Genomic DNA, 57671 nt, shown 5'->3' on the forward strand with positions numbered 1-57671 from the left:
ACCTGGTCGAGCAGGTCGCCCGCGTCACCGCCGTCGAGGCCGCCGCGACCGGCGTGCACTGGACGTTCTCGCCGGTCCTGTGCATCTCGCGGGACCTGCGCTGGGGCCGGGTCGACGAGACGTTCGGCGAGGACCCGGTGCTGATCGGCGAGCTCGCGGCCGCCATGGTCCGCGGCTACCAGGGCGACGGGCTCGCCGACGAGACGGCGATCCTCGCGACGGCCAAGCACTTCGCGGGCTACTCGGAGACCCAGGGCGGCCGGGACGCGAGCGAGGCGGACCTGTCGCGGCGCAAGCTGCGGTCGTGGTTCCTGCCGCCGTTCGAGCGGGTGGCCCGTGCGGGCTGCGCGACGTTCATGCTCGGCTACCAGTCCACCGACGGCGTGCCGATCACGGTCAACTCGTGGCTGCTGGACGAGGTGCTGCGCGGCGAGTGGGGCTACAAGGGCACCCTGATCACCGACTGGGACAACGTCGGCCGCATGGTCTGGGAGCAGAAGCTCCAGCCCGACTACGCGCACGCCGCCGCGGCCGCCGTGAAGGCCGGCAACGACATGATCATGACGACCCCGCAGTTCTTCGACGGCGCGTTGCAGGGCGTCGAGGAGGGGTTGCTGGCCGAGTCCGACCTCGACCGCGCGGTCACCCGGATCCTGACGCTGAAGTTCGACCTCGGCCTGTTCGAGAACCCGCGCAGGCCCGACGCCGAACGTCAGCGCGTGATGATCAACCACGACGACCACGTGGCGCTGAACCTGCAGGTCGCGCGCCGTTCGCTGGTGCTGCTGCGCAACGACGGCGTGCTGCCGTTCGCCCAGGGCAAGGGCAAGATCGCCGTCGTCGGTCCCCTCGCCGACGACGCCCAGACCCAGCTCGGCGACTGGGCCGGTTCGTCCGGTCAGGCCGACTGGCTGCCCAACGGCCACCCGCGCGAGATGATCACGACGGTCCTCGACGGGCTGCGCGAGCTCTCGTCGCAGGAGGTCACGTACGCCCGCGGCGCCGACATCCTCACGCTGGAGCCGGACCCCGAGGGCGACACGTTCCCGGACGGCCAGCCGCGCCCGCCGGTCGTGAAGGCCTGCGCGCCGGACGCGAACCTGATCGCCGAGGCCGTCGCGGCGGCGCAGGACGCCGACTACGTGGTCGCCGTCGTCGGTGACGTGATCGAACTGGTCGGCGAGGGCCGTTCCACCGCCACGCTCGACCTGATCGGCGGCCAGATCGCCCTGCTGGACGCGCTGGCCGAAACCGGCAAGCCGCTGGTCGTGGTGCTGCTCGCGTCGAAGCCGCTGGTGCTGCCCGCGTCGGCGCGCAACGCCGCCGCGCTGCTCTGGGTGGCCAACCCCGGCATGCAGGGTGGCCGGGCGATCGCCGAGGTGCTGCACGGGCTGGTCGAGCCGAGCGGCCGGTTGCCGATCTCGTTCGCGGAGCACGCCGGTCAGCAACCGACCTACTACAACCAGATCCGCGGCCAGCACGGCACGCGCTACGCCGACCTGACGCAGGAGCCGGCGTTCGCGTTCGGCGAGGGCCTGTCGTACACGACGGTCGAGTACGGCGACCTGCACGTGGAGACGGCGGTGCTACGTCCGGACGAGACGGTCAAGGCGTCGATCACGTTGTCCAACACCGGCTCGCGGCCCTCCCGCGAGACCGTGCAGGTCTACGTGAGCGACGCCGTCACGTCGGTCAGCTGGGCGGACAAGGAACTGAAGACGTTCCAGCAGGTCGACCTGGAGCCCGGCGAGACCGTGAAGGTCGAGCTGGAGCTCCCGGTCTCCGCCTGCACGATCGTCGACGCGGCCGGGCTGCGCGTGGTGGAGCCGGGTGAGTTCGTCCTCCTGGTGGGGCCGAACTCCAAGGACCTCCGCCGCGCCGAGTTCACCGTAAAGCCACAGTATTGAAGAGAGCGGGAACGATCGTGAGGTAGCGGGGAGGGATCTCCACCGCCTTCGTGATCGCCTTCTTCACCGCCGGGACCAGGTCCGCGTCGACCAGTGCGACAGCGGGCCTGCCCGGCGGGTCGATCAGCATGCTGGCGCCCCTCGCGCCGGCGGCCAGAGCGGCTTCGACCACCGCGTCCTGCTCGGGATCCGGGTCCTGAGCTTGGTGGTACGCCGTCAAAGCCACGCCGAGATCTTCTGCCTGCCGCGTGTACGGTCGTTCCACCTGCGGTTCCTGGCGCCGGACCCTCGTGTCGACGACGAGCAGCCGTTGGCCGGGCAGGTCGAGGGCTTTCGCCTGCGGCTCTTCGAACCGCTCGCCGGCGAGGTCGCGAAGTGCCAGCCCCACCGCGGCTTTCAGGGCCTCGCCCGCGGACAGACCACTCCCCTGCGGCAGGTCGACGCTGCACATCAACGCGGCGCCGCCCGTCGCCTCCAGCCCCGCCGCCCACGCCGGGACGTCGTCGGACGGCAGCAGCGCGCGTTCGGTCGGCCGGTTCACCGAGACGAGTTCGAGCAGGCCGTCGTCGCGCCGATCCCCTGCCACGATGGCACCCCATTTGGCGTGCACCTTGACGGCGCCGCCGAGCAGGTTCAGCACGCCTGGCGCGTACCAGACACCTTCGGCGGGCCGTCCGAACGTGCGCCGGAACGCGTGCGGCACCAGCCTGAGCTCCGGCGCGAGCTCAGGCCGATCCGCGATGTCCATCACGCCTGCTCTGCCGATGCCTTCTGGGCCAGCAATCGGTAGGCGTTGCCGTTGCCGGTGCGCGCGGCGAGGAAGCGGTTGACCGTCTGGTCCAGCGCCAGCGCGACGAAGAACGCCGGGATTCCCAGCGACCACACCAGGAAGCTGCGGGTCCGGCGGAGCCTGACCTTCTCCGGACGCCACGGAGCCGGCGTGCGCGGTGCCTTGTCGCCCAGCCACAGCAGCAACGCGAGTGTGAAGTCGTTGCAGAGGTGGGCTTTCGCGCGTTCGGTGGCCACTGTGGTCAGTCCGCGGTCGGCCAGGGCGTGCTCCAGGTTGCCGATCGGCATCATGTGCTGGTGCTGCGGCTGGAACCACGGCATCCAGTACTGGCCGAACAACCGGCCGAGCCGCCATTCCGGGTCCGGCAGCTCGATCAGCAGGTAGCCGCCCTCGGGCAGCACGTCCGCCGCGATGTCGAGCTCCTCCCACGGATCGCGCACGTGTTCCAGGTAGTGGTGCATGCTGATCACGTCGTAGCGGCCCTTGAGCTCGCCCGCGAAGTCCTTGAAGCTGCCCCGGTAGGAGTTCTCGATCCGGCCGAGCCTGGCCGCGTCCTCGATGGCCGCGCCCTGGTCAAGTCCGTCGAACGTCGTCTGCGGCAGGACCTCCTTGGCCCCCAGGCAGAAGTGGGCGTGCCCGGAGCCGACGTCCAGCCAGCGTTCGGGTTTCGTGAACGGCTCGACCATCCGCGCCCGGCCGTAGTACGGGTCGGTCTTGCCGGAGAACACCGCTTCCGCCGACGTCTCACCGAGGCCGTCGTAGAAGTCGCGGTAGTAGAAGCCCAGGCCTTCCTCGGTCAGCCGCGGGTTCTGCCAGACGTGTCCACATCGGACACACCGGTCCATCGTGAACGTGCCGGGCTTGCGCTGCACCAGGTCCGTCGCGGTGACCCAGCGGCGCAGGTCCGTGCTCCCGCACGACGGGCAGTTGTCGCGTGGGGCCTCGTGGAAGTTCCGGTCGCGGTTCTGCTCGTACCAGGGCGTGGCCTCCTTGAGATGCTCGGCCTGACGGCGTTCGGCCGTGGACTTCTTGCCCCCGGAGGTCTTGAACCACAGGTAGGGCGTGCGCAGGATTCGCGGCACCCACAGGTCACGCGGCTGCAGCGGCGTTCCGGCGAACACCAGGATCGGGTGCGCCCAGTACGCGGCCAGTGCGACGAGTCCCCACTGCCAGTTCGTGAGCAGGGCGCCGATCACGGTCGCGTAGCCGATGACCGAGCCCGCGATCCACAGCGACGGCCGCTTCCCGAGCCGCCGCAACGTCGCCGCGCGGTACCCGAGGTCGTACGGACCGGCCTTGAGCCCCGGCGCGACCGCGATGTCGACCTGTGCGTGCACGTGGTCCTTGACCCGCCGCACGTAGGCCACGAACTCGGTCGGGTCGTCGGGGTTGACCTCCTCGACGTACTTGTCCCGCACCAGGACGGCCTGCGACGCGCTGATGCCGCGCGCCCACTGGTCGTCGCGGTACTTGCCGGGATCGAACGCGCCGAGCAGGTCCAGCGCGGCCACCGTGGGCAGGTCGCGCGGCACGAGGTCGACGAGGTCCGCGTCGGTCTCCCACGAGCCCTCCGGATGGACCCCGGTGGCGGTGAGAAGCGAGTGCTCGCTCACGCCCGGAGCGAGCACTCGCAGCTTGGACGCGCGGGAACGCAGGCGCAGCACGTCCAGCAGGACGACGAGCACCACCAGCACGGTGAGGATCACCCGGCCACCACCTTTTCCAGTCGGTCGGCTGCGGCCGCTGCGCCGCCTGCCGCCAAGAACGATTCGCGCACCAGCCCGGCGGCGGCCGCGTACTCCGGCTCGTCCAGCACGGACTCCAGTGCGCTGCGGATGTCTGCCGCTCGCGCCCGCGAGTAGGTCAGCCGCACTCCGGCGCCGGCCTGCACGACCTGGGCGGCGACGGTCGGCTGGTCGTCCCGGATCGGAGCCACCACCAGCGGCAGCCCGTGTGCCAGCGCCTCACAGACCGTGTTGTGGCCGCCGTGCGTGACGACCGCGTCCAGGTGCGGCATCAACGCGAGTTGTGGCACGGACGGCAGCATCAGGACGTTCGGCGGCGCGGGTCGCGGTTCGGCGACCATCACGACCCGGACGTCGAGTCCGGCCAAGGCTTCCAGGGCCTGGCCCAGGAAACGCTCGCCGGCGGGACCGTTGAGGGTGCCGAGGGACACGAGAACGCACCGCGCCCCCTGCCCGCCCAACGTCTCTTCCCCCCGCACCAGCCACTCCCACGGGAAGTCCACCCGTTCCACCCGGTGCGCGAGCGCGGGGCCCACGAAGGCCACCTCGTCTCCGAACTCCTGCCCCACCAGCGCCGCCGAGCTGTAGACCAGCACGAGCAGCTCGGAGAACCTGATGTCCCCGTCGGCGAAGTCGTGCAGCAGGTCGCGCACCCAGGCGTCGACCTTGGGCATCGTCCTCAGTGGATTGACGAGCTCGGCGGAGGTGCTGGCCGAGGTCACCCAGGGCACGCCGGCGTTGCGCGCTACCAAGGGGCCTGCCAGCGCCTGCTGATCGGCGACGATCACGTCCGGCTGGAAGGCTCGGACCGCCGCGTCGACCCCCGGCACCATGGAGTGCCCGAGCGGGATCAGGAACTCCTCCCAGAAGAACTTCAGCACCGCCATCCCGCGCAACGCGAGCCAGCGCTCCCGTTTCGCGCGGATGTCGGCTTCCAGGAGGTCGTCGATCGCGGGGAAGATCCGCGCGTTGTCCGGCAGGAGTGGTTTCAGGGTGCCGGGGTGTCCGACCCACGCCACCTCGTGCCCGCGCGCCAGCAGCTCGCCGCCCACGGAGGCGGTCGGGTTGACGTGGCCGGTCAGCGGCGGCACCACGAACAGGAACCGGCTCATGACGGCAACCAGTCCAGCAGCACGTCGAGCAGCTCGGCCGTGGCTTCGCGGAGCACCGTGTGCCCCAGGCCGGTCACGACGTGCAGGCGGCAGGCCGGAATCCGTTCCTGGAGCTCCGCGGCGGCCCCGATCAGCTCGGACTCGGCGCCGTACACCCCGAGCACCGGGCACTGAACCTGGGTGAGGTCGAGCTTCGCGCCGGAGCCGAGGTCGTCGATCAGCGTCGTGCCGTTGAGCAACGCGTTGGCGTTCACGGCGAGCTTCGCGATCTTGCGCTGGCCGAGGGCCATCAGCTGGTCCTGCGTCCGGTCGAACTCCAGGCCCAGCGCGGCGACCGTCAGCGTGTTCGTGATGTCCTCGAACCACGCGTCGCCGACCACTCCCCCGACCGCCGACTCGACCAGCACGACGCCGCCGACGCGTTCGGGCGCCTGGACGGCCGCGTGCATGGCGACGACACCGCCGTAGCTGTTGCCCAGCAGGAACACCGGCTCGGTCACGCCGATCTCGTCCAGCACGGCGATCAGGTCCAGCGCGCTCTCCTCCGGCGTGTAACCGGACGGCGGCCGCTCGGACAGGCCGTGCCCGCGCAGGTCGAACAGCACGGTGCCGAACCCGGCCTGGGCCAGTGGCGCGGCGAGCGTGTAGTAGAAGCTGGACAGGTTGTCCATCACCAGGCCGTGCACGAACACCACGGTCGGCGCGTCAGTGGGCCCGAGCCGCTGCACGTGGAAGCGCAGCCCTCGGGCGTGAACGTCAGACACGAGCCGTGATGTGGTCGACGAGGCGGCCGACGGACATCGCCATGATCTCGTCGATGTCCATGTCCGCCAGGAAGGCCACGAGATCCACGCCGTAGTGCGCGTTCAGCTTGTCCGCGAGGGCGACGAACTCGATCGACTCCAGGCCCAGGTCGTCGCTGAACGTGGTGTCGCGAGTGATCTCCACGCCCAGCAGGAAGTCCGGCCCGACCACCTCGGTGATCAGCTTGGCGACCTGCTGCAGCACCTCGTCCATCACATCTCCGTTCGCACGCGGGCCGCGGCTCGCCCTTGTTCTGAAATGACTTCGATTCGTGGCACCGCGAATGCGCCGCGGATACGGCCGTCAGCGGTCACGGTCAGCTCCGCCGGATAGACCGGTCCGGCCCCGCGATCCCACAGCCACGCGCGCACGGCGTCCTTCGCCGCGATCACGCGCAGCAGCCAGTCGCGCTGGGCGGGCACATCCAGGTCGCCGTAGTGCCGTCGTTCGGCGGAGTTCAGGTAGCGGCGCATGATCAGGTCGCGTGTCGCGCTGTCGGACCAGTTCTCCGCGACCCGCAGCCACTCGCCGTCCTGTGTGGACAGCATTTCGGTTCCCGGCTTGAGCTTGACCTGCCAGATGCGGTCGTCCGTGGTGAAGCGACGGGTGGTCCAGCCGGTGATCCGGCACCACAGCGCGCCGTTCACGGTCAGCTCGGCGTCGGCGATCATCACCTGCTCGGTGACCTCGCGGATCCACGCGGTGCACTGGACGTCGGCGGTCGGTGCCGGTCCGTGGAACGTCACCCTCTCGATGCCGGTGGGCAGCACGGTCTGGTCCTCGGTGCGGCAGACCTGCATCCAGTGGCCGATCAGCTGCCCTGCGCTGTCCAGCAACGCTCCCGGCGCGGGCAACGGTGTCAGCACGCCCGCGATCCCGTCGTTCGCCAGGCAGTCGATCTTCGTGACACCCGCGAACGCCGGTCCGTGGAACATCCAGTTGTCCTTGTACAGCTCATCCGCGGACACCGGCGCCTCACGAACGCCTTGCAGCTCCTTGCTTTCGGACTGGACCGCCTGCGGCGCCATCAGCACGATGCCCTCGGCGTAGTCGCCGACCTTCACGATCACACGGTCCTGGCCTTCCGCGCGGGCGGAGATCTTCACGGTCGTCGCGGGCAGGGCGGTGAGCCAGCGCTTGGCCTTGACCTGCGCGAACCCGTGCACGGTACCGCCGGTGAGTCTGCGCGCGGCGTCCGCGAACACCTCCAGCAGGCCGGTCGCGGGCACGATCGGGAACCCGTCGGAGAGATCAGGCCAGCCGGGTGCCTGCGGGAACACCGAGTGGTCGACGAGCTCCGGCATCGTCCGCAGCGAGAACTCGCGGGTGAACCCGGCCTCGTTCGGCCTGAGCGCGCCGACGACCTCGCGTGCGACGGCGTTGGTGTGGGCCAGGAGCTTGTTGACGGCAGCCGACATCGGGCTGTCGTCGGCCACCAGCACCGGTTCGATGCCGAGCGCGTCGAGCCTGATCTTCGGTGTACCGAGCTTGAGCTTGACTTTGTGGGCCGTGCCGCGCTTGAGCCCGAACGCCCACAGCGCTTCCGGCGCGATGTCGGCGTTCACGGCGATGTGCGGCCGGTCGTTCAGCGTGTCCCCGATGAAACCGGGCAGACTGCCCTGTCCGATTTGGACGAACGCGCGGAATCCCGCGCCGTGCAGGCGTTCCAGCAGCGGCCGGAACCGGACGGGCTCGACCAGGTGACGCAGGACCAGTTCGCGGACCTCGTCGGCCCCCATCGGTTCGAGGGAGTTCGCCGACCACACCGGGATGTCCGAGGCGCGGACCGGCAGTGCGTCGAGCATCTCCTTGGCCCGGCCCAGGTACGGGGCGAGTGCCGGGGTGTGGAAGCCGGTGCGGAACGGCATCAGCTGCGCCATCACGCCGTTGGCCTTGAGGGTGACCAGGACCTGTTCGAGGCTGTCGATCGGGCCGCAGATCACCGACTGGTGCGGGCAGTTGTCGTGGCTGACCGTCACCCCGTCGATCAGGTACTGCTCGGCGGTGTCGGCCGAGCATCCCAGTGCGGCGTAGGCGATGTCGACGACGGCGACCGCGCCGGGTCCGAGCGCGCCGACGAACTCGTCGATCGTCGGGTAGATGCCGCCGACGACCATCGCCGTCCACTCGCCCATGCTGTGCCCGGCGAGCGCTCCCGGCGTGATGCCGAGTGCCATGAGCTCGCGGGCTTCGCGGCGGCCGTCCTGGAGCAGTCCGACGGCGTGGTCGACGACCTCGCCGCTGAACTCGCGCTCGAAGCCGGGGAACACGAACGCGACCTGGTCGGTGCCGGTCAGCAGCGGTTGCGGGGAGAACCAGATGTCGTGCCGGCCGGGCCACGCCTTGCCCTGGGCGAGCACGCGTTCGGCGAGCTTGAGCTTGCGGTCGTCCGGGTTGCCGATGGCGAGCCGGAACGCCCTGTCGGCGCTGGACGTGCGGCGTTCTGCCAGCGCTTTGGCGAGCTCCTCCGCGGTGTCTGCGGCGAAGGTCATCACCGGCTTGCGCGGCTTGGCGATGGTGTGGCCGTCGAGCACCGCGTGAGCGTTGATCCCGCCGAACCCGAACGCGTTGACGACCGCGCGGTGCCGTCCGGTCCACTCGCGAGCGGTCGTCACGGGCGTGAACCTGGTGCCGGTCAAGCTGCTGTGCGGGTTCTCGACGTGCAGGGTCGGCGGAAGCGTGTTGTGGTGCAGGGCGAGCGCGGCCTTGATCAGCCCGGCCATGCCGGCGGCGGGCATCGCGTGGCCGATCATCGACTTCACCGTGCCGATGCCGATCTCGTCGCCCTGCCCGCCGAACGCGTTGATCATCGTCTGGAGCTCGGCGGCGTCCCCGGCGGGCGTGGCGGTGCCGTGCGCCTCGATCAGTCCCGGTGGGTTCTTCTGGGGATCGAGGTCCGCGTTGGCCCAGGCCCGTTGCACGGCAAGGAGCTGACCGTCGGGGTTGGGCGTCATCATGCTGGTCGCGCGGCCGTCGCTCGCCGTGCCGATGCCGCGGATCACCGCGTAGACGCGTTCGTCGCCGACGTCCTCCAGGCGCTTCAGCACGACCATGCCGACGCCCTCGGACAGCAGCGTGCCGTCCGCTCCCGCGTCGAACGGCCGGATGCGTTCGGTCGGGCTCAACGCCCTGAGCTGCGTGAAGACGCTCCACAGCGTGGGGTGGTGGCAGACGTGGACGGCGCCGGCGAGCATGGCGTCCGCGCGGCCCTCCTGGAGCTCGCGGACGGCATGCTCGACGGCGACCAGCCCGGACGCGCAGGCCGCGTCCACCGTGTAGGCGGTGCCCCTGAGGTCGAACCGGTTGGCGATGCGCGACGCCGCCAGGTTCGGCACGAGGCCGATCGAGGCTTCCGGCTGTTCCGGTCCGAGGCGATCGCGGATGGCCTGGCGGACCGTGTTCAGCTCAGTGCCGGCGATGTTCGGGAAGAGGTCCCGCACCACCGACATGACCTCGTCGGCGAGCCGGACCCGTTGATCCAGCCGCGCGCAACCGGGCGTGAGGTACCCGCCGCGTCCCACGACCACGCCGACGCGGTCCCGTGCCGGCAGGATCGACTCGCCGCCCGCGTCCGCGATGGCCTCGGCGGCGGTGGCGAGGGCGAGCAGCTGGTCGGGCTCCGCGCCGTCCACTGTGGACGGCATGATGCCGAACCTGGTCGGGTCGAACTCGGCGAGGTCGTCGACGAACCCGCCCTTGCGGCAGTAGAACCGGTCGCCGGTCCTGCTGTCCTGGTCGTAGTAGGTGGCCGGATCCCAGCGTCCGGGCGGGATCTGACCGATGGCGTCGACGCCGCTGACGATGTTGCGCCAGAACGTCGCCGCATCGGGGGCACCGGGGAAGACGGCGCCGATCCCGACGATCGCTATGCCTCCCATCGGTAGACCACCTGCACGTCCTGACCGTTCGCGATCTCGTTCAGCAGCGCGTCCACGCCCTGCTTCGGCTCGATCAGCGGGATGCCGCGCCGCCCGTACTCGTCGGCGAGCCCGACCGCCATGCCGGCACCGGCCCAGGGACCCCAGTCGACGGCGACGACCCTGCGCTGAGCACCCCAGAACCTCGCCATGCGGTCCAGCGCGTCGTTCGCCGCCGAGTAGTCGGCCTGACCGCGGTTGCCGAAGACACCGCTGACGCTGCCGAACAACACGAGGAACCCGTCGCCGAACGCCTTGGCGCCGTTGACCTTCGTGGCCCAGACGCGGTCGAACGACTCCTGCGTCTTGGCTTCGATCAGCTTGTCGTCCAGCACTCCGGCGCCGTGGATGACGCCGTCGATCCGGCCGAACCGGGCCTTGACGTCGTCGATCACCTGGCCCACGGCCTCGGCGTCGGTGACGTCGCACTCGTGGTAGCGGACACTCGATGCCTTGGCGCGCAACCGTTCCATGGTCTGACGGACTTCGCGTTCGGCGAGCACCCTGCGCGCCTTGGCGGGCACGTTGTCCTTCTCCCCCAGTTCGAACAGCGCCTTCACGAGCTCGGGCTCGGTCGTGGCGTGGCTCAGCCGGTGGTCTTCAGCGGCGATCGGAGTGCGGCCGATCAGCTCGATGTGGCAACCGGTGCGCTCGGCGAGTTCGATCGCGGCGAGCGCGGTGATGCCGCGGGCGCCGCCGGTCAGCAGCACCACGCTGTCGGCGTCCAGGTCGAGGGTTCCTGCTTCGAGGTCACCCGGAATCGCCTCGATGACCTGTCGCCTACCAGCCTGGTAGCCGACGACCGCCGGACCGGGCCCGATCTCGGCGAGCAGCGCGGTGGCGATGTCGCGGTGGCTTTCCTTGGGGTTGACGTCGACCGAGCGCACGACGAGGTCCGGGTACTCGAGCGCGGCCGTGCGGATCAGCCCGTGCAGGCCGATGTCCGCGGGCAGTTCGTCGGGCGTGTGGTCGAAGCCGAACGTGCCGCCGCCCGTGGTCACCACGACGAGCGCGACCCCGTTCGTCACGCACTGCTTGACCTCGCTGAAGGCCTCGGGCAACCGTGCCTGGAGCCGGATCACGACGTCGATACCGGTCAGGTCGTCCGGGAACACCGGTTCGATGCGCGGGCGGGCGGTGTGACGTTCGAGCAGGTCGGCGAGTTCGAGGCCGATCCCGTTGTCGTCGATGATCAGCACGGTCCTGCCGGTGAGGTCGGCGGGTTCGGCCGGCTCGGCGGCCACGACCTGCGGCACGAGCCGGACGAGCTTCCCTCCTGACACCGGCAGCGCGAGCACGGGCGCCGGGGCGGGCAGTGCCGGGGCCTCGCCGAACCACGCGACGATCCCGTCGATCGTCTTCAGCTGGGCCAGTTCGTCGACTTCGCCGGTGGCGCCCAGTTCCTGGGCCAGCTCGCCGACGATCTCGGCGCGCTTGATCGAGTCGATCGACAGGTCCGCTTCCAGGTCCAGGCCTGGCTGCAGCATCTCGACCGGATAGCCCGTGCGCGTGCTGATCGTCTGGAGCACGACCGCCCTGACGTCCTTCGTCGCAGCGGTGACCGGGGCAGCGGAGCCGAACCAGCCGACGATGCCGTCGATGGTCTTGAGCTGCGCGAGCTCGTCCACCGAGCCCGACGCGCCCAGTTCCGACACCAGTTCGCCGACGATCTCCGTCCGCTTGATGGAGTCGATCGACAGGTCGGCTTCCAGGTCCAGACCCGGCTGCAACATCTCGACCGGGTAGCCGGTGCGGGCGCTGATCGTCCGCAGCACCACCGTCGCGACATCTTCCTGCGGCTTGGCCTGCGGTTGCGGCACGGCGACCACCGGCTGGTCGATCACCTGCCTCGGCGCGGGCACCGCGGCGGGTTCGGTGCCGAGGTAGCTCAGCAGCACGTCCCGCTGCGCGCTCACCGCGTCCCGCATCCCGTCGAGGAACTTCTCGATGATCTCGTCGCGCCCCAGCCCGGAACCGACTCGGAGAGTCGGGAACTCGGTCGCGGGCCGAAGCCCACCGGGCAGTGCGTCGCCGTTCGCGTCCCGCACGAGTCCTCCATCCACGTACCAGCCCGGCCGTGGCGGCACGACCGTGGCGGGTTCGGCCCTGTCCTCGAACAGCGGTGCGGTGTCCACCTCGACACCGGCGACCGCGAGAGCTGCCACTGTGCGCAGGAACGTCACGTGGTCGTCGCAGCGCAGCGCCTGGTGCGGCCGGTCGCCGAGGGTCTTGCCGACCAGTGACGTCAGCACGCCGCCGGGGCCCGCCTCGACGAAGATCCGGGCGCCCGCCGCGTACATCGACTCGATCTGGTCCACGAACCGCACCCGGCCCGCGAGCTGCTCGGACAGTCCGTCGCGCACATCGGTGTGAGGAGCGGCGGAGACGTTCGACCACACCGGGAACCGCGTCTCGCCCAGGGAGATCGCCGCGAGCCGGGCCGCGAACCGGTCGCGGGCACCGGCCATCAGCGGGCTGTGGAACGCGGCGGCGACCGGGATGTTCTTCACGGTCAGACCAGCGCTCTTCAGCACTTCGACGGCGTTGTGCACGGCCTCGGCCGGGCCGGAGATCACGACCTGGTCGGGCGCGTTGTGGTTCGCCACCACGACGTCGGACGGCAGCAGGGCCTCGACCTCGGCCACCGCGGCCGTCACGGCGGCCATCGTGCCGGGGTCCTCGCCGACCGCGTCCAGCATCGCCTCGGCACGCGCCGCGCTGAGCTCCAGCAGTTCGGCGGCCCCGAACGCACCGGCCGCCGACAGCGCGACCAGTTCGCCGTAGCTGTGGCCGCCGGCCAGATCCGGCCGCACACCGACGGAGTCCAGCAGCGACGTGACCATGAGACCGGCGATGCCGAGCGTGGGCTGGGCGTTGCGGGTGTCGGTGATCTCCGCGCGCTGCCGGGACACGTCCTCGGCGGTCAGCGCGGCCGGCGGGTACATGACCCGCTCGTAGCGCGCGTCGAGGAAGTCCTGCAGCCGCGGGAAGGCCGTGACCAGGTCGAGCAGCATGCCCGGACGCTGGCTGCCCTGGCCGGGGTACAGGAACGCGACCTGTGGCCGCTCCCCCGACCTCAGCGACACCACGCCGGACTCGCGCCAGGCCTCGACGTCCGCCAAGGCCTTCCGCAGGCCCTCGTGATCGCTGACCACGAACGCCGCCTGAACGGTGCCTTCACCGCAAGCCGCGGCCAGCGAGCGCAACGGGGTGCGCACGTCGACCAGCGCGGCGAGGCGGGCGGCTTCCCGTTGCGCGGCAGCCTGGTCGTCGCCCCGGATCAGGAACAGCTCCGCCGGCCACGCCTTCAGGCCGTGGCGGGGTTCGTCGGCGCCGGTGTAGCCCGCGATCACGGTGTGGAAGTTCGTGCCGCCGAACCCGAACGCGCTCACGCCCGCGACCCGGTTCTTGCTCGCCCACGTGCGGTGACCGAACGCGAACGGCGAGGTCTGGGCGTCCCAGAAGGCGTTGGGCTGCTTGACGTGCAACGTGCCGGGCCGCAGTCCGGTGTGGACGGACAGCGCCGCCTTGATAACGCCCGCGAGTCCGGCCGCGCACTTGGTGTGGCCGATCTGCGACTTGACCGAGCCGATCGTGCAGGTGCCGGGTTCGACGCCGGAGAACATCTCGGTCAGCGACGCCAGTTCGGTGCGGTCGCCGACCACGGTTCCCGTGCCGTGCGCCTCGACCAGCCCGACGTCGGTGACCGGCAGCCCGGCCGACGCGTACGCGCGGCGCAGGGCGCGTTGCTGGCCTTCCGGACGTGGCGCGGTCAGGCCCAGAGATCGGCCGTCGCTCGACGCGCCGATGCCCTTGATCACCGCGTAGACCCGGTCGCCGTCCCGTTCGGCGTCGGCGAGCCGCTTCAGGACGACGGCGGCCACACCTTCGCCGAGCGCGATGCCGTCCGCCGCCGAGTCGAACGTGGCGCACCGGCCCTTGGCGGACAGGGCTTTCACCGAGGCGAACATCTGGTAGTCGTGCGCGCTGTTGTGCAGGTCGACCGCGCCGCACAGGACCATGTCGCTGGTGCCGCCGATGAGTTCCTTGCAGGCCACGTCGAGCGCGGCGAGGCTGGACGCACAGGCGGCGTCGACCGTGTAGTTCGCGCCGCCGAGGTCGAGCCGGTTCGCGACGCGGCCCGCGATCACGTTGCCGAGCACGCCGGGGAACGAGTCCTCGGTCAGCTTCGGCAGGTGGTCGTCCAGGCCGTTGATTCCCAAGGCGGGCAACGCGGTGCGGACCGTGTAGGCGTTCGCGAGGTCGGCACCCGCTTCGGCGCCGAAGATCACCGACGTGCGTTCGCGGTCGAACACCCTCGTCTGGTAACCGGCGTCGGCCAGCGCTTTCGCCGCCACTTCGAGCGCCAGCAGCTGGGCGGGTTCGATGGAGGTCAGCGACGCGGGCGGGATCCCGTATGCGAGCGGGTCGAAGGCCGTGCGCGGGAGGAAACCGCCCCAGCGGAACGGGCTGCCGTAGCGTTCGGGCGACCAGCGGTCCGGCGGGATCTCGGTGATGGAGTCGGTGCCCGCCAGGACGTTCGCCCAGAACTCGGTGACGTCGCGGGCGCCCGGCATGATCGCGGCCATGCCGACGATGGCGACGTCCAGCGGTGCGGACTCCACGCTCTCCGAACCGGTCTCGGGGACGATGCCGGAGACGATGTCCTCGTGCAGCTGGGCGATCGTGGTGCGTTCGGACCGCAGCGTCGCGACCTGGCCGATCATGAACATGCCCTCGCGGCGCTGTTCGTCGTCGCCGACCTCTTTGAGGACACCGTCATCGCGGACGAGACCACGGCTGGCGAGCCGGAGCCGTCCCAGGTTGAGCTGTTCGAGCTTCTCCCAGCTCTCCTGCTTCGACAGTCCGGTGAGCTCGGCCCGTGCCTGCTCGAAGGTGTCCACATAGGACGTCTGGGCGCACCGGACGGCGTGACCGGGCGAGGTCTCCAGCAGCGCGGTGTCCTCGCACTCCAGCGCGACCTGCTGGAACACCGGCCGGATCGCGCCGTGCGACACGGCTTCCTCGGTGAACAGGTAGGCGGTGCCGACGAGAACGCCGATCGCCGCGCCCCGTGCCGCGATCGGCGCGGTCATGGCCGAGATCATCGCGGCCGAGCGGGCGTCGTGGATGCCGCCCGCGAACAGTGCGACAACGTCCTTCTCACGTCCCCGCAGCACGTCGATCTGCTGCTGCCACAGGGTGAAGCTGGTGCGAGGACCGGTGTGCCCACCGCACTCCGAGCCCTCGAAGACGAACTTGCGCGCGCCCTCGTCGAGGAACCGGCGCAGCAGCGCGGGCGACGGCACGTGCAGGAACGCCTCGATGCCGGCGTCCTCCAGCTCACGTGCCTGCGTGGGCGTGCCGCCGGCGACGATCGCGTACTTCGGCCGGACGGCCAGCACGGCCTCCATCTGCCGCGCCCGCAACTCGGGCGGCGCGAAGCCGAGCAGTCCGACGCCCCACGGCCGGTCGCCGAGCTTCTCCGCGGTGTGTTCGAGCAGCGTCCGGACCGCCGGACCCTCCATCAGCGCGAGCGCGAGGAACGGCAGCGCGCCACCCTCGGCGACGGCCGCGGCGAACGCGGGCTGGTCGCTGACGCGGGTCATCGGACCCTGCGCGATGGGGTAGCGCAGGCCTGGCACGCGGTCGCAGAACGGTCCGCCCGACCGGATCGAGCGGTACTCACCCGCCAGGGTGAGATTGTCCCGAATGCCCCGTGCAATCGCGCCTACGACGCCTCCGACGGTCCCAAACGAGGTACGGTAGAAATCAGCCAAGGAACCTTCTTGACCAATTTCGAGCGTGTTTTGACGAACATGAACGCGTAACCCGCGGTTCACGACGGTGTCGGCGCCATCCATCATCCGGACGGCGTTGACAATTTCGCCGGAAATATGTTTTCGAGCCTCCGCGACGAGGGTGAGCTGGCCTTCCAGCACCACTCCGCGCGCACCGCCCGCGACCGCCGCGGCAGCCGTGTCGGGGCCGATCGAGCCGGCCACCCAGACCGGTAGATCGGTCAAGGCGAGCACCTGCTGGAGCAACACGAACGCGGGCGAACCACCCACTCGGCCGCCTGCTTCAGCACCCTTGGCGATCAAGCCCGTAGCTCCGAACTCGATCGCCGCAGCGGCTTCCGCCACCGAGGTGACCACCGCGAGAAGACGGCGTTCACCCAGCTCAGCAAGGTTCGGCGAATAGCGGACAAGATCGACTACGACGGTGTCCACGGCTTCTGGCAGCGGCACCGTCAGCGGTCCGTGCAGTCTCACCCCGAACGCGCGCGGGTGACGCGCGGCCACGCGGGCGAGGTCGGCGGCGGCGTCCGGCCCGAGGTCGAGCACGCCGAGGCCACCCGCTCGTTCGGCCGCGACCACGAGGGCCGGGTTGGGGGTGCTGAACGGACTCAGACACAGCACCCGTTCTCGATCCGACAGCATGTTCACTGTGCTCACTTCCTCACCCTGCAGGGGTGGGGAGAAAGGAATTCAGCTAGGGTTACTACCGACCGGTACGGTTACAGCGCGCTCACCGTACGCACAAACCCGAGGCGCCGTCGAGAGGGTGGTGAAACTTTCTCACATACGTAACCTGACGAATGGCCCCGGATGGCGGGGCGTCTTACTCCAGTTCGCGGATGGCGCGATGTGCTATGGCAGGCCGAGCACCTCCGTGATGTCCGCCCGCACAGACACCGCCCGTTCACCAAGATCAGCAGGCACCTCGTCGTGGTCGGTGTTGATCCGTACCAACCGAGCGCTTGGCAGGCCGCGGACCAGCGATTCCACCGGCCGGCGAATGACCGTGGGCGTGCTGAACCCGGCGCCGATCTCGATCACGAGCACACTGTGTTTTGAACGAGCAACCAGTACAGGAAGGGTGTCCCCCAGAGGGAGGCGCCAGGGCGCCGCGTCCCCGCAGGCGCGTAGTGGTCGGGCACGTACTCCGGCCCCTTGTGCACGTTCAGGAACACCTCTCCCCGCAACGCGGACATGACGGCACCGTGCCGGACTCCCCCGTCAAGACGTCGTAGGTGGCCAGTGCGGCCTCCACGATCGGCCTGCTGGGCCATGTTTCCCGCGTGCACGGCGTCTCGCACTGGTAGCGGCCGTAGTCGCCCTGCGGCGTCCACACCCGGTCCTCCGCGAAACCGTTGCGGGCGAACAGCCCGTCCACATTGGACGTCAGTACGAAGTGGTCACGGGTACCGACCAGTTCCCGCAGCCGCGTGTAACAGGGTTCGGTCCTTCACCGAACCGGATGTCGTTGACGTGCACAGACCAGTAACCCCACAGCAATCTGGGCGGCAGCGGCAGCCCGATCAGCTGGTACCTCGCCGACAGACCTTTCTCGTGCAGCACCGGGAACAGCTCGGCGAACCGTTCGGTGTCCGAGTAGTCGTAGCCCGCCGCCAGTCCCGCCCCTGCCGCGACGAGTACACGATCGGCCTCGTCCAGCCACCGTTCCAGCGTCACGACAACTCCCGGTAGACAGCCTCGTCCTCACCTCTGAACACCACGCGGACGCAGGCGTGCATCGGCTGGAAGCAGCCGAGCAGGGCATCGTTGGCGGCGTTGACGATCGCGTCGGCCCTGAGCCGGGTGATGTCGCCCCGCCACACCGCGATCGGCGCCGGCAGTGTCAGGGCGTTCGCGAGCGGCCGCTGCTGACGTTCGCCGCCGAGCAGCGCGTCGAGCACGGCGACGAGCTCGGGGTCCAGCGGCGCGGGTTCGCGGACGGTCAGCACCGCGCGCAGCATGCGGCGCCGGTCCCCCGCCTCGCGCGGCAGCCGGAACCGGCCGACCCACGGGTCGTCGCCGAGCATCCGCAGGGCGAGACTCGTCAGCAGTTCGAGTTCGCCGGCGGGCGCGGGCGCACTGAGCGGGCGGAAGGGCTCGTCCAGTGCGACCGCGTGCCGGTAGTCGGGCAGGGTCGTGAGCACGTCAGAACAACCCGTTGGTGTGCGGCAGGGCGGCCGGGATCGGCGCGATGACATCCCAGTGCTCGACGATCCTGCCGTCCTGCACGCGGAACAGGTCCCAGTACGCGACCGGCTCGCCGAACTCGCCTTCCGACTGGAGCAGAACGAGATCGCCCTCCGCCACGACCTGGTGCACCGTCTTGTAGACGAGGTTGCGGCCCTCCCCCGCCCACTTCGCCGCGGCCGCCCCGAACCCGTCGAGCCCGTCCGCGGCCTCCGGGTTGTGCTGGAGGTAGGTCTCGGTGGAGATGTAGTCGGTCAGCACCGAGTAGTCGGCGTCCTGCAGGATCCGCTGGGCGAACTCCTGGACCAGCTCGCGACTGCGTTCGGTGCCTTCGGCGGCGGGCAGGGCGGCACCGTCCGTCTGGGACCGTCCACTCGCGGTGTTCCCGACCACGGGCGTGAGCGCGTCCCAGTGTTCGGCCAGCTTGCCGTCCCGCACGCGGAACAGGTCGAACGCGACCAGCGGCTCCGGCCCGAAACCGTGGTAGACGCCGTGCAGGGCAACGAGATCGCCGTCCGCGATCACGCGCGCCAGTTCGTAGCGGAAGCCTTCCGGCAGGTTCGCGACGAGCCCGCGCAACGCCTCGGGTCCGTCCGCGATGAGCGAGCTGTGCTGGCGGTAGTCCGCGGCCACCCACCGGTCCACAGCGGACGGGTCCTTGTCGCCGAACAGTTCGCCTGCGGCCTTGAGCACGAGTTCCTTGTTGTCCATGGCTCACACAGTGCTCCAACGGCCGCGTCCGAACGAGGTAGGATCACGCCTCACCATGGTCAGAAGTGGACAGGTCGCGCAGTTCGGCTTCAGCAACCCCGACCGCGGGCAGCTGGGCCTGGAAGCGCTCGACCTCGGCGTGCTCCGCCGCAGGCTCACCGAGGACACGCTGACGAAGGTGCACCGCACCGACTTCCACCAGCTGTTCCTGTTCACCGCGGGCACCGGCACCACCATGGTCGATTTCGTGGACCACCCGTGCTCGCCCGGCACGCTCCTGCACGTCAGCCCCGGCCGCGTGCTCCGCCTGCCGACGGGCGCGGCGGAAGCGTTCATGGTGCTTTTCACCCCGGCGTTCCCACCTCTGGCGCTCAGCCCGTTCGGACCGGTGCGGCACCTGGTCCCCAAGGCGGAACTGGCGGTCTTCAGCCGCGCCGTGCAGGAACTCAGGCAGGAGTACCGCCGCAACCTGCTCACCAACGAACCGGTCGACCTGCTCCGCCAGTTGCTCGGCGCGTTGCTGCTGCGCGTGGCCCGCCTGCCCGGTTCCGTTGCGGGGCAGGGCGACGCTCGGTTCGAACGCTTCCAGCAGGAGTTGGAACGCTCGTTCGCGTCCACGCGCAACGCCGCCGAGTACGCGGCCCGCATCGGCTACTCGACGCGCAGCCTCAACCGCATCTGCCTGGCCGCGACGGGCCGGTCCGCGAAGGCGTTGATCGACGCCCGCGTGACACTGGAGGCCAAACGGCTGCTGGTGCACACCGATCTGTCGTCGGCGGCGATCGGGCACCGGCTCGGGTTCAGCGAGGCCACGAACTTCACGAAGTTCTTCGCCCGCGAGACGGGTGTGTCACCCGGCGCGTTCCGCGAGTAGCTGACCGAGGGCGGGGCGGGCGATACCGGCGACGAACGGGTTGCTGTCGCCTCGGCGGGCGAGGGCGAGCACCGAGAGTTCCATCGCCCAGCCTCGCGCGCACACCCAGGTGGCGTCGTCGAACTCGGTGAGCTCGCGCCGGAACTGCCTGCTGCCTCGTTCGTCGAGGAACAGCCACGCGGTCATGAGGTCGCCCGCCGGATCACCGGCGGCAGCGCAGCCCCAGTCGATCACGCCGGTCAGCTCGCCATCGACGAACAGCAGGTTTCCCCGGTGGAGGTCGGCGTGCACCCAGCGGAGCGGCCGGTGCCGGCGCGGGGCGCTGACCGCGTCCTCCCAGATGGCGGTGAGCCGCGGGTCGCCGCCGAGCTTCGCGATCGCCCAGCGCACACCCGTGTCGCTGACGGAGATGTCGTGGCGGCCGCGGTAGGTGGTCCACGGTTCGCCCGTGGTGTCGACCTTCTGCAACGCCAGGAGCACCTCGGCCAGACGTGCCCCGGTGTGCGCTGTGGCTCAACTCGGTGAGTTCGAGGCCGTGCCAGCGCGGGAACTGACTGCGGATCAGCCCGTCCACAAGGGACACGTCGATCCGCGTCAGTCGTCCCACCCCGGGCAGAGCTGGTCGAGGGTGCGGCTCGCGATACCGGCGAGGAACTTGTTGGTGTCGCGGTAGTACGGGAGCGCGAGGACGGCGAGGTGCAACGCCCAGCCCTTCGCACGCGTCCAGATGGCGTCGTCGAACTCGGCGAGTTCGCGCCGGAACTGCTTGCGACCACGTTCGTCCAGGTAGAGCCAGGCCGTCATGAGGTCCGCCGCCGGATCACCGACGCCCGCGCTGCCCCAGTCGATCACGCCGGTCAGCTCGCCGTCGCGGAAGAGCAGGTTGCCGACGTGCAGGTCGGCGTGCAGCCAGCGGCCGGGCCGGTCCCAGCTCGGGGCGTTCAGCGCGTCCTCCCAGATGGTGACGAGCCTTGGATCGCCGCCGACCTGCGCGATGCAGGTGCGGACGGGGTCGTCGTGGTCGGAACCGTCCACCAGGCCGCGACCGGTGGTCCACGGTCGTCCGGTCGCGTCGATCTCGTGCAGTGCGCGAATGAAGGCCGCGAGCCGTGACGGGGTGTCCTCGCCGACGTCCTCGATCGAGGCGGTCTCGCCGTCGAGCCAGCGCACCACCGACCACTGGTACGGGTAGCTCTCCGCCGGTTCGCCCAGCGCGACCGGTTCCGGCACCGCGACCGGCACGTGCGGCGCGACCAGCGGAACGATGTCGGCTTCCTTGCCCGCCGCGTCCTTGGCCCACTCGCGGCGCGGCAACCGCACCGCCAGGTCGTCGCCCAGCCGGTACAGGGCGTTGCTGGTGCCGCCGTGGGCGACCTCGCGGATCGGCAACCCGTGCCAGCGCGGGAACTGCGTGCGGACCAGTTCATCCACAAGGGACACGTCCGTGGCGGTCTCGCCGTCGAGCATCGATCAACTCCCCCAGTGGCCCGGCGCCCCATGCAACACCGAGCCACTGGCAGGAGCAACTCGTTTTAGTGCCGGAAGCAGAGGGTTCCCCACTGGAACCCGGCACCGATCGCGGACATCACGAACACGTCGCCCTTGCGGAGCTCCCCGAACCGGGAGTGCAGCGCGGTGAACACCCCCGCCGACCCGGTGTTGCCGAGCCGGTCGAGCGTCACCGGTGCCTTGGCGGCCGGGACGCCGAGCTTCTCGAGCGCGGCGTTGATGATGTTCGCGTTGGCCTGGTGCAGGAAGAAGTGGTCGATCCGCTCGATCGGCACCCCCGCCTTCCCCGCCGCGGTGAGGATGCTGTCGGGCAGCCACCTCGTCGCGGTGTCCCAGACCGCCCTGCCGTTCATGGCGAGGAAGTGTTCCCGTCGCGCGACGGTCGTCTCGGTCGTGGGCAGCCGGGAGCCGCCGGCCTTGATCTGCACGTCGTAGGACAGTTCGGAGCCGAAGTCCCACGACAGCAGGCCGCTGTCGCCGTCGCCGCGGTGCAGCACCGCCGCCGCGGCCGCGTCACCGAAGAAGATGCGGCTGGTGCGTTCGCGCGGGTCCGTCACGCGGCTGGCGCAGTCAGCCGCGATCACGAGCACCGTGCGGGCGGCCGAGGACTGGAGCAGGTGTGCCGCGAGCAGCAACGCCTGCACGCCGTTCGCGCACGCGGCCTGCGTGATGTCGAGCGTCAACGCCCGGTGCGCCCCCAGTGCCTCCTTGACGATCAGCGCCGTGGACGGCAGCGGCTGGTCCCAGGTGTAGGTGGCGACGATGATCACGTCCAGGTCCCGGACGGTCGTCTCGGAACTCGCGAGCGCGTCCTTCGCCGCGGCGACGCACATGTCCGAGACGGCGCGGTCCGGTGCGAGCCAGCGCCGTTCGCGGATCCCCGTCCGGCTGGTGATCCACTCGTCGGAGGTGTCGACCATGCGCGCCAGGTCGTCGTTGGTGACGATCCGTTCGGGCAGGTGGACACCGGTCCCCTTCAACGCCACCGGAATCACACGGAGCTCCTGGCGGTGTTGGTGGCGGGCGTGATCAGGTCGGCGAAGTCGACGTAGAACCGGCCGGACACGCACTCGGCGCCGAGCAGGATCCGCCGGGCGGCCTCGGCGGTGAGCGCGCCGCCGAGCGCCACGCCGGACGCGAGCTGGGGCCAGCTGCTGAGCGTCCTGCCGAGTTCGCCGAACGACGCGCGCAGCTCGGGGCTGATGCGTTCGGCGTCGACCATGGCGAGGATCAGGTCGACCTTCTGCTGTTTCGACAGGGTTTCGAGCTCGTCGGCGGTGACGTCGCCGATCAGGCCGTGCAGCAGCGGCCGGTGCGGTTCCTGGTCGAACCGCTCGACGTCGAGCATGCCGCGGTCGTTGCAGTCCATGACGACGGGGATGCCGCGCCGGCGCGCCGCCTCCCTGGCGGCGATCTTCGCGTACGGGGTGTCGCACTCCTCGACGATCAGGTCCAGACCGTCGGTGAACTCGTCGAGGTTCTGCCGGGTGAGACCGTCGGTGAAGATCTCGATGTCGAGGTAGGGGTCGATCTCGAACATCTGCCGCGCGGAGATCACGGCCTTGTTGACGCCGAGGTGGTGCACGCCCGCGCGCAGCCGGTTCAGGTTGGACAGCCCGAACTCGTCGAAGTCCGCGAGCTTGAACCTGCCGCCGATGCCCTCGAGGGCGAACGTGACGGCGGCGCTGTTGCCGACCGACAGGCCGATCACGCCGATCCTGCGGCCCAGCAACGACCTCTGCTGCGGGCGTTCGATCTTGCCGCGGTTGCGGTCGGTGCGGACCAGCCGGAACTCCTCGCGCGGCAACACGTGCACGAGCCGCTGGGACCACGGGTAGAAGACCCAGGTGCCGTACTCCCAGTCGGTGAGGCCGCCGAGCTGCTCGTGCCTGCGTCGGGTGAGGTCCTCGTGCGGCGGCAGCCACGGTTCGCGGCTGCGGATGAGCTCGTCGATCTGCGCGTCGATCGAGTCGTGGATCTCGCGGACCTGACCGGAGTCCAGAAGTCGTTGCAGCGCTTCCCGATCGGCCGCGACCGTTGGGGTGAGGAGGACCGGTTGCCAGGCCGTGGTGTCCGCGCCGCCGCGGAGGTTGTGCGGCCGGCGGTGACTGAGCGCGACGGCGGGAGTGTGCTCGACCGCCGCCAGTTCCGGGAACTCTCCACGCATCCTCGTGACGAGTTCGTGGTATTCACCGGCGCCCGCCGCGACGTCGTGGAACATGATCACGACGTCCTCGGTGTAGTGCTCGACGTGTCGGCGCGTCCCCTCGACACACCGGAAGCCGAATCGCTCGTGGAACAGGTGCTGGCCGTCCTTGGTGCCGGACGTGCCGATCATCGCTTTCGCACCCAACGCATGTGCCGCACCGATTGCGACGGCGTTCAAATAGGCTCCGAGCCCCAGTTTTCTGGCCCGATGTTCGACCACGAGTCGACTGTGCTCAAACGTTTCTCCGGGCGTGACACCGGCCTCGCGGAGAATTCGTTCAAACCCGGCATCGCCGAGAAATGCTCTGGACTGGAAGAGCTCACCGGTCGCCGGTGTCGACAGCCTGATGTAGCCGAGAGGCGGCCCACCAGGCTCTTTACGTGCGACGAAGTGCCAGGCGCCGTAGTCGAGATCCTGATCGTCGACGTGCCGGCCGTCCTCGCTGCGGAACGCCGGTCGACGTCCACGATCAAAGAGCACCCGCGCCCGCAACTCGCGGACGGTTTCCACTATCTCATTGCTGACAACCGTGTCGACGGAAGCTAAGAACGCACTCACGTGCCACTGCTGGTTCATCTGACGCGCCACCTCGAACAATGAGAAGAACGTTGATCGCGCGCACCTTAACTACAGTTGATCTTGATTGAGAAATCAAGATCACTAACGGGTGAACTCCGCTTTCTCATCATGCGACCGGCACCGGCGTCCCGAACGGCCTCACGCGGATCACGCTGCGTGGTCACGTTCCCAGGCCGCGCCGTGGAAACGTTCTCATCGGGCAGAAGCTGTGGAATCCACTACTGGTTCGGCTGTTCGAATGTGCCAACGGGGATCGCCTCGGGGAGCACCGCGGGATTCGGACTGACGGAGCGCAGAGCATGAGCAACTCCAGTGAGAAGGTTGTCGAGGCGCTGCGTGCGGCCATGAAGGAGGCCGACCGCCTACGCCGTGCCAACCGGCAACTGGTGGCCGCGGCCAGTGAGCCGGTGGCGATCATCGGCATGGCCTGCCGCTTCCCCGCCGGAATCACGTCCCCGGAACAGCTCTGGGACCTGGTGTCCACCGGCAGGGACGCGATCACCGGCTTCCCCGCGGACCGCGGCTGGGACGTGGACTCGTTGCTCGGCAGCGGAGTCGACGCCCGCGGCAACAGCGTGTCGGTGCAGGGCGGCTTCCTGCACGGCCTGGCCGACTTCGACCCGGCGTTCTTCGGCATCTCACCGCGCGAGGCGGTGACCATGGACCCGCAGCAACGCCTGCTGCTCGAAGTGTCCTGGGAGGCCCTGGAACGAGCCGGCCTCGACCCGTCCACTCTGCGCGGCTCCCGCACGGGCGTGTTCGTCGGCACCAACGGCCAGGACTACGAACACCTCCTGATCCGCGGCCTGGACAACGCGACCGGCGACGTCGGCACCGGCATCGCCGCCTCCGCCGAGTCCGGCCGGATCTCCTACGCGTTCGGCTTCGAGGGCCCGACCCTGACCGTCGACACCGCATGCTCCTCCTCGCTGGTCTCCCTGCACCTGGCCGTGAACGCCCTGCGCGGCGGCGAGTGCACGCTGGCCCTGGCCGGCGGCGTGAACGTCATGTGCACTCCCGGCTCGCTCGTCGAGTTCTCCCGCCAGGGCGGCCTGGCCCGCGACGGCCGCTGCAAGGCGTTCTCCGACGACGCGGACGGCACCGGCTGGTCCGAGGGCGTCGGCGTGCTGGCGCTCGCCCGCCTGTCGGATGCCGAGGCTTCGGGTTATCCGGTTCTCGCCGTGGTGCGTGGCTCGGCTGTGAACTCCGACGGCGCCTCCAACGGCTTCACCGCCCCGAACGGCCGCGCCCAGCAACGGGTCATCCGCGCCGCCCTGGACCGCGCCGGTCTTGGTCCGTCCGATGTGGACGTCGTGGAGGCCCACGGCACCGGCACCGCGCTGGGCGACCCGATCGAGGCCCGCAGCCTGCTGGCCGTGTACGGAGCGGACCGGCCTTCGCCGCTGCTACTGGGTTCGGTGAAGTCGAACATCGGCCACACCCAGGCCGCCGCCGGTGTCGCGGGCATCATCAAGATGGTCCAGGCGATGCAGCACGGCGTCGTGCCCGCGACTCTGCACGTGTCCCGGCCTTCCACGCACGTCGACTGGTCCGCCGGTGACGTCTCCCTGGTGACCACGGCACGCTCCTGGCCGGAGTCTGATCGCGCGCGGCGTGCCGCCGTGTCGTCGTTCGGCGTGTCGGGCACCAACGCGCACGTGATCATCGAGGCCGCTCCGAGCGTTCCGGAATTGTCAGACCAGCCTGAGATGATTGGGATGGGGGGCGTTTCCCCCCAGGGGGCCAGCCAATCCGAATCGATTCCGGTCCGCGTGCCGCTCGTCGTCTCAGCCAAGTCCGAAGCCTCCCTGCGAGCCCAGATCGACCGCATCCGCACCCACCCCGGCGACCCGCGCGACATCGGCCACTCCCTCGTCACCACCCGCACACTCTTCGAACACCGCGCCGTCCTCCTAGCCGACACCGAGATCACCGGCCAGGCCAAGCGCACCGAGCTCGCGATGCTGTTCACCGGCCAAGGCGCCCAACGCCTCGGCATGGGCAGGCAACTGCACGCCCGCTACCCCGTGTTCGCAGAGGCCTTCGACGCCTGCACCACCCCCGAACTCAGACAGATCATCTGGGGCGACGACGAGGACCTGCTCAACCAGACCGGCAACGCCCAACCGGCGCTGTTCGCGTTCGAAGTGGCCCTCTACCGCCTCCTTCAGCACTTCGGCGTCGAACCGGCCCACCTCGCCGGCCACTCCATCGGCGAGATCGCCGCCGCGCACGTCGCCGGCGTCCTCAGCCTCGAGGACGCCAGGACCCTCGTCACCGAACGCGCCCGCCTCATGCAGGCCCTCCCGCGCACCGGCGCGATGGTCGCCGTCCAAGCCTCCGAAGCCGACGTCACGCCCCACCTCACCGGCAACGTCAGCATCGCCGCCGTCAACGGCCCCACCTCCGTCGTCATCGCCGGTGAGGAAGGCCCGACCCTCGAACTCGCCCAGCGCTGGAAGCACAAGCGACTCCGCGTCTCGCACGCGTTCCACAGCCCGCTGATGGAACCGATGCTCGCCGACTTCCGCGAAGCCATCAGCACGCTCACCTTCCACCAGCCGCAGATCCCCGTCCACGGTGCCGACGTCACCGACCCCGAGTACTGGGTGCGGCACGTCCGCGACACGGTCCGCTTCCACGACAACGTCCAAGCCCTGCAAGGCAGGACGTTCCTCGAGGTCGGTCCGGACGGCGTCCTCGCCGCACTGGTCGAGGACGCCATCCCGACGATCCGCAGGGACCGCGACGAGGTCGAGGCGTTCCAGACAGCGCTGGCCCGCCTGCACGTCGGCGGCACGCGAGTCGACTGGCTGCCCTGCTACCCCGGCGGCCGGCGCGTCGACCTGCCCACCTACGCGTTCGAGCACGCGCCGTACTGGCCGTCGGTCTCGGTCAGCGCGGGCGACGCCACCGGGCTCGGCCTCTCCCCCGCCGGGCACCCGCTGCTCGGCGCGGCCATGACCGTCGCCGGGTCGGGCGAACTGATCCTCACCGGCACGCTGTCCGGCGCGCAGTGGCCCGTCTTCCCCACCGCCGGGTTCGTCGAGCTGGCACTGAAAGCGGCCGATCTCACCGACCACAGCGCCGTCGAGGAGCTCACCACGATCGAGCCGTTGCTCCTACCGGGCAACGGTTCCGTGCAGGTCCAGCTCCACGTCGGCACCGACGGCCGTTTCACTCTGCATTCCCGGGCCGACCAGCAGGAGTGGGTCAGGCACGCCGAAGGCAGGCTCGGCACCGGCACGCAGCCCGAGAACATCGCCGTGTGGCCGCCGAAGGGCGCGCAGGTCGTCGACAGCGCCCACGACGAGAGCCTCCGCGCGGTCTGGCAGCGGAACGACGAGATCTTCGCCGAGGTCGCGCTGTCCGGCGACGCCACCGGTTTCGGCCTCCACCCGGCTCTGCTGGACGCCGCGCTGAACGCCGCGTCCTTCCTCGGCGTCGAAGGCGAACCCGCGGACTGGCGTTCGGTCACCCTGCACGCCACGGGCGCCAAGCTCCTCCGCGTCTGTCTGTCCGAAAAGGACGGAGAGGTTCGGCTCACCGCCGCCGACGCCAACGGGGACGCGGTCCTGGACGCCGCCATCTCGTTCCGCGAGCTGGCGGCGACACAACGAACCGAGCTGTACCGGCTCGACTGGGTCCCGATCGAGGTCCACGGCGCGAACGACTGGGCCGTGCTCGGCGAGGACCTCCTCCAGCTCGGTGTTCCGGTCGTGGACTCGTTGGCGGGCGAGTCCACACCGGACACCGTCCTCGTGCCGGTCACCGACTCCTGGCAGGCGCTGCTGCTGATCCAGGAGTCGCTCCTGACCAACTCGCGGCTGGTGTTCGTCACGCGAGGCGCCCTGTCCGGAGACGATCTGCCGGGCGCGGCCGTGTGGGGTCTGGTGCGGTCGGCGCAGGTCGAGCACCCCGGCCGGTTCCTGCTGCTGGACGTCGAGGACTCCCTCCCGGACGGCCTGGCATCGCTCTTCGAGCTCGGTGAGACCCAGGCCGTCGTCCGCGACGGAGAGGTCCGCGTCGGCCGGTTCAGCCGCGCCACCGCCCCCTCCACCGAACACTCGTGGAACGGCACCGTCGTCGTCACGGGCGACGTTCCCGAGATCGCGCAGCACCTCAGTGCGCTACCGGGTGTGCGCGAGATCGTCACGGTCACCGACTGGGACTCGCTGCCCGAGATCATGTCCACTGTGGATGACCTGGCGGCGGTCGTGCACGCGGCCGACCTCCAGGACGACGGCGTCGTCGGTGCCCTGACACCGGACCGGCTCGACACCGTTTTCCAGGCCAAGGCCGACACGGCGTGGCTGCTGCACACGCTGTGCGGCGACGTCCCGTTCGTCGTGCTCACCTCGATCGCCGAGGTCGTCGGCGCGGTCGGCAAGGGCGCTCATGCCTCCGCGAACAGCTACCTCGAAGCCCTCGCCGCCCACCGCCGCGGTCTCGGCCTGCCGGGCCTGGCGCTCGCGATGGACACGTGGGACCCCACGCTGTTCGACGCCGCCATCAGGACCGACGAGGCGTTCCTCGCGCCGTTCGTCCCCGAGCGCGCCCGCCCCGGCCGACGCACCGCCTCGAACGCCCGCAGCGGCGGCCTGGCGTTGAAGCTCACCGGTCTTCCCTCCGCCGACCGGCTGCCGTTCGTCGTCGAGGTGGTCCGCGAGGAGGCCGCGAAGGTCATCCACGCCGGCGCGATCGCGGAGGACAGGGAGTTCCGCGCGCTCGGTTTCGACTCGCTCACCGCCATCGAACTGCGCAACGCCCTCGCGCTGGCCACCGGCCTCTCGCTGCCCGCGACGCTGATCTTCGACTACCCGACCCCGCAGGCCGTGGCCGAACACCTCCTGGCCGAACTGACCGGCGAGGGTCTGTCCGACGACGTCGTCGCCCAGGGCCAGGCCGATCTCGACGACCCGATCGTCATCGTCGGCATGGCCTGCCGCCTGCCCGGCGACGTGAACTCGCCGGAGGACCTCTGGCAGCTGCTCGTCACCGGCGGCGACGGCGTCACGACGTTCCCCCACGACCGCGGCTGGGAGGCCGAGGCGATGGGCGGCACCGTCGAGGGCGGCTTCCTGCACGGCGCGACGCAGTTCGACGCGGGCTTCTTCGGCATCTCCCCGCGCGAAGCCCTCGCCATGGACCCTCAGCAACGCCAACTGCTCGAAGTCGCCTGGGAGGCCGTCGAACGAGCCGGCATCGACGCGACGTCGTTGCGCGGCACCAGAACCGGCGTCTACATCGGCACGAACGGCCAGGACTACACGAACCTGATCCTGCGCTCCCGCAACGAGGTCGAGGGCCACGCGTCAACGGGCCTGTCGTCCGCGGTGATCTCCGGCCGCCTCTCGTACACGTTCGGCCTCGAAGGCCCCGCCCTCACCGTCGACACCGCCTGCTCGGCCTCGCTGGTCGCCCTGCACCTGGCCGTGAACTCGATCCGCTCCGGCGAGTCGACGATGGCCCTGGTCGGCGGTGTGACGGTGATGTCGACCCCGATGAGCTTCGCCGGCTTCAACGCCCAGGGCGGCCTGGCCGGCGACGCGCGCTGCCGTTCGTTCTCCGAGGACGCCAACGGCACGGGCTGGGCGGAAGGCGTCGGCGTGCTGGTGATCGAACGCCAGTCCGACGCCCTGCGCGCAGGCCACCAGGTCCTCGCCGTCGTGCGCGGCTCGGCCATCAACCAGGACGGCGCCTCGAACGGCCTGACCGCCCCGAACGGCCCCGCGCAGCAACGCGTGATCCGCCAGGCCCTGGCCAACTCCGGTCTGTCCACTTCGGACGTCGACGCCGTGGAAGCGCACGGTACCGGCACCGTCCTGGGCGACCCGATCGAGGCCCAGGCGCTGCTGGCGACGTACGGCCAGAACCGCACGTCACCGCTCCTGCTGGGCTCCATCAAGTCGAACATCGCCCACGCCCAGGCCGCCGCCGGTGTCGCGGGCGTGATCAAGCTCGTCCTGTCGCTGCGCAACGGCCTGCTCCCGCGGACCCTGCACGTGACGTCGCCGACCTCGCACGTGGACTGGTCGGCGGGCAACGTGTCGCTGCTGACCGAGAACACCCCGTGGCCCGCGGTGGACCGCCCTCATCGCGCCGGCATCTCCTCTTTCGGTCTGTCCGGCACCAACGCGCACGTGATCATCGAGGCCGCCCCCGCAGACCTGGCAGGCACGGCAAGCACACCGGACTCGGCGAGCACACCACCGTTGCTCGTGTCGGCGAAGTCGCCGGAAGCCCTCCAGGCCCAGATCGACCAGATCAACGCCCTCGTGGCAAACGGCGCGAACGCACAAGACGTCGCCTACTCACTGCTGCACCACCGCGTGACGTTCGACCATCGAGCCGTACTGCACAACGGCACCACGCTGGCAGAAGGCGTCGCCTCCCCCAAGACGCTCGCGTTCCTGTTCAGCGGCCAAGGCGCCCAACGCCTCGGCATGGGCAAGGAGCTGTACGAAACCCAGCCGGTCTTCAAAGCCGCGCTCGACGAAGTCGCCCAGCACCTCGACGTCACACCGGTCATGTGGGGCGGGGACGCCGACGCGCTCAACCAGACCGGCAACACCCAGCCGGCACTGTTCGCCTTCGAGGTCGCCCTCTACCGCCTCGCCGAAAGCACCGGCCTCACCCCGAAGTACCTGGCAGGCCACTCAATCGGCGAGATCGCCGCCGCACACGTCGCCGGCGTCCTCACCCTCGAAGACGCCGCCAAGCTGGTGGAAGCACGCGCCCGCCTCATGCAGGCGCTCCCGCAGACCGGCGCGATGATCGCGATCCAGGCCACCGAAGCCGAAGTCACCCCGCACCTCACCGAGAACGTCTCCATCGCCGCCGTCAACGCGGAGAACTCCGTCGTCATCGCGGGCGACGAAGAACAAGCGCAGCGGATCGCCGCGAAGTTCAAGGGCCGCAAGACCACTCGCCTCAAGGTCAGCCACGCGTTCCACAGCCCCCTGATGGAACCGATGCTCGCCGACTTCCGCGAAGCCATCGCCGGGCTCACCTTCCACCAGCCGCAGATCCCCGTCCACGGTGCCAACGTCACCGACCCCGAGTACTGGGTGCAGCACGTCCGCAACACGGTCCGCTTCCACGACAACGTCGAAGCCCTGAAAGCCAAGGGCGTCACCGCCTTCCTGGAGATCGGCCCCGACGGCGTCCTGAGCGGCCTCACCGACGCCGTGCCCGCCCAGCGCCGCGACCGGACCGAGTCCGACGCGTGGCTGACCGCGCTGGCCCGCCTGCACGTCATCGGCGTCAAGGTCGGCTGGCAGCTCGACGGCGGCACGATCGACCTGCCCACCTACCCGTTCCAGCACGAGCGCTACTGGCCGGAGATCGCCCAGGCCCCGGCGGCCGGCCGCGACCCGATCGACGCCGAGTTCTGGGCCGCCGTCGAGCAGCAGGACGCCACCCAGCTCGCCGCCACCCTCGACATGGACCCGCAGACCTGGGCCGGTGTGCTGCCGGGCCTGTCCGCGTGGCGGCGGAAGAGGTCCGCCAAGTCCACTGTGGACTCGTGGTTGCACGAAGAGTCCTGGACGCCCCTCACGGGCCTCAAGCCCGCGCAAGGCTCGTGGTTCGTCGCGGTGCCGATGTCGCTGTCCGAAGACGCCTGGGTGCGCACGTTGCTCGCCTCCCTCGGCGACGACGTCACGGTGCTCGAAGTGGCGTGGGCCGACCGCGAGTACCTGACCGGGCAGCTGATCGAGTTCAACCAGAAGCGCTACACGGGCGTGATCTCGTTGCTGGCGCTGGACGATCTCGACGAACTGGCGCCGGTCGTCGGCACGACCGCGCTCATCCAGGCGTTGGGCGACGTGGACATCAACGCGCCGTTGTGGGTCATCACGCGCAGCGCGGTGTCGACCGGACGCCACGACCTGCTCACCCAGCCCTGGCAGTCCGGCGTGTGGGGCCTGGGACGCGTCGCGTCACTGGAGTACCCGCAGCGCTGGGGCGGTCTGATCGACCTGCCGGACGACATCGACGATCGCATCGCGCACCGGTTCACGTGCGTGTTGTCCAGCGACGAGGACCAAACAGCGGTCCGGTCCGCCGGAGTGTTCGGCAGGCGTGTCGTCGTGGGCGCGGAAGCGGACGGCGCCGAGTGGACGCCGTCCGGAACCGTGCTGATCACCGGTGGTACCGGTGCTCTCGGCGCACACCTCGCCCGTGACTTCGCCCGGCGCGGAGCCGCGAAGATCGTCCTGGTCAGCAGGCGCGGCCCCGGCTCCCCCGGCGCCGCGGATCTCCAGGCTGAGATCACCGCGCTCGGAGCGGAAACCGTTGTCGTGGCGTGTGATGTCGCCGATCGGGACGCCGTCGCCGAGCTGCTGACGCCGGACGTCAAGGCCGTCGTGCACGCGGCCGGTGTGCTTGACGACATGATGTTCGACAGCCTCACGCCCGACGCGTTCACCAAGGTGTTCGAGTCGAAGGTGAACTCGGCGTTCGTGCTCGACGACCTGACGCGCGGCCTGGACCTCGACGCGTTCGTGCTGTTCTCGTCGGTCGCGGGTTCGGTCGGCAACATGGGCCAGGGCAACTACGCCGCCGCGAACTCCGTGCTCGACGCGATCGCCCAGCAACGCCGCCAAGCGGGCCGCGCCGCCACGTCGATCGCCTGGGGTGCCTGGGCGGGCGACGGCATGGCGGGCGACGACCGCGTCGCCGAGCACATCAAGCAGGTCGGCGCGGCGTCGCTGGACCCGGAGCTCGCGATCACCGCTCTGCGCCACCTCGTCGCGCACGGCACGGCCACGGCGGTCGTCGCGGACCTGCGCGCGCCGCAGCTGCTGATGGCGTTGCTGAGTCTGCGCCCGACACCGGTGATGTCCGAGCTGCCCGGTGCCCGCGAGGCGCTGGACGAACTCGCCGCCGCCCGCGCCGAGAGCGACTCGGCCGCGGCGGAGTTCCGGCGTTCACTGCGATCCCTGCCCGCCGACGAACGCGTCACGCCGGTGCTCGACCTCGTCCGCACGCGTGCGGCGGTGGTGCTCGGGCACGCGGGCAAGGAGGCGGTCGCGTCCGACAAGGCGTTCCGCGACATCGGTTTCGACTCGCTGACCGCCGTCGACCTGCGCAACCACCTCTCCTCGATCACAGGACTCGCGCTGCCCGCCAGCCTGGTGTTCGACTACCCGACACCGCTGGCGCTCGCGGAGTTCCTGCTGGACGAGCTCCTCGGCGACACCTCCGTCGTCGCCGAGGAGCACGTCCGCGTCGCCGGCACCGACGACATCGCGATCGTTGGCATGGCCTGCCACTTCCCCGGCGGCATCGACTCGCCGGACGACCTGTGGCGCGTGCTGATGGCGGGCGAGGACGTGATCACGTCCTTCCCGGCGGACCGGGGCTGGGACACGACCGAACCGATCCGCGGCGGTTTCCTCGATGGTGTAGCGGACTTCGACGCGTCGTTCTTCGGCATCTCCCCGCGCGAAGCCCTCGCGATGGACCCACAGCAACGCCTCCTGCTCGAAACCTCGTGGGAGGCCTTCGAACGCGCGGGCATCGACCCCGCCCATCTGCGTGCCTCACGAACCGGCGTCTTCGTCGGCACCAACGGCCAGGATTACCAGCACGTCGTGATGGCCTCCAACGAAGACCTCGAAGGCCACGCGGGCACCGGCCTGGCCGCGTCGGTGATCTCCGGCCGCATCTCCTACGCGCTGGGTCTCGAAGGACCCGCCGTCACCGTCGACACCGCCTGCTCCTCAGCCCTGGTCGCCCTGCACCTGGCCGCCCAGTCACTGCGCGGCGGCGAATGCTCCCTGGCGCTGGCCGGCGGCGTCACGGTGATGGCGACCCCCACCTCGTTCTCCGGTTTCTCCCGCCAGGGCGGACTCGCGCAGGACGGCCTGTGCAAGGCGTTCTCCGACTCCGCGGACGGCACGGTCTGGTCCGAAGGCGTAGCCGTCCTGGTGGTGGAGCGCCACTCCGACGCTGTCGCCGCCGGACACCCGGTGCTGGCCCTGGTCCGCGGTTCCGCGTTCAACTCCGACGGCGCCTCCAACGGCCTCACCGCCCCGAACGGCCCCTCCCAGCAACGCGTGATCCGCGCGGCCCTCGCCTCGGGCGGCCTGTCGGTGTCCGATGTGGACGCCGTCGAGGCCCACGGCACCGGCACCGTGCTGGGCGACCCGATCGAGGCGCACGCGCTGCTGGCCACCTACGGCCAGAACCGCGCCGAACCTCTGCTCCTCGGCTCGGTGAAGTCCAACCTGGGCCACACGCAGGCGGCAGCAGGCGCGGCGGGCGTGATCAAGATGGTGCTGGCGATGCACCACGGCCAACTCCCCCGCACCCTGCACGTCACCGCGCCGTCCTCCCACATCAACTGGTCCACGGGCGCTGTCGAACTCCTGACCTCCACGACCGCCTGGCCAACGGTGGATCGCCCGCGCCGCGCGGGCGTCTCGTCGTTCGGCATCTCGGGCACGAACGCGCACGTGATCTTGGAAGCGCCGAGCGCGCCAGAACTGTCAGACCTGCCTGAGATGATTGGGATGGGGGGTGGTTCCCCCCAGGGGGCCGGCCAGTCCGAATCGATCCCGAACGGCCGGGCGACGCCGGCGAGCCTCGCAGGCACGCCAAGCACGCCAGGCGCGACCGATGCGGTGCCGCTGCTCGTGTCGGCGAAGTCGGCGGGCTCGCTGCGTGCCCAGGTCGAGCGGGTCAAGGCCGTCCTCACCGCCGGAGCGAACCCGCTCGACGTCGCCCACACCCTGGCGAAGCGGTCGCGGTTCGCCCACCGCGCGGTCCTGATCGACGGCGAGGAGGTCGCGAACGGGGTCGCCGGCGAGCACACCCTCGCGGTGATCTTCTCCGGGCAGGGCTCGCAGCGCCTCGGCATGGGCAAGGAGCTCTACGAGCGGTTCAGCACCTTCGCGGACACGTTCGACGCCGTCCTCGCCCGCTTCGAACCGGGCCTGCGCGACCTCGTCTGGGGCACCGACGCCGACGCGCTCGACCAGACCGGCAACGCACAGCCCGCGCTGTTCGCGATCGAGGTGGCACTGTTCCGGCTGCTCGAGGAATTCCGGATCAAGCCCGCCCACGTCGCGGGCCACTCCATCGGTGAGATCGCGGCCGCGCACGTCGCCGGCGTCCTCAGCCTCGAAGACGCCGCCAAGCTGGTGGAAGCACGCGCCCGCCTCATGCAGGCCCTCCCGCGGACCGGCGCGATGATCGCCGTCCAAGCCACCGAAGCCGAAGTCACTCCGCACCTGACGGAGAACGTGTCGATCGCCGCGGTCAACGCGCTCAACTCCGTCGTCATCGCCGGCGACGAGCACGAAGCCGAAGCCATCGCGGCCCACTGGAAGCACAAGCGACTCCGCGTCAGCCACGCGTTCCACTCGCCGTTGATGGAGCCGATGCTCGATGACTTCCGCGAGGCGATCAACGGGCTCACGTTCCACGAACCGCGCATCCCCATCACAGCATCAGGTGACGTCACAAGCGTCGACCACTGGGTGAACCACGTCCGCGACACCGTCCGGTTCCACGACAACGTCCAGGCGCTCAGGAACAAGGGCGTCACGAGGTTCATCGAGGTCGGGCCGGACAGCGTCCTGTCCACGCTGGTCGACGGCGTGCCGACGTTGAGGCGCGACAGGACTGAACTGCACAGCTTGATGACAGCACTCAGTCATGTACACGTTGACGGAATCAATGTTGACTTGACTCAGATGTTGATTCGAGGTGTACAAATCAACATCCCCACCTACGCCTTCGAGCGCGAGCGGTTCTGGCCGAAGGCGTCCGTCGGTGGCCGTACAGGCGACCTCACGGCCTATGGGCTCGCATCGGGCGGACACCCGCTTCTCGGTGCGGCGGTCACCGTCGCGGGCACCGACGAGCTGGTGCTCAGCGGACGGCTCGCGAAGGCGACGCATCCGTGGCTCGGCGAGACGTTCCCGGCGACCGGGTTCCTGGACTTCGCGATCCGCGCGGGCGACCTCGTCGGCTGTGATCGCGTCGAACACCTGACCACGGCCGTGCCGTTGCATCTGCCGGAACGTGACGCCGTCCCCGTGCAGGTACGTGTCGGACCACCGCAGGACGGCAAGCGCACGGTGAGCGTGCACGCCCAGCACGGCGACACCTGGGTGGAGCACGCCACCGGCACGCTCACCACCGAGCCCTACCACGCGACGTTCACCGGTGACGGCGTCGAAGTCGAGCTGCCCGAAGGTGTGGACGACGCCGCAACGTTCGGTGTGCACCCGTTGTTGTTGGCGCAGGCTCTCGAAGGAACGAGCGAACTGCTCGGTGAGGGCGTGCCGTTCGAGTGGCGGGACGTGTCGCTGCACGCCATCGGCCCGGAACGGCTGAAGGTCCAGCTCACGCGCAACGGCGACTCCGTCGAGGTGGCGGCCGCCGACGCCGAGGGCAACCCTGTGTTGTCCGTGCGCGCGTTGACCGTGCACGTGCCTGAGGTTCCGCAGGACCAGCGGGTGCGTGAGGCGTTGTTCCAGGTGAACTGGGTGCCGGCGCAGCTCGGCGAGGCGTCCGAGATCAGCGCCCGGATCGTCGAGGTCCAGGGCGGCGTCGACGCCGAGGCCGCACACCGCGCGACGATCGAGGCGTTGGAGGTTCTGCAGAACGCCGACGAGCGCACGGTGTTCGTCACGCGGGGCGCGCAGGAGCCGGTCCAGGACCTTGGTGCGGCGGCGGTCTGGGGCCTGGTGCGGGCCGCGCAGGCGGAGGATCCCGGACGTTTCCTGCTGATCGATCTCGACGAGTCGAGCACCGTCGAACCCGGCATGCTCCTGAGCGAGGAGCAGCAGCTCGTCGTGCGCGACGGCGTCGCCTACGCCGGGCGCCTGGCGCGCCTCGGCGAGCACGAGACGCGGCCCGTCGACTGGTCCGGCACCGTACTGATCACCGGCGGTACCGGTGGCTTGGGCGCGGAGCTGGCGCGGCACCTCGTCGCGTCCGGAGCACGAAGCCTGCTGCTCCTGAGCCGGCGCGGACCCGACTCGCCCGGTGCGTCGGAGCTGCGGGCGGAGCTGATCGCGCACGGTGCCATCGTCACGATCGCCGCCTGCGACGTGGCCGACCACGACGCGCTGGCCGCCGTCCTCAATGGACACGACGTGACCACCGTCGTGCACACGGCGGGCGTGCTGGACGATGGCGTGATCGCGTCGATGACGCCCGAGCGGCTGACGAAGGTGTTGCGGCCCAAGGTGGACGCCGCGTGGAACCTGCACTCGCTCGTCCCGGAGGCGCAGTTCGTCCTGTACTCGTCGGTGTCCGGCGTCCTCGGCACCGCGGGTCAGGGCAACTACGCGGCGGGCAACGCGTTCCTCGACGCATTGGCCCAGTACCGGCGTTCGCTGGGGCTGCACGCGATCTCGCTGGCGTGGGGCGCGTGGACGTCCGAGGTCGGCATGACCGGGCAGATGGACGCGGCGGCGTTCGAACGGCTGGAGAAGTCCTCGATGCCGCCGATCTCGCTGGAGCTCGGCTTAGCGCTGTTCGACGCGGCGGTCACGGTCGACGCACCGCAGGTTGTGCCCGCACGGGTCATCACCGGCACCACGAACGGCATGGTGCCACCGCTGCTGCGCGACCTCGTGCGCGGCGGACGCCGCACCGCGACAAACCGCTCCGACGCGCAGATCAGCCCGGAACGCCTTGTGGAACTGGTGCTGGGCGAGGCCGCCGCCGTTCTCGGACACGGATCCGCGGCGACGATCGACGCCGGTGTGGAGTTCAGCCAACTCGGGTTCGACTCGTTGACGTCCGTGGAGCTGCGCAACCGCCTCGACACGGCCACCGGCCTCACACTGCCCGCGACGCTCGTCTTCGACTACCCGACCCCGCAGTCTCTCGCCGATCACCTGGCCACCGAACTGTTCGGCGGCACAACGGAGACCGAGTCGTTCACGGGCGCTGTCAGCGACGAGCCGATCGCGATCGTGGGCATCGGCTGCCGGTTCCCCGGCGACGTCACGAGCCCCGACCAGCTCTGGGACCTGGTGGCGGCCGGACGGGACGCGATCAGCGGCTTCCCGGCGGACCGCGGCTGGGACGCGGGCGTGGTCGGCGACGGCGCCGGGCAGTCCGTGACGGGCCACGGCGGTTTCCTGAACGGCATCGCGGACTTCGACCCGGCGTTCTTCGGCATCTCCCCGCGCGAGGCCGTCGCGATGGACCCGAACCAGCGCCTCGTCCTCGAAACCGCCTGGGAGGCCCTCGAACACGGCGGCCTCGACCCGCTGGCCCTGCGCGGCTCGCGCACCGGCGTCTTCCTCGGCGCCGGCGGCCTCGAATACGGCCAGCTGGTGATCAACTCCGAACAGGCCCGCGAGGGCTTCTCCAGCACCGGAACGTCGCCGAGCGTCGTGTCCGGCCGTCTCTCTTACGTACTCGGTCTGGAAGGACCGTCGATCACCGTCGACACGGCATGCTCGTCGTCGTTGGTAGCGCTGCACATGGCCGTGTCCGCGCTACGGAACGGTGAATGCACTCTGGCACTCGCCGGCGGTGTGCAGACGTTGGTGTCGCCGGGCACCTTCATGGAGTTCAGCCAGCAGGGCGGCCTCGCGCGTGACGGCCGATGCAAGGCGTTCTCCGATTCCGCAGATGGCACCGCATGGGCCGAGGGCGTCGGTGTGCTCGTGGTCGAGCGTCTGTCCGACGCTCTCGCACAGGGCCACGACGTGCTTGCGGTCGTGCGCGGCTCCGCAGTGAACTCGGACGGCGCCTCCAACGGCCTGACCGCACCCAACGGCCCGTCGCAGCAACGTGTGATCCGTGCGGCGCTCGCTGCTGCTGGACTGTCGACGTCCGATGTGGACGCCGTGGAAGCACACGGCACCGGAACGGCCTTGGGCGACCCGATCGAGGCACAGGCGCTGCTCGCGACCTACGGCCAGGACCGCACGGAACCGCTGCTGCTGGGTTCGCTGAAGTCGAACATCGGCCACTCGCAGGCCGCGTCGGGCGTCGCGTCCGTGATCAAGATGGTGATGGCGATGCGGCACGGCGTCCTGCCGCGCACGCTGCACGTCACCTCACCGTCATCGCACGTGGACTGGTCGGCGGGGGCGGTGTCGCTGCTGACGTCGGCGACCGCGTGGCCCGCGGTGGACCGGCCTTGGCGCGCGGGAGTCTCGTCGTTCGGCATCAGCGGCACGAACGCGCACGTGATCTTGGAAGCGCCGAGCGCACCAGAACTGTCAGACCTGCCTGAGATGATTGGGATGGGGGGTGGATCCCCCCAGGGGGCCAGCCAATCCGTATCGATCCCGAAGAGCACGGCGGGCACGGCGGGCACGGCGGGCACGGCAGGCACGGCAGGCACGGCAGGCACGGCAGGCACGGCAGGCACGGCAGGCACGGTGCCGCTGGTCCTGTCCGCGAAGTCGGCTGACGCGGTGCGCGCTCAGATCGAGCGGGTCACGGCCTTCGTCGAACGGACCGGGGCGAGCGCGCAGGACGTCGGGTTCTCGTTGCTCAGCCGGTCGCGCTTCGACCACCGGGCGGTCCTGCTCAACGGCACAGAGATCGCCACCGGACAGGCAAGCAGGAAGAAACTCGCCGTGTTGTTCTCCGGGCAGGGGTCGCAGAGGCTCGGGATGGGCCGGGAGCTGTACGAACGCTTCGGAGCATTCAAAACGGCGTTCGACGAGGTCGACCGTCACCTCCACATTCGCGACACAGTCTGGGGCGCGGACGAAGCCGAGCTGAACAGCACGGCCAGGACACAGCCCGCGTTGTTCGCGATCGAGGTCGCCCTCTACCGGCTCGCGGAGAGCTTCGGTGTCAGGGCCGAAGTGGTCACCGGGCATTCGGTCGGCGAGATCGCAGCCGCCCACGTCGCCGGAGTGTTCAGTCTCGAAGACGCGGCGACGCTCGTCCGAGCACGCGCGAACCTGATGCAGGCGTTGCCGGCCAACGGCGCGATGTTCGCGGTCAGGGCGAGCGAGAGCGACGTCGTCAAGCACCTCGACGACGACGTGTCCATCGCGGCGGTCAACGGCGAGAACGCCGTGGTCATCGCGGGCGACGAGGCGCGGGCGCGGAAGATCGCCGAGAACTGGGAGCACAAGCAGCTCAAAGTCAGCCACGCGTTCCACTCCCCTCTCATGGACCCGATGCTCGACGACTTCCGCGACGCCATCCAGCACATCCGTTTCCAGGAGCCGACGACCTCAATCCAGGCAACCGGCGATGTCACGGCGGTCGAGCACTGGGTGCGGCACGTGCGGGACGCGGTGAGGTTCGCGGACAACGTCGCGCACATCGGCGACGCCACGTTCCTGGAGATCGGGCCGGATGGGGTGCTGAGCGCGCTGGTCGACGGCGCGATTCCGGCACTGCGCAAGGACAAGGACGAGGTCACGGCGTGGACGACGGCTCTCGCGCGGTTGTTCGTGCAGGGAGTGGACGTCGACTGGGCACCATTCTTCGGCAACCAGAACAAGATCAAGCTGCCGACGTATCCGTTCCAGCACGACCGGTACTGGCCCACGCCGCGCAAGAACGCCGGTGACGTCGCCGCGGTCGGGCTCGGGCCGGTGGACCACCCGGTGCTCGGCGCCGCGATGACGCTCGCCGGGTCCGATGCCGTGGTGTTCACCAACAGGCTCGCGGAAGACCATCCGGAGGCGGCGTTCGCGGAGATCGCGTTCCGGGCGGCCGACCAGGTCGGGTGCGGGCTCGTCGAGGAGCTGGTCGTCAGCGGGCCGTTGACGGCGGGCGTGTTGCAGGTGTCGGTTTCCTCCCGGCAAGAGGGAAAGCGTCAGCTCACCGTCCACACGCGACAGAACGACGAGTGGATGCTGCTGGCGAGCGGCGTGCTCAAAGAAGGTGAGCACGCGAGCGACTTCCGGGTCAGTGAGTGGCCGCCGAAGGGTGCTGTCGAGATCGGGGCGAACACCTGGCAGCTCGGGGACGCCACGTTCGCCGAGGTGTCGCTGGACTCCGGCGAGACCAACCAGTACGGCGTGCATCCCGAGCTCATCCAGAAGGCGATGCTCGGCGACGACGTTCCGCTCGAGTGGCGGAGTCTGTCGCTGCACGCGATCGGCGCGTCGACACTGAGGGTCCGGCATCTGGGTGGCGCGATCGATGCAGTCGACGGGCAAGGGTCGCCGGTCTTCTCGGCGCAGTCGGTGACCCTCGGCTCGCCGCTCACAAGGCAACAGCAGCAGGATTCGCTGTTCCGGCTGGAGTGGGTGCAGGCGCCGCGGTTCACCGAGGCGGAAGCCTCGATCGTCGAGATCAGCGGCGGCGAGGACTACGTCAAGAAGGCTCATTCTCTAGCCGTACAGGCACTTCACACGGTCCAGCAGGACGAGCGGGTCGTGTTCGTGAAGCGCGGCGACGACCTGGCTGCATCGACGGTGTGGGGACTGGTCAGGTCGGCGCAGTCGGAGAACCCCGGACGGTTCCTGCTGGTCGACACCGACGACTCCGCGCCGCTGCCGATCGGGCTGCTGGACGCGGGCGAGACGCAGGCGCGTGTGAGGGACGGGCAGGTCCAGGTCGCTCGGCTCGCTCGCGTCACCGACACCGTCGAGACGGCGCGGTGGGATCCGGAAGGCACGGTGCTGATCACCGGCGGTACGGGTGGGCTGGGTGCGGAGCTGGCACGCCACCTCGTCGCGGAACGGCGCACCAAGAAGCTGCTGCTCGTGTCGCGGCGGGGGCCGGATGCGCCGGAAGCCGTTGCGTTGCAGGCGGAACTGACGGCGCACGGCGCGGACGTCACGATCGCCGCCTGCGACACCGCGGACCTCAAGGCGGTCAGGAAGGTGGTGAAGGGCGTCGTGCTGACGGCCGTCATCCACACGGCGGGTGTGCTCGATGACGGCATCATCGGGTCGCTGACGCCGGAACGGCTCGCCACGGTCCTCACGCCCAAGGTCAACGGCGCGTGGAACCTCCACGAGGCCACGAAGAAGCAGAAGCTCAAGGCGTTCGTGCTGTATTCGTCGGTCTCGGGCATCGTCGGCGCGCCGGGGCAGGGCAACTACGCGGCCGCGAACGCGTTCCTGGACGCACTGGCCATCCATCGACGTGAGCAGGGACTACCGGCGACGTCGCTGGCGTGGGGTCCGTGGGCGCAGTCGAGTGGCATGACGGCGCATCTGCAGGACGGCGCCATAGATCGCATGGGACGGGGCGGGATGCCGCCGTTGAGCGTCGAGGAGGGCATGCGGCTGTTCGACGACGCCACGTCGCGTGACGAGGCGTTCCTGGTGCCGGCGCGGATCAGCACTGGACGTTCGGACGGGCCGGTCGCGGCGGTGTTGCGCGGGCTGGTGCGCGGCGGCAAGCGAACGGCGGGCGGCTCGTCCACTGTGGACTACGGCGCGACCCTGGCGGCACTGCCCGCCGAGGACCAGCTTCAGCACGTCCTCGACCTGGTGCGCGGGCACGCGGCCGGGGTGCTCGGGCACGGTTCACCGGCCGAAGTGCAGGCGGACAAGCAGTTCCGCGATCTCGGCTTCGACTCGCTGACCGCAGTGGAGCTGCGCAACAGCATCGCGGCCGCCACCGGGCTCAAGCTCGCGGCGACGCTCGTCTTCGACTACCCGACGCCTGCCGAACTGGCCGCGCACCTGCACGGCCTGCTGGTCGGCGCGCAGGACGAACGGCCCGCGCTCACCACCGAGCTCGACCAGGTGGAGATCGCGCTCGCCGCCGGAACGCCGGGTGTCGCCGCGCGGCTGCGCAAGCTGCTCGCCCAGTACGGCGGCACGGCCAAGAAAGAAGCCGCGCGCGAACGCCTCACCGAGGCCTCCGCGGACGACGTGTTCGCGTTCATCGACAACGAGCTCGGCCGACGCACCGAGCGCTGACCCACTTCACGACGGAAGGTTTCCGGCGATGCCGAACGAAGAGAAGCTCGTTGAGTACCTGAAGTGGGTCACGGCTGACCTGCACGAGACGCGTCAACGCCTGGAGGAGGTCGAGTCCGGGCGCCACGAGCCGATCGCGATCGTCGGCATCGCGTGCCGCTTCCCCGGCGACGTGCGCTCCGCCGAGGACCTGTGGGACCTGGTGTCGGAGGGCCGCGACGCGATCACCGGTTTCCCGACCGACCGCGGCTGGGACCTGGGAACGCTGGCGGGCGGGGACTCCGCGACGTTGCAGGGCGGGTTCCTGTACGACGCGGCGGAGTTCGACCCCGGCTTCTTCGGCATCTCGCCGCGCGAGGCTCTCGCGATGGACCCTCAGCAACGGCTGCTGCTGCAGACGACGTGGGAGGCCATCGAACGTGCGGGCATCGACCCGGCGTCGTTGCGTGGCAGCGAAACGGGCGTGTTCGTCGGCACGAACGGCCAGGACTACGGACACGTCCTGATTGCGTCGGAGGAGGACGTCGAGGGCCACGCCGGAATGGGCACGGCCGCAAGCGTCATCTCGGGCCGCATCTCGTACACGTTCGGTTTCGAGGGACCTGCCGTCACGATCGACACGGCGTGTTCTTCTTCTCTCGTCGGGTTGCACCTCGCTGCTGCCGCGCTGCGCAACGGCGAGTGCTCGCTCGCGGTCGCGGGCGGCGTCACGGTCATGGCGACGGCTTCGAACTTCGCCGGCTTCACGCGCCAGGGCGGGCTCGCGGTTTCCGGGCGTTGCAAGGCCTTCTCCGATGACGCCGACGGGACCGGTTGGTCCGAGGGCGTTGGCGTGTTGTTGGTGGAGAAGCTCTCGGACGCACAGCGCGACGGACATCCCGTGCTCGCCGTGGTGGTGGGCAGCGCCGTCAACCAGGACGGCGCGTCGAACGGCCTCTCCGCGCCGAACGGTCCTTCGCAACGGCGGGTGATCCAGGCGGCGCTGGCTTCGGCCGGGCTGGCGGCCGACGAGGTGGGCGCGGTCGAGGCGCACGGCACCGGGACTGTGCTGGGAGACCCGATCGAGGCACAGGCGCTGCTCGCGACCTACGGCACCGAACGCGCCGAGCCGCTGCGGCTGGGCGCGGTGAAGTCGAACATCGGGCACACGCAGGCGGCCGCGGGTGTGGCGGGCGTGATCAAGATGGTGATGGCGTTGCAGCGGGAGACGCTCCCCCGGACGCTGCACGTGAGCGCGCCGTCGTCGCACGTGGACTGGACGGCGGGCAACATCGAGCTGCTGACGGAGGCCGAGCCGTGGCCGCGCGGGGAGCAGCCGCGCCGGGCGGGGATCTCGTCGTTCGGCGTGTCGGGGACGAACGCGCACGTGATCATCGAGGAAGCTCCGGAGCCGACCGAAGACAGCGACGAGCCCACGCGGTGCCCGTTCGGCTTCGGCACGGAGGCGGACGAGTTGCCGCTGGTCGTGTCGGCGAAGTCGGCGAACGCCCTGCAGACCCGCGTCGATCAGGTCCGTGCTCTCACCGACTCCCCTGCGGCTGTCGGCTACTCGCTCCTCACCACCCGCAGCACCGGCTTCGAGCACCGCGCCGTCCTCCTCAACGGCGTCACTCTCGCGAGCGGCCAGACCCAGCGCAAACCGGTGGCCGCCCTCTTCAGCGGCCAGGGCGCTCAGCGCCTGGGCATGGGCAAGGACCTCTACGAAACCTCCGACACCTTCCGCGCCGCGTTCGACAACGTCGCCCAGCACCTCGACGTGGACCTCGACGACGCCATGTGGGGCACGGACGAGGAAGCGCTCAACCAGACCGGCACCACCCAGCCGGCCCTGTTCGCCCTCCAGGTCGCCCTCTACCGCCTTCTGGAGAGCTACGGCTTCAAGCCCGACCACGTCGCCGGCCACTCCATCGGCGAGATCGCGGCGGCACACGTCGCCGGCGTGCTCACCCTCGAAGACGCCGCCACCCTGGTCCAAGAGCGCGCACGCCTCATGCAGGCCCTGCCGCAGAGCGGCGCGATGTTCGCCGTCAAGGCGACGGAAGCGGAAGTCAGGAAGCACCTCACCGCGCAGGTCGACATCGCCGCCATCAACGGCCCCAACGACATCGTCATCGCCGGCGACGAAGCGACAGCAAGGGCGATCGCGCAGAACTGGGAGCACAAGCAGCTCCGGGTCAGCCACGCCTTCCACTCCCCGCTGATGGAGCCGATGCTCGACGACTTCCGCAACGCCATCAAGCACATCGACTTCCACAAGCCGCGCATCCCCATCCACACCAGCGGCGATGTCACGACCGTCGGCTACTGGGTCGACCACGTCCGAAACACGGTCCGCTTCACCGAGAACGTCGAGAAGATCGGCGAGGCCACGTTCATCGAGATCGGCCCGACCGGAGTGCTCAGCGCACTCGTCGACGGCTGCATCCCGACGCTGCGCAAGGACAAGCCCGAACCGGCTGCTGTCCTCACCGCGCTCGCCAAGCTCTACGTCAGCGGCGTGAACGTCGACTGGCGGAAGTTCTTCCCACGTGGCAACAAGATCGCGCTGCCCACCTACCCGTTCGACACGCAGCGGTTCTGGCCCAAGGGCGGCACCGCGCCGAGCGGGCCGGCCAAATCCCAACCCGCCCTGCACGAACTGCAGTGGGTCGACGCCACCGTGACCGCGAGTCCCATCGCGGCGGCCAGGTGGGCGATCATCGGCGGGGACGAGTTCGACCTCGCGCACGTCCTCTACAGCGCCGGGCAGACCGTCACCGGGTACGGCGAAACGCTCGCCGAAGCCGCGAAGACCACCAAGCCTGACGTGTTCATCGTGGCGGTCAGCGGCGATGGCACACCGGAGAGCACGCACGCGCAGACGCAGCGCGTCCTCGCGATCCTGCAAGAGGCCAACGACTACAGCGCGCACATCGTGTTCGTCAGCGGGGAGAACGATCTCACGGCGGCTGCCACGGCAGGTCTCGTGCGCAGTGCGCAGATGGAGAACCCCGGCAGGTTCCTGCTGTTCGACACCGACGGGCTGGACGTGTCCGGCGCGTTGCTGCCCAAACTGGTGGCGTGGGACGAGCCGCACGTGAAGGTCCGCAATGGACAGACGACGGTGCCACGGCTTCAGGAAACCCAGAAGACCGAAGGCAAGTACGAGTGGGACCCGAACAAGACGGTCCTGATCACGGGTGGCACCGGCGGGCTCGGCGCCGAACTGGCGAAACACCTCGTCACCAGGCACAACGTCAAACACCTGCTGCTCGCCAGCCGTCGCGGCGAGGAGTCACCCAAGGCCACCGAACTGCGTCAGGAGCTCGAAGCACAGGGCGCGACGGTCACGATCGCGGCGGCCGATGTCTCGAAGGCCGACGACGTCACCACGCTGCTGAGTGCCGCGCACAAGCCGTTGCAGGCCATCATTCACACGGCAGGCGTGCTGGACGACGCGCTGATCGACGCGCTGACCCCGGACAGCGTCACGAAGGTCCTCACGCCCAAGGTCGACGCGGCCTGGCACCTGCGCAACGCCACGGACGTCCCGCTCGTCCTCTACAGCTCCGTCTCGGGCGTGATGGGTGCGGCGGGACAGGGCAACTACGCGGCCGCCAACTCCTACCTCGACGCCCTCGCCCAGAGCACCGAGAACACCATCAGCCTCGCCTGGGGACCGTGGGCGCAGGACTCCGGCATGACGGCCGGGCTCAGCCAGGCCGCGATGGACAGGATGCAACGGTCGGGCATGCCGCCGCTGGCCGTCGAGCAGGGCCTCGCGCTGTTCGACGCGGCACTCGCACACCGGAAGGCCCTGCTGGTCCCGATCCACGTCGCCGCCCAGCGAGGCCCCGTCTCCAAGCTCCTGGGAGGCACCAGCGAACAGCCGCAGGAGAAGGCCGCCGTCACGGTGCTGGACCGGCTGCGCAACGCCACACCACAGGACCGCGAGGGCATGGTCCGCGACCTCGTCACCGGCACGAGCGCCGCATTGCTCGGCCACCCGGACCCGAGCGCGGTCGACCCCCAGAAGGACTTCCTCGAACTCGGCTTCGACAGCCTCATCGCCGTCGAACTGCGCAACCAGCTCAACGAACTCCTCAGCCTGAAGCTCGCGGGATCGGTCGTCTTCGACCACAAGACCCCGGCGAACCTCGCCCAGCACCTCGTCACCGAGCTCGGCACCCTCCACAGTGGAGGAAGCACGGGCAACGGCGTCGAGGTGGCGGCGGAGGACACCGTGTTCGGGCTCTTCATGGACGCCGTCACGAAGAACAACGTCGCCGCCGGCCTGCAGATGCTCAAGGGCGTCGCGAACCTGCGCCCGATGTTCTCCTCCCCCGCCGAACTGGACGACCTGCCCGAGGCCGTCACGCTCGCGGACGGCCCGAAGCTGCCCAAGCTCATCTGCATCAGCGCTCCCGGCGCGACGGCAGGCGTGCACATGTACGCCAGGCTCGCGGCTCACCTGCGAGGCAAACGGCAGGTCAGCGCGCTCCCGCTGGTCGGGTTCGGCGCCGGGGAACCGTTGCCGAAGGACGCCGCCGCAGTCAACCGGTGGGTCGCGGAGGCGGTGCTGCACGCGAGCGACGGCGACCCGTTCGTGCTCGTCGGCCACTCCTCCGGCGGCACCCTCGCCTACCTCGCGGCGGGCGTCATCGAGGAGACGTGGGGCATCAAACCGGACGGCGTGATCATGCTCGACACGCTGAGCCTCAACTACGACAACCGCGAGGGCATGGACTTCGAGTCCGTCACCAGCAACTACTTCAACACGATGGACTCCCCCGCGGTCAACATGAACAGCGCACGCCTGTCCGCCATGGCGCACTGGTTCCCGCGCATCATCGACACCGGCATCCACACGACGGTGCCGAAACTGCTGGTCCGATGCGCGAACGAGGTCCGGGGCACGGATCTGGTGACCACGAACCAGGACGTCTCGGTGCCCGCGGACGACATCAGGCTCGTGGCCACCGACCACATGGCGATGGTGAAGGAGGACGCCCACCTCACCGCCGAGGTGATGGAGGACTGGCTCAAGGCCTTCCACCCCGTCACGTCCTGACGAGCAGGGCCTTCTCGAACGGCAGCGGCCCGGCCGGCGGGACCGTCACGTCGAACAACGGCGTGTAGCCCGCCGCCAGGTACAGCCCGCGTGCCTCCGGCTGGCGCGGGCCCGTGGTCAGGTAAAGGCGCCGGTAGCCGAGCCGGACGGTCTCGGCTTCGAGCACCGAAAGCACCTGCCGTGCCAGGCCCTGGCGGCGGTACGACGAGTGGGTCCAGATCCGCTTCAACTCCGCGGTCTCCGAGTCGTACCGCCGGAACGCGCCGCCTGCCACGGCGGTTCCGCCCCGCAGCAACACCATCAGCCGTCCATCAGGCGGTGTCAGCGACTCGTCAGGGAACCGTTCCATCCGTTCCCTGGCCGCCGACCCGTACCTGCTCACGTACTCGTGCAACAACTCCGCCATCATCCCGGCGACCTCGGGAGCGTCCGGCCGAGTCCAGTGGACCTCGTCGGTCATCCGGCGCGCCGGTCCGCCAGCTGCACCACGTTCGGCGAGCGCTCCACCCGGACCCGGCTGCTCGACGCGACCAGGTACCCGACGCCGCGGACGGTCTGGATCACGTCCGAGGCGTCCGCGAGCTTCTGCCGGATCCGCCGCACGTGCACGTCGACCGTGCGGGCGCCGCTGTAGTCGTCGTTGACGCCCCAGACCGCCGCCAGCAGCTCACGGCGGCGATGCACCCGGTCGGTGTGCTCGCACAGGTGCAGCAGCAGTTCGAACTCCAGCCGCGTCGTCTCGACGAGTGCGTCGTGCACGAGCACCTGCCGCGTGTCGCGCAGGATTCGGACGTCCACGGCTTCGACCGCCGCCTGGGCCGCGGGCATCAGGCCCACGTCGTTCAACGCGCCGAGCAGCCGCAGCGCGGTGTCCTCGTCGTCGGTGTCGATGGTGATGCTGAACTTCATGACGCACCTCCCCGATCAGCTCTTCGGCAGACCCTGCGGGTTGATCTCGGACGTCGGCACGGCCTCGTCGGACAGACCCCACCGCTTGAGCACCTCGGCGTACTTGCCGTTGGCGATCAACTGGTTCAGCGCCTCCTGGACCGGGGTCACGAGCCCGCTGTCCTTCTTCGTGGTCGCGGCGATCTTGCCCTGCACCGCGGCGCCGCCGGAGAAGTTGCCGATCACCTCGGTCTGCCCGGACGTCACCGCGTGGTAGGCGGAGGAGGGGTTCGGGCCGAGGTAGGCGTCGATGCGGCCGGACTGGAGCGCGAGGTAGTAGTCCGACGAGTTCTGGAAGTACTTGATGTCGGTGGCCTGAAGACCGGCGGCGACGTTCTTGGTGCTCCAGTCGACCAGGATCCTCTCCTGGTTGGTGCCCGACGTCACGGCGATCACTTTGCCCGCCACGTCCTTGGGCTCCTTGACCTTCCAGGTGCCGCCCTTCTTCGCCTCGAACGCGAGCGTGTCGAGGCGGTAGGTGGCGAAGTCGTACTTCTCCTTGCGCGCCTCGGTCACGGTGATGTTCGACAGGCCGAGGTCGTAGGCGCCGCTGTCCAGTCCGACGAAGAGGTTCTCCCACGACGAGACCTCGAGCTTGGCCTTGAGCCCCAGCACGTCGGCGACCAGGGTGGCGATGTCGGTCTCGACACCGATCACGGTCTTGTCGTCGGTGGCGTAGAACCGCAGAGGTGGTGCTGTGCCTGCGGATCCGCCGATCGTCAGCTCGCCCTTGGCTCTGAACTTCTCCGGCACCTTCGCGGCGATCTTGTCGTCCTTGGTGGCAGTGATCCGCTTCTGGTCCGGGCCGAGGTTGATGCCCGAGCCCGCGACCTCGGCGGGCTCCTCACCGCCGGCGGTGCCACAAGCCGCCAGACCGAACACCAGCGCGGCGATAAGTAGTGTGCGCACAACGAACTCCTTCTACAGAACCTTGGACAGGAAAGCGCGGGTGCGCTCGTGGACCGGGTGGTCGAGCACCTCGTCCGGTGTTCCCTCTTCGACGATCACGCCGTCGTCCATGAACACGATGCGGTCGGCCACCTCGCGGGCGAAGCCGATCTCGTGCGTGACCACGACCATCGTGGTGCCGGAACGGGCGAGGTCGCGCAGCACGTCGAGCACCTCGCCGACGAGCTCCGGGTCCAGGGCCGAGGTCGGTTCGTCGAACAGCACGACCTTCGGCTGGGTAGCAAGGGCCCGCGCGATCGCGACGCGTTGCTGCTGGCCGCCGGAGAGTTGCCGGGGATACGCGTCCGCCTTGTCCACCAACCCGACCCGTTCCAGGAAGTGCCGCGCCTGCACCGGATCGGCCACCTCCGCGATGTTCTCCAGCGCGGTCAGGTGCGGGAACAGGTTGAAGTTCTGGAAGACGAACCCGATGTCCTTGCGCTGCTTGAGGATCTCGCGTTCCTTGAGCTCGTGGAGCTTGCCTCCGCGGCGCTGGTAGCCGATCAGCGCGCCGTCGATCGTGATGAACCCGCGATCGACCTTCTCCAGGTGGTTGATCGTGCGCAGCAACGTCGACTTGCCGGAGCCGGACGGCCCGAGCACCACGACGACCTCACCGGCCGCGACGTTCAACGACACCCCGCGCAGCACCTCGAGCGAGCCGAAGCTCTTGTGCACGCCCAGAACCTCGATCACCGGCGGTCTCCTCGCGCGAAGTAGCGCTCGACGTAGTGCTGGCCGATCGAGAGCAGGGTGGTCAGGATGATGTACCAGACGGTCGCGACCATCAGCAGTGCAACGACTCGCGCGTTGCGGCCGTAGATGACCTGCACCTGGTAGAAGAGCTCGCCGATCGCCATCACCGAGACGACCGACGTGCCTTTGAAGAGGCTGATCACCTCGTTGGCGGCGTTGGGCAGGATCGACCGCATCGCCTGGGGCAGCACGATTCTGCGGAACTGCCGGAACCTCGGAATGCCGAGCGCGGCCGCCGCCTCCAGCTGACCGCGGTCGACGGAGATCACGCCGGACCGGACGATCTCCGCCGCGTAGGCCGCCTGGTGCAACGCGAGGCCGAGCACGGCCGCGCCCATCGGGCTGATCAACGCGATGGTCTCGAAGCTCACGAACTCCGGCCCGAACGGAATGCCGAGCGAAAGCCGTTGGTACAGATAGGAGATGTTGAACCAGAACAACAGCTGCACGATCAGCGGGATCGACCGGAACGCCCAGATGTAGGTCCAGCCCACCGCCGAGAGGAACGGGCTCTTCGACATCCGCAGCACCGCGACCACGATGCCGAGCGCGAACCCCAGCACGGTGCCGAGCACGGTCAGCACGATGGTGGTGCCGACGGCGGTCAGGATCGACTGGGCGGTGAAGTACCGGGCGAACGTCGGCCAGTCCCAGGCGGGGTTCGTGACCAGGCCGTGCACGAACTGCGCGGCGAGCACCAGCACGAAGGCCACACCGACCCAGCGCCACGGGTGGCGGGCCGGCACGACCGGTAACGAAGAGAGATCATCGTCCTTTGTGGACACAAGCGTCAGCGTGCCGGAAGAGGTCATGGCGAGTCCTTGCTGCGGCGGGGAACGTGAGACGAGCGAGCAGAGTCAGCTCGTACAGTCGATGCGACAGCGGGAGGACAGGACCAACGCGGCGGCGCCGTTCATCCTGTCCTCCCTTCCCTGCGCTCTTGAGGAGAGCACTCACTCAACGACGCTCACGTTAGGTACCGATGAACCGGCTGGGCAAGGACGTCCACGTGCTGAACAACTATCGGATACCGAGATGATCCCTCAGCGTCGGACCTGTGTAGTCGGCCCGGAAGACGCCGCGCTCCTGGAGCAGCGGCACGACGGTGTCCGCGAACTCGTCGAGCCCGCCCGGCGTCACGTGCGGCACGAGGATGAAGCCGTCCGCGGCGTCCTGCTGCACGAGGTCGTTGATCTGCGTGGCGACGCTGTCCGCCGAGCCGATGAACGTCTGCCGGGCGCTCACGTCGATCACGAGGTCGCGGATGGACAGGTTCTTGGCCGCGGCCTTGTCCCGCCACTCCCGCACCGTGGCGGCCGGGTCCTTGAACATCCGCACGCTCGCCCGGCCCTTGGCGATGGTGTTCTCGCCGGTCAACGGCTCGACGTCAGGCAGAGGGCCGTCCGGGTCGTAGCCGCTCAGGTCCCGGTTCCACACCTGTTCCAGGAACCGGATCGCGGTCGCGCCGCTGACCTGCCGGCGCCGCACGACCGCGGCCTTCTCCTGCGCGTCCGCATCGGTGTCGCCGAGGATGAACGTGGCCGCGGGCAACACCACCAACTGGTCGTGCGTGCGCCCGTACTTGGCCAGCCTGCCTTTCACGTCGCTGTAGAACTTCTGACCGGCCTCCAGCGTCCCGTGCCGCGAGAAGATCGCGTCGGCGGTGGCGGCGGCGAACTCGCGGCCCTCCTCGGAGTCACCGGCCTGGAGGATCACCGGACGGCCCTGCGGCGAGCGCGGGACGCCGAACGCGCCGCTGATGTCGAAGTGCTGGTCCTTGTGCTCGAAAGCGCCCACGCCGGTGTCGAACAGCTTCCACGCCGTGCGCAGGAACGACTCCGCGCGGGTGTAGCGGTCCTCCTGCTTCAGAAAGCCACCGCGCCGGAAGTTCTCACCGGTGAACGCGTCCCACGAGGTCACGACGTTCCAGGCGGCGCGGCCGTCCGACAGGTGGTCGAGCGAGGCGAACTGCCGGGCCACCTCGTACGGTTCGTTGAACGTCGAGTTGATCGTGCCGGCGAGCCCGAGCTTCTCGGTGACAGCCGCCAGCGCGGCGAGCACGGTGAAGGTGTCCGGCCGGCCGACGACGTCCAGGTCGTAGATCTCGCCGCCCTGCTCGCGCAGCCGCAGTCCCTCGGCGAGGAAGAAGAAGTCGAACTTCGCGCGTTCGGCCGTCTGTGCCAAGTGGACGAACGACTCGAACTCGATGTGGCTGCCCGCCTGCGGATCGCTCCAGACGGTCGTGTTGTTCACGCCGGGGAAGTGCGCGGCGAGGTGGATCTGCTTGGTCATCTCGCGCTCCTTCTAGGCGAACTGGTTGGCGGGCCGGGCGAGACCGAGATGGCCGCGCAACGTCCTGTGCTCGTACTCGGTGCGGAACAGCCCACGGCGGCGCAGTTCGGGCACGAGCTCACGGGTGATCTGCTCGAGATCACCGTGCAGGCGGAAGCCGGCGAATCCCTCGGACTGCCAGGCGATCAGCTGCTCGATCGGGGTGGACACGTCGGCATCTCGGAACACGAGCCTGTCCGTGTCCGAGACTTCGTCGGCGAACACGATGTCCCCCAACGGATGCGAGGCCGCGATCAGCGGGTGGCCCTGCGGCGGGCGCGGCGTGATCGACGGCCCGCGCACCTTGAACCACCGGCCCTCGAAGTCGATGTAGTGCAGCTTCTCGCGGTCGATGAACCGCCCGGTGGCCTCGTCGCGGATCTCCGCGTCGTCCTCCCAGCTGTCCCACAACCGGCGCAGGACCTCCGCGTAGTCCGCGGCCTCCTCCCACAGTTCGGGCTCATCTCCGACCGAACGACGCCCGAAGTGCTTGGCGTCAGCGGGATCTGGCGCCACGGTCAACTGAACGCCCGCCCGTCCCCCGCTCACGTAGTCGAGCGTCGCGATCGCCTTCGACAGGTGGAACGGTTCGGTGTGCGTGACCACCGCCGTCGGCACCAGGCCGACGTACGTGGTCAGCGGCGCGATGCGCGCGGCGGTGAGCACCGCGTCCAGTCCCGGCTGCCCGCCGAGCGAGTCGCCGAACGTGACGAAGTCGAGCGTGCCGTGCTCGGCCTCGCGCACGAGCCCGGCCCAATGCCTTGCGGTGAAAGCCTCTTCGCCGGTCGCGTGGAGCGCGGCGGCCAGGTGCAGTCGTGAGCCCACCGGTCCCCCTCTCGTCGTTTACCCGCATTCTGTGCGCGCGGAAGGGGCTCGCGCCGGGGCGGCCACTGGGTGGGAATCTCGGCCATCGAGGGAATATTTTTCGGGCTTGCGGTTCGCGACGGGTTGATGTCACGATCTTCCGCATGACGACTCGAAAGGGCGTGCGCGCCCTCGCGCTGTGAGCGCACCGAGCGGGCTCGAGGCCCGCTCCACCGATCATTCCCCGCTCCGCGAAGACTGGCTCGCCCACGCGCTGAGCACCGCACCCGCAGATCGTCCGGCGGCCGAAGAGGCCGTGGCCCAGTTGTACGCGGCCACCGGCAGGCCACCACCGGACTTCGTCTGGGTGCGTTCTCCTGCCGAAGCGGCAACTGTGTTGCCCGCCAAGGAGATCTTCCGCTACCGCGACAACTGGCAGACCGTCGAGGCGCAGATCGCCGCGCTGGTCTCGGACCTGCGTCAACGGCGGCGGCAACGCGGTGACTGGCAGGGCGCCCCGAGCCGTCAGGGCACGGACCTGCGCCGAATCGTCCGCGAAGGCCTGATTCCCGCGATCAACTCCACGATGCCGGGCTCGCTCGGCATCGGCTGGGCAGGCCAGCACGAGGCTGACTGGCAGGCTGACCTCAACGCGCCTGACCTGGAGCTGCTCGACGTCTGGGTGACCCTCACCCGGTCGACCGGGTGGTGGTGGCCGCGCGAGGACGTCTGCGTGATGTCCGATCGGCCCACCGCGGTGCACGTGGACGCGAACTCGTTGCCGCACAACGACAAAGCCCCTGCCATCACGTTCGCCGACGGCAGCCGCGCCTACGCCTGGCACGGCACGACCGTGCCGAGGTGGGTGATCGAGGAGCCGGACGTCGTCCGGATCCTGACCGAACGCCGCCTGGAGCTGCGTTTCGCCGCGGCGGAACGCATCGGCTGGGAGACCTACATCGCCCAGGCCGCGCCGCCGTTGATCGCCACCGCTCCCGACCCCGGCAACCCGGGCTTCGACCTGCGCCTCTACGACCTGTGGGACCAGATCACCCTGCTGCTCGTCGTCAACGGCTCGGTCGAGCGCGACGGCACCCGGCGCCGCTACGGCCTGCGGATGCACCGCTGGCAACGCGACCCGCTCGACGCCGCGGCCTCGACCTACGGGTTGCGGGCCGACCAGTACTCCCAACTCCTACGACGCACCTGAAACACACCATGAACCTCGCAGAACTCGTCGACCGCACCAGCGTCGACACGCTCGACCACCTCGAGCGACAGTCCACCGTCCCCGTCGTCGACGGCCTCCAGGCCCAGGGCGACCTGATCGTCATCCCGTTCGCGATGCTCGACCCGCTGCCGGACGACACCCCGGACCGCGAGGTGCCTCCCGAGGGCGTCCACCTCATCGCCGGACTGAACGGCGGCAACCCGCACGTCCTCGTCGCGGACCCCGGCACCTGCCGCTGGGCCACCGGCCAGGACCTGGCCGTCGTCGAGAACACCGCTCCCGTCTACCTCCTGCACCCCGAGCACGGCGGAACCGGCATCGCCGCGGGCCGGTGGCTGATCCGCCGGCAGTGGTCGGCGACCGGCCTGGTCGCGGACTGAGAAAGGGTTGCCTTGACGTGCGCGTCAAGGTTTAGCGTTCGGTCATGAGGATCGGCGAACTGGCCAAGCGAGCCGGCACCACCACCCGTGCGCTGCGCTTCTACGAGTCCGAGGGGCTCCTCGAAGCGCAGCGCACGCCCAACGGTTACCGCGAGTACGGCGAGCACGACCTGCGACTGGTTCGCGAGATCCAGTCGCTGCAGGCGGTCGGACTGTCCCTGGAGGACACCCGGCCGTTCGTGGCCTGCCTGCGCGCGGGCCACGAGTCCGGTGACTCGTGCCCGGACTCGCGGGAGGTCTACCGGCGCAAGCTCGCCGAGGTGGACGCCTGCCTCGACCGGCTGGGCACCGTCCGGGAGTTCCTGCTGGCCAGACTCGCCTTCCAAGACCCGTGTCTCGTACCCGAGGAGATCCAGTGCAGCTGACCGACGCCACGTTCGCGGACCAGACCCGGACCGGCACCGTCCTCGTGGAGTTCTGGGCGCAGTGGTGCGGACCGTGCCACATGCTCTCCCCCGTGCTGGACGAGATCGACCGCGAGCGCGACGACCTGACCGTGCTCAAGATCAACGCCGACGAGAACACCGCCACCGCCCGCGACTACCAGGTCATGTCGCTGCCCACGATGCTGCTGTTCCGCGACGGAGTGCCGATCCGGCAGATCGTGGGAGCCCGCCCCAAGGGCCGCCTGCTGGCTGAACTGGATGACGCGCTCAGCGCCTGAGCCGCCTATCTTTTAGCGCATGCTCGGTCTCGAACTCGTAGTGGTGCTGGGCGTGTGCATCCTGGCGAGCAGTGTCGTGTCCGGACGGTTGCGCGTCGCAGCCCCGGTCCTGCTGGTCGTCTGCGGCGCCGTGCTCGGCTTCGTGCCCGCCCTGGAAGAGGTCAGCCTGCCGCCCGAGGCGATGCTGCTGATCTTCCTGCCGGCGTTGCTGTACTGGGAGAGCCTCAACACGTCGTTGCGGGAGATCCGCAGCAACCTGCGCCCGATCGTGCTGCTCAGCACGCTGCTCGTCCTCGCGACCGCCGCGGCGGTCGCCGCCGTCGCCCACGCGCTCGGCCTCGACTGGGGTCCCGCGTGGGTGCTCGGCGCGGCCCTGGCGCCCACCGACGCGACCGCCGTCTCGGCGATCGCGCGGGGCATGCCACGCCGGACCACGACGATCCTGCGCGCGGAGTCGTTGATCAACGACGGCACGGCGCTGGTGATCTACGCGATCGCCATCTCCATCACCATCGGTGAGCAGGAGTTCAGCACCGGCATGGTCGGCCTGCGGCTGCTGCTGTCGTACGCGGGCGGCGCGGTCGCGGGGTTGTTGGTGGCGTGGCTCGCGGTGCAGGTGCGCAAGCGGCTCGACAACCCGCTGCTCGAGACGGTGGTCAGCGTCCTCACCCCGTTCGCCGCGTTCCTGCTGGCCGAGACCGTCCACGGCTCCGGCGTGATCGCCGTGGTGACGTGCGGACTGACCCTGGCACGCGTCGGGCCGCGCGTCGTGCCCGCCGACACCCGCCAGATGAGCTACGCGTTCTGGGGCATAGCCACGTTCCTGCTCAACGGCGCCCTGTTCGTCCTGATCGGACTCCAGGCCCACAGCGCGATCCGGGCCCTGGACGGGTCCGAGATCCTCGCCGCGTTCGGCGGAATCGGTCTGGTCGCGGTGACCGTGGCGGGCACGCGGATGCTGTGGAGCTACACGACTCCCTATGTGATCCGCGCTTTGGATCGTCGTCCTCAGCAACGGCTACGCCGCGTGGGTGCCCGGCAACGGCTGGTGTCGTCGGCCGCCGGGTTCCGCGGGGCGGTGTCGCTGGCGGCGGCGCTGGCGGTGCCGGAGACCGTGGTCGGCGGCGCGCCGTTCCCGTTCCGCGACGAGATCGTCCTCATCACGTCCGGTGTCGTGGTGCTGACGCTGATCGTGCAGTCGATCATGCTGCCCTCGATCATCCGGTTCTCCCAGCTGCCCGAGGACACGGCGCTGGACGAGGAACTGCGGCTGGCGCAGTCGACGGCGTCCGAGGCGGCCTACGAAGCGCTGCCTTCGCTGGCGGACAAGGTCGGCGTGTCCGACGTCGTCTACAAGCGGGTGCGGGCCGAGTACGAGCACCACCTGGAAGTCGTGCGCGCCAAGGAGGCGGGCGACGAGGAGGTCGCCCAGTCGGAGGTCGAGTACACGGCGCTGCGGCTGGAGCTGATCGCGCACAAGCGGGCGACCGTGGTGCGGCTGCGCGACGAGGCGGCGAT

General features: G+C 69.7%; 31 protein-coding genes and 2 pseudogenes (2 of these 33 running past the window's edge). 10 read left to right on the forward strand and 23 right to left on the reverse strand.

The window, feature by feature from the left end; translation table 11 throughout:
- On the forward strand, positions 1-1907 hold the 3' portion of the coding sequence (locus BM417_RS31390; protein WP_093601987.1) for an exo-beta-d-1,3/1,6-glucosidase. It extends 334 nt beyond the left edge of the window; 1907 of the gene's 2241 nt are visible here — the last part of the coding sequence; its start codon lies off the left edge, out of view; it ends in the stop codon at positions 1905-1907.
- Here the strand turns inward: BM417_RS31390 and BM417_RS31395 are convergent.
- The 12 genes from BM417_RS31395 to BM417_RS31440 form a co-directional block, all read right to left on the reverse strand.
- Positions 1885-2655 (reverse strand): hypothetical protein, encoded by a 771-nt coding sequence (locus BM417_RS31395; protein WP_093601989.1) that lies wholly within the window; start codon positions 2653-2655, stop codon positions 1885-1887. The genes BM417_RS31390 and BM417_RS31395 overlap by 23 nt on opposite strands.
- Positions 2655-4403 (reverse strand): class I SAM-dependent methyltransferase, encoded by a 1749-nt coding sequence (locus tag BM417_RS48735; RefSeq protein ID WP_218164621.1) that lies wholly within the window; start codon positions 4401-4403, stop codon positions 2655-2657. Before BM417_RS48735 ends, BM417_RS31395 begins: the two co-directional genes overlap by 1 nt.
- The gene (locus BM417_RS31405) at positions 4400-5554 is read right to left on the reverse strand and encodes a glycosyltransferase (protein ID WP_093601991.1); all 1155 of its coding nucleotides are present in this window, start codon (positions 5552-5554) and stop codon (positions 4400-4402) included. Before BM417_RS31405 ends, BM417_RS48735 begins: the two co-directional genes overlap by 4 nt.
- A complete protein-coding gene (locus BM417_RS31410; RefSeq protein ID WP_093601993.1) occupies positions 5551-6318 on the reverse strand; it encodes an alpha/beta fold hydrolase in 768 nt (255 codons plus the stop codon). The genes BM417_RS31405 and BM417_RS31410 overlap by 4 nt, the downstream gene beginning before the upstream one ends.
- On the reverse strand, positions 6311-6571 hold the full coding sequence (locus BM417_RS31415; protein ID WP_036014077.1) for an acyl carrier protein: 261 nt from the start codon (positions 6569-6571) through the stop codon (positions 6311-6313). The genes BM417_RS31410 and BM417_RS31415 overlap by 8 nt, the downstream gene beginning before the upstream one ends.
- Positions 6571-10236: a type I polyketide synthase gene (locus BM417_RS31420; protein WP_093601995.1), complete on the reverse strand. Its 3666-nt coding sequence runs from the start codon at positions 10234-10236 to the stop codon at positions 6571-6573. The genes BM417_RS31415 and BM417_RS31420 overlap by 1 nt, the downstream gene beginning before the upstream one ends.
- Positions 10224-16733 (reverse strand): type I polyketide synthase, encoded by a 6510-nt coding sequence (locus BM417_RS31425; protein ID WP_245822274.1) that lies wholly within the window; start codon positions 16731-16733, stop codon positions 10224-10226. The genes BM417_RS31420 and BM417_RS31425 overlap by 13 nt, the downstream gene beginning before the upstream one ends.
- A 195-nt stretch (positions 16734-16928) precedes the next feature.
- On the reverse strand, positions 16929-17117 hold the full coding sequence (locus BM417_RS48740; RefSeq protein ID WP_218164622.1) for a hypothetical protein: 189 nt from the start codon (positions 17115-17117) through the stop codon (positions 16929-16931).
- A 124-nt stretch (positions 17118-17241) separates the two neighbouring features.
- Positions 17242-17454 (reverse strand): SIR2 family NAD-dependent protein deacylase, encoded by a 213-nt coding sequence (locus tag BM417_RS48745; protein WP_218164623.1) that lies wholly within the window; start codon positions 17452-17454, stop codon positions 17242-17244.
- An 8-nt stretch (positions 17455-17462) separates the two neighbouring features.
- Positions 17463-17753 carry a hypothetical protein gene (locus BM417_RS48750; protein WP_218164624.1) on the reverse strand — a complete coding sequence of 97 codons (291 nt, stop codon included), beginning with the start codon at positions 17751-17753 and terminating at the stop codon, positions 17463-17465.
- A complete protein-coding gene (locus BM417_RS31435) occupies positions 17750-18220 on the reverse strand; it encodes a macro domain-containing protein (protein WP_093601997.1) in 471 nt (156 codons plus the stop codon). The genes BM417_RS48750 and BM417_RS31435 overlap by 4 nt, the downstream gene beginning before the upstream one ends.
- Position 18221: 1 nt before the next feature.
- Complete coding sequence (locus BM417_RS31440; RefSeq protein WP_093601999.1) at positions 18222-18974, reverse strand: nuclear transport factor 2 family protein; 753 nt, start codon at positions 18972-18974, stop codon at positions 18222-18224.
- 55 nt (positions 18975-19029) lie between these two features.
- Between BM417_RS31440 and BM417_RS31445 the strand changes: the two genes are divergently transcribed.
- Complete coding sequence (locus BM417_RS31445) at positions 19030-19848, forward strand: helix-turn-helix domain-containing protein (protein ID WP_093602001.1); 819 nt, start codon at positions 19030-19032, stop codon at positions 19846-19848.
- Here BM417_RS31445 and BM417_RS31450 read toward each other — a convergent pair.
- The 4 genes and pseudogenes from BM417_RS31450 to BM417_RS31465 all read right to left on the reverse strand — a co-directional run.
- Positions 19825-20340 (reverse strand): annotated as a pseudogene (locus BM417_RS31450) (phosphotransferase); the annotation flags it as partial. The gene BM417_RS31445 and the pseudogene BM417_RS31450 sit on opposite strands and share 24 nt — an antisense overlap.
- 102 nt (positions 20341-20442) lie before the next feature.
- Positions 20443-21315, reverse strand: a complete 873-nt coding sequence (locus BM417_RS31455) for an aminoglycoside phosphotransferase family protein (RefSeq protein ID WP_093602005.1) — start codon at positions 21313-21315, stop codon at positions 20443-20445.
- Positions 21316-21380: 65 nt separating this feature from the next.
- Positions 21381-22352 (reverse strand): 3-oxoacyl-ACP synthase III family protein, encoded by a 972-nt coding sequence (locus tag BM417_RS31460; protein WP_245822275.1) that lies wholly within the window; start codon positions 22350-22352, stop codon positions 21381-21383.
- On the reverse strand, positions 22349-23743 hold the full coding sequence (locus BM417_RS31465; protein ID WP_245822276.1) for a ThiF family adenylyltransferase: 1395 nt from the start codon (positions 23741-23743) through the stop codon (positions 22349-22351). Before BM417_RS31465 ends, BM417_RS31460 begins: the two co-directional genes overlap by 4 nt.
- A 30-nt stretch (positions 23744-23773) precedes the next feature.
- Between BM417_RS31465 and BM417_RS49380 the strand changes: the two genes are divergently transcribed.
- The 3 genes and pseudogenes from BM417_RS49380 to BM417_RS31475 all read left to right on the forward strand — a co-directional run.
- Positions 23774-24112 carry a hypothetical protein gene (locus tag BM417_RS49380; RefSeq protein WP_245822277.1) on the forward strand — a complete coding sequence of 113 codons (339 nt, stop codon included), beginning with the start codon at positions 23774-23776 and terminating at the stop codon, positions 24110-24112.
- 332 nt (positions 24113-24444) lie between these two features.
- Positions 24445-42981, forward strand: a complete 18537-nt coding sequence (locus tag BM417_RS49385; protein ID WP_093602009.1) for a type I polyketide synthase — start codon at positions 24445-24447, stop codon at positions 42979-42981.
- 40 nt (positions 42982-43021) lie between these two features.
- Positions 43022-48031, forward strand: a pseudogene (locus BM417_RS31475) (SDR family NAD(P)-dependent oxidoreductase); the annotation flags it as partial.
- On the opposite strand, the gene BM417_RS31480 reads toward BM417_RS31475, so the two are convergent.
- From BM417_RS31480 to BM417_RS31510, 7 genes are all read right to left on the reverse strand, one after another.
- Entirely contained in the window at positions 48021-48491 is a 471-nt protein-coding gene (locus BM417_RS31480) for a GNAT family N-acetyltransferase (protein ID WP_093602013.1), read from the reverse strand. The pseudogene BM417_RS31475 and the gene BM417_RS31480 sit on opposite strands and share 11 nt — an antisense overlap.
- The gene (locus tag BM417_RS31485; RefSeq protein ID WP_093602015.1) at positions 48488-48940 is read right to left on the reverse strand and encodes a winged helix-turn-helix domain-containing protein; all 453 of its coding nucleotides are present in this window, start codon (positions 48938-48940) and stop codon (positions 48488-48490) included. Before BM417_RS31485 ends, BM417_RS31480 begins: the two co-directional genes overlap by 4 nt.
- 15 nt (positions 48941-48955) lie before the next feature.
- Positions 48956-49888 carry an ABC transporter substrate-binding protein gene (locus tag BM417_RS31490; protein WP_093602017.1) on the reverse strand — a complete coding sequence of 311 codons (933 nt, stop codon included), beginning with the start codon at positions 49886-49888 and terminating at the stop codon, positions 48956-48958.
- Between the two features lie 12 nt (positions 49889-49900).
- On the reverse strand, positions 49901-50623 hold the full coding sequence (locus BM417_RS31495) for an amino acid ABC transporter ATP-binding protein (RefSeq protein ID WP_093602019.1): 723 nt from the start codon (positions 50621-50623) through the stop codon (positions 49901-49903).
- Entirely contained in the window at positions 50620-51495 is an 876-nt protein-coding gene (locus tag BM417_RS31500; RefSeq protein ID WP_093602021.1) for an amino acid ABC transporter permease, read from the reverse strand. The genes BM417_RS31495 and BM417_RS31500 overlap by 4 nt, the downstream gene beginning before the upstream one ends.
- A gap of 208 nt (positions 51496-51703) precedes the next feature.
- A complete protein-coding gene (locus tag BM417_RS31505) occupies positions 51704-52975 on the reverse strand; it encodes an LLM class flavin-dependent oxidoreductase (protein ID WP_093602023.1) in 1272 nt (423 codons plus the stop codon).
- A 12-nt stretch (positions 52976-52987) separates the two neighbouring features.
- Positions 52988-53839: an LLM class flavin-dependent oxidoreductase gene (locus tag BM417_RS31510; protein ID WP_093602025.1), complete on the reverse strand. Its 852-nt coding sequence runs from the start codon at positions 53837-53839 to the stop codon at positions 52988-52990.
- Positions 53840-54017: 178 nt separating this feature from the next.
- Between BM417_RS31510 and BM417_RS31515 the strand changes: the two genes are divergently transcribed.
- The 5 genes in view from BM417_RS31515 to BM417_RS31535 are tightly spaced (at most 44 nt apart) and all read left to right on the forward strand, a layout consistent with a single transcriptional unit that may run on beyond the window.
- A complete protein-coding gene (locus BM417_RS31515) occupies positions 54018-55028 on the forward strand; it encodes a DUF6745 domain-containing protein (RefSeq protein WP_093602027.1) in 1011 nt (336 codons plus the stop codon).
- An 8-nt stretch (positions 55029-55036) separates the two neighbouring features.
- Positions 55037-55429, forward strand: a complete 393-nt coding sequence (locus BM417_RS31520; RefSeq protein WP_093602028.1) for a hypothetical protein — start codon at positions 55037-55039, stop codon at positions 55427-55429.
- A gap of 44 nt (positions 55430-55473) precedes the next feature.
- A complete protein-coding gene (locus BM417_RS31525; RefSeq protein ID WP_093602030.1) occupies positions 55474-55854 on the forward strand; it encodes a MerR family transcriptional regulator in 381 nt (126 codons plus the stop codon).
- Entirely contained in the window at positions 55845-56153 is a 309-nt protein-coding gene (gene trxA, locus BM417_RS31530; RefSeq protein ID WP_245822278.1) for a thioredoxin, read from the forward strand. Before BM417_RS31525 ends, trxA begins: the two co-directional genes overlap by 10 nt.
- A 19-nt stretch (positions 56154-56172) precedes the next feature.
- On the forward strand, positions 56173-57671 hold the 5' portion of the coding sequence (locus BM417_RS31535; protein ID WP_093602034.1) for a Na+/H+ antiporter. Its footprint extends 85 nt past the window's final position; 1499 of the gene's 1584 nt are visible here — the first part of the coding sequence; the start codon lies at positions 56173-56175; its stop codon lies beyond the right edge, outside the window.

The organism is Lentzea waywayandensis (assembly GCF_900115955.1).
Lineage (GTDB): Bacteria > Actinomycetota > Actinomycetes > Mycobacteriales > Pseudonocardiaceae > Lentzea > Lentzea waywayandensis.

Bases quoted from the DNA above. Each gene is read 5' to 3' on its own strand.
- BM417_RS31395 (WP_093601989.1), bottom strand. From the start codon at position 2,655: ATGGACATCGCGGATCGGCCTGAGCTCGCGCCGGAGCTCAGGCTGGTG.
- BM417_RS31405 (WP_093601991.1), bottom strand. From the start codon at position 5,554: ATGAGCCGGTTCCTGTTCGTGGTGCCGCCGCTGACCGGCCACGTCAAC.
- BM417_RS31415 (WP_036014077.1), bottom strand. From the start codon at position 6,571: ATGGACGAGGTGCTGCAGCAGGTCGCCAAGCTGATCACCGAGGTGGTC.
- BM417_RS31420 (WP_093601995.1), bottom strand. From the start codon at position 10,236: ATGGGAGGCATAGCGATCGTCGGGATCGGCGCCGTCTTCCCCGGTGCC.
- BM417_RS31440 (WP_093601999.1), bottom strand. From the start codon at position 18,974: ATGGACAACAAGGAACTCGTGCTCAAGGCCGCAGGCGAACTGTTCGGC.
- BM417_RS31445 (WP_093602001.1), top strand. From the start codon at position 19,030: ATGGTCAGAAGTGGACAGGTCGCGCAGTTCGGCTTCAGCAACCCCGAC.
- BM417_RS31455 (WP_093602005.1), bottom strand. From the start codon at position 21,315: ATGCTCGACGGCGAGACCGCCACGGACGTGTCCCTTGTGGATGAACTG.
- BM417_RS49380 (WP_245822277.1), top strand. From the start codon at position 23,774: ATGTTCGACCACGAGTCGACTGTGCTCAAACGTTTCTCCGGGCGTGAC.
- BM417_RS49385 (WP_093602009.1), top strand. From the start codon at position 24,445: ATGAGCAACTCCAGTGAGAAGGTTGTCGAGGCGCTGCGTGCGGCCATG.
- BM417_RS31480 (WP_093602013.1), bottom strand. From the start codon at position 48,491: ATGACCGACGAGGTCCACTGGACTCGGCCGGACGCTCCCGAGGTCGCC.
- BM417_RS31485 (WP_093602015.1), bottom strand. From the start codon at position 48,940: ATGAAGTTCAGCATCACCATCGACACCGACGACGAGGACACCGCGCTG.
- BM417_RS31500 (WP_093602021.1), bottom strand. From the start codon at position 51,495: ATGACCTCTTCCGGCACGCTGACGCTTGTGTCCACAAAGGACGATGAT.
- BM417_RS31505 (WP_093602023.1), bottom strand. From the start codon at position 52,975: ATGACCAAGCAGATCCACCTCGCCGCGCACTTCCCCGGCGTGAACAAC.
- BM417_RS31520 (WP_093602028.1), top strand. From the start codon at position 55,037: ATGAACCTCGCAGAACTCGTCGACCGCACCAGCGTCGACACGCTCGAC.
- BM417_RS31525 (WP_093602030.1), top strand. From the start codon at position 55,474: ATGAGGATCGGCGAACTGGCCAAGCGAGCCGGCACCACCACCCGTGCG.